Consider the following 55005-nt stretch of genomic DNA (forward strand, 5'->3'; position numbering starts at 1 on the left):
CCGGGCGAGAGCGAACGTTTCGGGCACGACGGCCGGCGGGCACTGGGGTGTCGGCGCGGGTGTCAGCTTTACCCTGAACTAGAGCGTGATCACGAAAAGTGCGTAGCGGTTCTGCGAATGATCATGCTCAGGCAAGGAGCCCGTCCACGGTCGGGCGAGCCGTCTCTGCCGTGGCACTTTGCATGGTTTGCCTGCTCCTGTCCGGCCCGCGCGCGGCCGGGCAGGAGGCGGCCCAGCCCGCCTATCGGATAAAGCCTTCCGACGTCGCGGTGCCCGCGGGCGTGAAGCTTGGCGACTATCAGCGCACCACTCGTCCGTTCGAGAACTGGACGCTGATCTGCGACGAGAACCTGCAGGCCAGGAAGAAGGTCTGCAACATCGGCCAGTCTTTCATCGATCAAAGCCAGGCGCTGGTCTTCAGCTGGTCGCTCGCGGCCGACGAGAAAGGCAAACCCTTCATGATATTGCGCACTCCGAGCGCGGCAGGTAAGGGCAGCAAGCTTTCGCTGAGACTTGCCGGCCGCAAACAGCCGGTCGACGTTCAACTGCAGGGTTGCGATGCGTCGGTTTGCGTGGGCTATGTGCCCGTCGGCCCGGTGCTTCGCGAGCAGATCGGCAAGGAGACCACAGTCCAGGTTTCCTATTCCCTGCCGTCCGGAGCGACCGTCAACCTTGATGCCCCGTTCAAGGGACTCAAGACCGCGCTGTCGGCCATCAACTAGAAAGACTTCGAGATGACACGCCAATCCATCGAGGACAGAATCCTGACGCAGCCGGTCGCGCTGCCGGAGCCGCCGGCAAGTCCGCCGTCACAGCGTTCGCCAGGCTGGCGCCTGGCGCGAAACGCGGCGCTGCTCGGCGCGTTCGCGGTCTTGGTCGCGGCGGCGGTGGTCCTGTCGTTCCGTCTCTATCCCGCGCTTGGGACATTCGTCGCTGGCACGGCCTCCGCGCAGGCGCAGGCGCCCATGCAGGGCAAGCCGGCGGAAGCCGTGCCCGCGCCGGCCGACGCCTCGGCAAACAAGAATCCGTTTCAGGCGCATGTCGCGCAGGCAGGTGTCCGCACCTGCGCCAATCTCTTTGCCGCGATGGGGCAGGCTCTGACTGCCGGGTCGACCTATGCGATCCAGACGCAATGGGACAAAACCTCACCCGACACCCGTGCCGTGCAGGCCGTCGCCGGGATGAGCTACAACCTGCCTGACTACAAGACGCAGGCCGCGGGCGTCGTTTTTGCCTCGCCTGTCGGCCAGAGCTGCGAGGGTGGCTTCATGCGCGTGGCGCCATTCCCGCGCTCTTGCCAGGAAGTCGCCGGAACGCTCCCGAAGGGCAGCCTGCTGGCGGACAATCTTTCGAACACGATGCTTTTCAACCTGGCCGACAATGCCGGCCAGGCGCTGCTGGTCCCAACCGGCAACACTTGCATCGTCGTCTCGGTCGCGCGCATGGGCGGCTAGAGCCGGGCATGACAGTCGATTGCTGAATAGCTGCAACTGGAGCACGAAGATGCTGATCAATCCCCGCCTTTCGATCCCGCTGCTTGCGGCGCTCGCCGGGCTTACGATTGCGAGCAACGCGGCTGACCTGATCGCCCCGCCGCCGGCGCAGACCGGCGAAGAAAAGGGCATCTGGGGCGCGATCGCCTATTCGCCGGGCGACGGCCGTCACGGCTTTTTCTGGGGCGCCGACAAGCGGCAGGAAGCGGAAGACATTGCGCTCAAGCATTGCGAGAATGCAGATGGCAAGGGCTGCCGGGTGGTCGAAGTGTTCCGCAACCATCGCCATTGGGACGATGATGACGGCACCGGCTTTCCCTATGAGCACTGCGCGGCGCTTTCGGTAGGCAGGAGCCGTGGCGAGGCGACGCCGTTCTGGAGTGCAGCATCAGCCGCGACCCGCCGCGAAGCCGAGGAGAAGGCGACAGCCCAGTGCGGAGGCGAGAGCAAGGAGTGCAAGATCCGCGAATGGGTCTGCACCTGACTTGCTGCGGAACTCAAGCAGCCGCGGCGGTTGGCCGACGTCGCGCCGTTCACACTGGAATGAGTGGCGCGACCTCGCGGTCTGAAGGCCGGTCGCTGGATGAGAGGCCGGACACGACACCGGCGCGATCGGCGGCGTTGCGGTTCTGGCTCATCTTGCGCTTGCCTTCGAGCTTTGTAATCGGCATGCGCAGGCCGACAATGCCCTTCAGCTGCGACTGGATGAAATCCGCCGGCGCGTCCGACACCGCCCAGGGCGCGGCGCGCCCGCCTTCATGCAGGTTGGTCAGGCGGGTCACGACCTCGAGCAGCCTGTCGGCGTCCTCGAAGAATTCGACAGGCCCGTGGGCGTGGACGGCGACATAGTTCCAGGTCGGGACGACCTTCCCGGTCTCCTGCTTGGTCTGGTACCAGGCCGGCGTCACATAGGCATCCGGGCCCATGAATATCGCCAGGCCGTTGCCCAGCGGCGGCACGCGCCACTGCGGGTTTGCCTTTGCGACGTGCCCGTAGATCACCCCATGCTCACCCTCGTTCTCGTCGAGCAAAAGCGGCAGATGCGTCGCCAGCGGACCTTCCGCCATGGCTGTCACCAGAATTGCCAGCCGCGCTGCGCGGATCGTGGCCCTGAGGCTCTCATGATCATCGTCGCGAAAGGCGGGTGGTGTGTACATGGTAAGACTCCTTGCAGCATAAAATGCCTGAAGTCCGGCCAGCTTAGAACATCCGCCGTTGAAAGTTTGTATGGTCCAGCCGCACGGCATGGCGTGCCGATGCGGGCTGCCGGGATGATGGATTTTCACCGCAGCCCGGTGGCGGTGCTGGCTATATTTGGCCAAGCACCGCTGGCCTAGGCGCAGGGTCAGAAAATCTCGTTGGTGAGCCGCTTCACCGGGCCGAGCAGTATCGAGCCCGTCGGCACGCCATTGTCGATCGGGATCGCCTTGCGCTCCGGCATGTCCTCTTCAGGCGCGCCGATATTGGCCGTCACGATGACCGGCGTCTTGGTCGGCACGCGGTCGTAGAGGTCGATGATGTCTTGGTTGATCAGACGCACGCAGCCCGACGACACCGACTTGCCGATCGACCACCATTCGGGCGAGCCGTGCAGGCGATAGAGCGTGTCCTGATTGCCCTGGAAGAGATAGAGCGCGCGCGCCCCGAGCGGGTTCTTCAGGCCGCCTGGCATGCCGCCATTCTTGGCGCTGAATTGCGTCAGTTCCGGCTGGCGTGCGACCATCTCGTCCGGCGGCGTCCATTTCGGCCATTTCTGCTTCCACTGCACGACCGCGTCGCCCGACCATTCGAAGCCGGCGCGGCCGAGGCCGACGCCGTAGCGGATCGCCTGGCCGCCCTCGCGCACCAGATAGAGGAAGTGGCCGGTGGTATCGACAACGATGGTGCCCGGACGCTGTCCGGTCGGATCGGGAACGATCTGGCGCAAGAATCTGTGATCGATCTTGTTGACCGGGATGGCAGGCAAGTCGAAGCCATTGTCCGACATCGCGCCATACATCGTCTCGTAATCGCCGAGCGGCGGCTCGACATAGGCGGGCGGCGGCGGCTGGATGGGAGCAGGGGCCGGACCGGTGGTGGTGCAGGCTGAAACGGCGGCCGAAGCAGCGCCGAGGGCTGTGAAATTGAGGAAGCCACGGCGGCTGATGCGGAAGGAAGCGTCTGACATGGTTGCCTTTTCTAGGTCTTAATTCGCAAGAAAGCATGAACCCGCGGGCACGTCGCGGCGGCATTCATAACAGTCGGCGGCGATAGGCGGTTCCAATTCTGGCCTGAGGGTGGACAGAAAAAGGCGAAGCTGTGACCGCGCCACAGCTGTTGCCCTGCAGCAACAGCGGCGTCAGACCTCTGCCAGGAGACCTTCGAGCGAAGGCAAGATCAGCCCTGGCGGGAGGTCGCGATACTCGTCCGGCTGGTTGGTCCGGTTGATCCATACCGTGCGAAAACCGAATCTCGTCGCGCCGGCGATGTCCCAGCGGTTCGACGACTGAAACGAGACCGCGCCGGGATAAAGCCGCCAGCCGGTGACCACCATGTCGTAGACCGAGGGGTCGGTCTTGAAGCGTTTGACCTCGTCGACCGAAAACACGTCGTCGAGGATCTGGTCGAGCGCCGCGGATTTGACCGCCGCGTCGAGCATTTCAGGCGAGCCGTTGGACAAAATAGCGAGCTTCGCGCCCGACGCCTTGAGCGCCCTCAGCACGGCAGGCACCTCCGGGTAGCAATCGAGCCGCCAATAGGCTTCGAGCAGTTTCGTCCGCAGCGCCGGATCAGCCGAGGGCACCTTGCGCAAGGCGAAATCCAGCGCCTGCTCGGTCAGTTGCCAGAAGTCGGCGTATGATCCCATCAGCGTCCGCACCCAGGAATATTCGAGCTGCTTGGCGCGCCAGATTTCGGAGAGAAGCTGGCCGTCCGGGCCGATCTCGCCGGCGTGGCGGCGCACGGCGGCGTGTACGTCGAACAAGGTGCCATAGGCGTCGAAGACATAAGCCGCATGATGCATGTCTCAAGTTTTGCGGCGCGCAGGCTTGCCGCGCAAGCATTGATTGCGGCCAAGTGCCTCTGGCCCCAACGATTTTTCCCGAGGTCAATTGACGCCAGCCGTCAAAGCATCGTCCTATGGCGGACTGAAATCACTCAATTGGACGGCGACCATGACACTGGCGGCGGCAGCGCAAACCGCGACTTGGACCTATGTGGACGGGGACTGGTACGAGGGCAACGTCGCCATTCTCGGGCCGCGCAGCCACGCCATGTGGCTCGGCACCAGCGTCTTTGACGGCGGCCGCTGGTTCGAGGGCGTCGCGCCCGACCTCGAGCTGCACTCCGCTCGCGTCAACGCTTCCGCGATCGCGCTTGGTCTGAAGCCTTCGATGACGACGGAAGAGATCGTCGGCCTGACTTGGGACGGCCTGAAGAAATTCGACGGCAAGACGGCGGTCTATATAAGGCCGATGTATTGGGCCGAGCATGGCGGCTATATGGGCGTGCCGGCCGACCCGGCCTCGACGCGCTTCTGCCTCTGCCTTTATGAATCGCCGATGATCCCGCCATCCGGTTTTTCGATCGGCGTTTCGCCGTTCCGGCGCCCGACAATCGAGACCATGCCCACCAACGCCAAGGCGGGCTGCCTCTACCCCAACAATGGCCGTGCCATTCTGGAGGCCAAGAACCGCGGCTTCGACAACGCTTTGGTGCTCGACATGCTGGGCAATGTCGCCGAGACCGGGACCTCCAACATCTTCCTGGTCAAGGACGGTCATGTGATGACTCCGGCCCCGAACGGCACGTTTCTGTCGGGCATCACCCGCTCGCGTACCATCAGCCTGCTCGGCGACTACGGTTTCAGGACCACCGAGAAGACGCTGTCGGTCCGCGATTTCCTCGAAGCCGACGAGATATTCTCAACCGGCAACCACTCGAAAGTGGTGCCCGTCACACGCATTGAAAACCGCGACCTGCAGCCCGGACCGGTGGCCAAGAAGGCACGCGAGCTCTATTGGGAATGGGCGCATTCGACGTCCGCCGCCTGACCCGCTGGAGCGTTTCACCGTTTCAGGGAAACGGCGACACGCTCCATCTTCCTGTTTTGCGCAATTCCGCACGGAAAACCGTTTCGCACTTTTCCTGGAATTGCTCTAAAAAGTCGCTCGGCGCTCCATTCCGGAGTTGCCCCGATCCATTCCAGACCTATCTTAGCCCGGTAGTATCACCGGACTTTTTTCCTCGAGGGAGTACCATCCATGGCTTTTGAGTTGCCCGCCTTGCCCTATGACTACGAGGCCTTGCAGCCTTACATGTCGAAGGAGACGCTGGAGTATCACCACGACAAGCACCACAAGGCCTATGTCGACAACGGCAACAAGCTGGCGGCCGAGGCCGGAATGGGCGACCTGTCGGTCGAAGAGGCCGTGAAGCAGTCCTTCGGCAAGCATGCCGGGCTCTTCAACAACGCCGCCCAGCACTACAACCACATCCATTTCTGGAAATGGATGAAGAAGGGCGGCGGCGGCAACAAGCTGCCGGGCGCGCTGCAGAAGGCCTTCGACAGCGACCTCGGCGGTTACGACAAGTTCAAGGCGGATTTCATCGCCGCCGGCACCACCCAGTTCGGCTCCGGCTGGGCCTGGGTCGCGGTCAAGAACGGCAAGCTGGAAATCTCCAAGACCCCGAATGGCGAGAACCCGCTGGTTCATGGCGGTTCGCCGATCCTCGGCGTCGACGTCTGGGAACACTCCTATTACATCGACTACCGCAACGCGCGCCCGAAATATCTCGAGGCCTTCGTCGACAGCCTGATCAACTGGGACCACGTCCTGGAGCTTTATGAGAAGGCTAAAGCCTGAGTGATTTGATGAGAAGCCCCGGTTTGCCGGGGCTTTTCTTTTTCAGGACAAATCCGGCAAAATCGTCACGGCGCCGGGGAATAATCCCGCCATCACGCCCGTTAACGTCCAGAGCAGTTCCAGGAAAAGTGTTGAACGGTCTTCCGTCCGGAATTGCGCCAGCGAACTCTCTTCACCCACGGAGCCAATTGAATGAGAAAGCTTGTCGTCGCCCTCTCTATACTTGCCTTTGCCGGCTCGGCCTATGCCGACCCGATCAAGGGTCGCCAGGCCCTGATGAAGGAACGCGGCAAGCTCGCCGGGCAGATCTCGAAGGTGGTCAAGGGCGAGACGCCTTTCGATGCCGCCGCCGTGCTGGACGCGCTGAAGGCACTGCAAGCCAATGCCGAGAAGTTCGATGTCGACACGCTGTTCCCTGCCGGCTCCGACAAGGGCGACACCACGGCCGCGCCGAAGATCTGGGAAGACATGGCGGGCTTCAAGGCGGCCGAGGACAAGTTCCTGGCCGATACCAAGGCCGCGGTCGCTTCCCCGCCGGCCGATGTCGACGCGTTGAAGGCGCAGCTTAACACGCTGGGCGGCGATTGCGGCACCTGCCATCAGACCTACCGGATCAAGAAGAGCTGATCGCTTGACGATGGCCTGGCTGAAGAAGCTTGTCGGCGCCGTCATCGTGCTTGGCGCCGCCGCGGCTGGCGCCAGCTGGGTTCTGTCGGCACCGGTCAGGCTGGACGCCGGCACCGTCGCTGATCTTGGCCCTGGCGACGCCGCCAGGGGAAAGCGGATCTTCTACGCCGGGGGCTGCACCTCCTGCCACGCCAGACCTGGCGCCCAGGGCGACGCCCGCCTCGAGCTCGTCGGCGGTCTTGAACTCAAGACGCCGTTCGGCACCTTCGTCCCACCCAACATCTCGCAAGACCGGAAGGACGGTATCGGCGCCTGGAGCGAGGCGGACTTCGCCAATGCCATGCTGAAAGGCGTCTCTCCTTCCGGCGAGCATTTCTATCCGGCCTTTCCCTATGCCTCCTACGCGCGCATGAAGCCGGCCGACATCGCCGATCTCTACGCCTTCATGAAGACGCTGCCGGCGATTGCCGGCAAGGCGCCGGATCACAGGCTTTCCTTCCCCTTCACCATCCGTCGCGGCATTGGCCTCTGGAAGCTTGTCTATCTCAGCCCCGAACCGGTGATCGCGCTGCCAGAGGGCGCGCCGGCCAAGGTTCTCGCCGGCCGCTACCTGGTCGAGGGTCCGGGCCATTGCGGCGAATGCCACACGCCGCGCGATTTCGCCGGCGGCGTCAAGAAGGCCGAGTGGCTGGCGGGCGCCGTGGCCGCCGAAGGCTCGGGCGTTGTGCCCAATATCACCCCGCAGGGCGGCACCAAGGACTGGTCCGAGGCCGACATCGCCAATTATCTCGAGACCGGCTTCACGCCCGATTTCGATTCGGTCGGCGGCGCCATGGTCGACGTGCAGCGCAACATCGCGCAACTGACCGCCGACGACCGCGCGGCGATTGCCGCCTACCTCAAGGCCGTCCCGCCGCACCCCAACGGCTATCCGGCGCGCAAGCCGGCGAGTTAACCTGCGCACGCGGCGTCAAACCCGCGACCATACATGATGGCGTAAAGCGGTTTGGCATGCCCAATCGGTGGCGAATTAGTTGACTTGAATAGTCATGTATTATAGGCGCTTCGGGCCAATTCCCCGAGGACCGAAGCTTGCCCACGCCCTCCATCGACCTTGTGTCCGGATTCACCCATGACGAGCAGCGCGTGGCGCTTGTCCTCGCCGGCGGACGCATACTGTCCTACAGGGAACTCGGCGGTCTTGCGCTAGACTTCGCGTCGCAGTTGGGACGAAGACAAAAGCGGCTCGTGGCGATTGCGGCGGAAGCTTCCGAGCACGCAGTCGCCGCCTATATCGGAGCCCTGCAGGCTGGGCACGCAGCGGCCATGCTGCCGCCGTGCGACAATAGGCTTTGGGACGATTTCCAGGCAGCCTTCCAGCCGGATTTCACCTACAGGCCAATTGACGGCCGCTGGCGTCTCGTTGAGGAAGCTCGATCCGCTGGAGATGCGGAGCCGCTGCATCCCGATCTCGCGCTGCTGCTGATGACGTCCGGCAGCTCGGGCGCCGCCAAGGCGGTCAGGCTTTCCTACGGCAATCTCCAATCCAATGCGCGCTCGATCGCGGCCTATCTCGAGCTCTCTTCCTTCGACCGGGCCGCTCTCGTGCTGCCTCTCCACTATTCCTATGGGCTGTCGGTCCTCAATTCGCATCTGGTTGCGGGCTCTAGCGTCCTCTTCACCGGCATGTCGGTCATGGACAGCGACTTCGTCAGCACGATCGACCACGGCGGCTGCACAAATCTGTCTGGTGTCCCGTATTCTTACGAGCTTCTGGAACGGGTGCGTTTCCGCGACGCTGAGCTCAAGGCGTTGCGCATGATGACGGTGGCGGGCGGAGCGCTTGGCCCGGACCTCATCCGCCTTTATCGGAACCACATGGTCGCCAGGGGCGGCCGCTTCTTCGTCATGTATGGCCAGACCGAGGCGACGGCACGCATGGCTTTCGTGCCGCCGGAGAGCCTTTCCGACAAGGAGGATCGGATCGGCGTGGCGATCCCGGGCGGCAGCCTCGGTATCGTCGACGCTGCAGGCGAGCCGATCAGCCAACCAGGCATTCCCGGAGAGCTCGTCTATCGCGGTCCGAACGTAATGATGGGTTACGGCACGCGGCGCCTCGACCTCGCGCGCGGCGCAGAGCTCGAGACCCTGAACACTGGCGACATTGCCGTACGGGACCAACATGGTTTCTTCCGCATCGTCGGGCGCAGAAGCCGCTTCGCCAAGATCGCAGGCCTCAGGATCGGCTTCGATACGATGGAGCAGGCGCTGGAGCGCGCCGGCATTGCCTCTGCAGTGGTTGGCGACGATCGAGGATTGCAGGCCTATGTGATCGGTGCCGACCCGACGGGGAGTGCACGGCGTATTCTTGCCGAGATCAGCCATCTGCCTGCCAATCTGGTTCGGGTTGCGACGCGCGAGGAGTTTCCCAGACTTGCCTCTGGCAAGATCGACTATGCCTGCCTCCAGCAGGAGATGTTGGAAGGGCGGACGGAAATCCGCTGTGAGCGGGGCGGTCTGCTCGGTGCCTACGCCGGCGTATTCTATCCCCTGGCCGTCGGCCGCAATGACAGCTTCGTCTCTCTTGGCGGGGACTCCCTTCGATTCCTGCAATTGGCTCTGGAACTCGAGCGTCTCGGCATGAACCTGCCGGACGGCTGGGAACGCTTGAGCATTGCCGAGCTGGCAAACCGCCAGGCGGCGGGACTTCCCGAACACCGACACGCAAGCGAGATGCCGACCGATTTAGTGCTGAGGGTTATCGGGATCCTGCTGGTGGTCGTGCATCACGAAACGCTATGGCCTATCCCCGGCGGCTCCGGCGTCATGATGCTGCTGGCCGGCTACAGCCTTGCTCGTTTCCAGTCGGCCCATTTCCTTGCCGGTCGAATTGGGCACGCGCTCAAACCAGCGATCGACGTCCTGATCCCGTATTTTCTCATTGTCGCCGCTTACGCTGCAGCCTGGCGGACGATCCCCTGGGCTTCGATGACGCTTACTGGGAATTTCGGCTATGCCGAACCGGAGCGTCACGAGATGATTCCGTACCTTTACTGGTTCATCGAGGCCTATTCGCAGACGCTCCTGCTCTTCGCTCTGATCTTTGCCATTCCTACAGTCCGCAAGCTTGCCCGGGCTCACCCCTTCGTTTTCTCACTCGGCCTTTTGGGGGTTGCCGCTGTCGCGCGCTTTTCGTCCCCATCGCTCGTCGACCTAGGCAACCGCCAGATATTCACGATCTATTGGGTTTTCCATTTGGCCGTATTCGGTTGGTGTGCCTGTTTCGCCGACACTCCGGCGAGAAAGCTGGCTCTGACTGCGCTTGCCGCCGCTATGCTGGGTTATTTGGCCTTCTGGGAGTCGGTCTGGTTCGGGACGACGGTCAAATATCTGATGATCTTCGCGGCGCTTTTGGTCCTTCTTTACCTGCCGCGCGTTCGCCTGCCGGCCGGGATAGGGCGGCTGGTTGCGCAGGTCGCCGTCGCGGCGTTTCCGATCTACCTTTTCCACCGTTTCGTCCCGGAAATATTGATGGCGCCCGCCGCGGGCAAGCTGCCGGTTCCGATCTTCCAGCTGCTCGCGATCGTCGGTGGCATTGCCTTAGGCATCGTTTCAGGCAAGGCCTTGGCAGGCATCCGAAACCTGCGTGGCAGATTGGCCCTGGGACGCCAGCCGGAATTGCTCTCCGCCTGATCCACGCTCGTGCCGCTCTAAATCAAAGTGATAGAGCATGACGTCGTCCGAAACCGCTCCACACTTTTCGGCATCATGCTCTACGGGTGGCGGTCGCCCAGGAAGTCGAAGCCGTTCTCGAAAAAGTGATTGTAGTCGCAGGTCAGTTCCTCGCCGGGCGCGATATCGCGCAACGCATAAGCCTCTTCCGGAGAGGAGATATCGCAGTTCGGGTCGTCTGCGTGGTTCATATAGCGGGCGTCGTCCGCCTCGAAGACGATGAAATTGGGATCGCGCCGGTCCGGATAGGAATAGCGGTCAAGATAGGACTTCACCGGGCCGGATTCGCCCTCATAGGTCTCTACGGGAATGCGTCGATCGAACCTTGGATCGAGCTTCCAGATCAATGTGCCCCGCGCAATGCGGTGTTTGGCGAAGACGCCGATGCCCTGGATGGGCGATTTGTCGAGATAGACGTCGACGAGCAGCATAGCGAACCTTGCGAATGTATCTGGACGCGGCCCCGAAGTGGCCGCGACCGAAAACGACGGCGCATTGCCTAGCGCGCGAGCCGTGCGATTGCGAGTAGAAAATCAGGCCTTGCCTGTCACTTTCAAGGCAAAGGCGTAAATATAGGCGATCTCCTCCAGCCGCGAGAAGCGACCCGAGGCGCCGGCATGGCCGGACTCCATGTTGATCTTGAACAGGACCGGGTTGCCGCCTGCCTTGCGTTCGCGCAGCCGCGCCACCCATTTCGCCGGCTCCCAATAGGTGACGCGCGGATCGGTCAGGCCCGCCAGCGCCAGGATCGGCGGGTAGTCGAGCGCCGCCACATTGTCATAGGGCGAATAGGCCGCGATCGTCTGGTAGTCGGCGGCGGACGCTATCGGATTGCCCCATTCCGGCCATTCCGGCGGCGTCAGCGGCAGGCTGGCGTCGAGCATGGTGGTCAGCACATCGACGAACGGCACCTCAGCGACGATGCCGCCGAAGCTTTCCGGGGCCAAGTTGGCGATCGCCCCCATCAGCATGCCGCCGGCGGAGCCTCCCTGCGCCACGATGCGGTCGTGCTCAGTGTAGCGCTCGGCAACGAGATGGCGGGCGCAGGCGATGAAATCGGTGAAGGTGTTCATCTTCGTTGCCCGCTTGCCGTCCTCGTACCAACCGTACCCCTTGTCCTTGCCGCCGCGCACATGCGCGATGGCATAGATGAAGCCGCGGTCGACCAGCGACAGGCAATTGGTATTGAAGGCAGAAGGCACCGTGATTCCATAGGAGCCGTAGCCGTAAAGCAGGCAGGGCGCGGAACCGTCGAGGGGCGTGTCGCGATGGTGCAGCAACGAGATCGGCACCGGCTCGCCATCGGCGGCGGGGGCCATCAGCCGGCGCGTGACATAGTGCTCCGCATCGTGGCCGGAGGGCACTTCCTGCGTCTTCAAAAGCACGCGTTCGCGGCTGCGCATATTATAGTCGAACACCTGCGCTGGCGTCGTCATCGACGAATAGGTGAAGCGCATCACGTCGGTGTCGTATTCGTAGGAGCCGGAGAGACCGAGCGAAAAAGCTTCCTCGTCGAAAGAGATGAAATGCTCCTCGCCGCTGGCGCGCTCGCGCACGACGATGCGCGGCAGGCCTTCCTTGCGCTCGAGCCGGACCATGTGATGCTTGAAGCCGAGCACCGACAGGATCAGCCGGCCGGGCTCGTGCGGCACCAGTTCCTGCCAGTTGGCGCGCCCGGGATTGTCGACCGGCGCGGTCATGATCTTGAAGTCCTTGGCGCCGTCGGCATTGGTGAGGACGAAGAAGACGTCGCCGCCTTCTTCCAGATCGTATTGCAGGCCGGTCTCGCGCACCGCCACAACCTTCGGCTCTGCGGTTGGATCATCGGCGGGCAGCAGGCGGTATTCCGACGTTTCATGATCGTTGATGCCGATCATGATCCAGTCGTTGGCGCGCGTGCCGCCCACGTCCATGAAGAAGCCCGGATCGGTCTCCTCATAGATCAACCGGTCGTTTTCGGACCTGTCGCCCAGCGCATGGAAGAACACTTTCGACGGACGATGGTTGTCGTCGAGACGGGTATAGAAGAAGCCGCCGTCGCTGGCGTCCCAGACCCCGCCACCGCCCGTATCCGGGATCTGGTCGGCAAGTTCTTTGCCGCTCGCAAGATCGCGCACGCGCAGCGTGAAGAACTCCGAACCCTTGTCGTCGAAGCCCCACAGCAGCTTCCCGTGGTCGGCCGAATGGTCGACGCCGCCAAGCCGGAAATAGGGCTTGCCCTCGGCTTCCGCGTCGCCGTCGAGCAGGATCTCCTCAGTGCCGCCGTCGCGCGGCGTGCGGAAATAGCGCGGCTGCTCGCCGCCCTGCCGGAACGACGATCCGTAGGCATAGTGGCCGTCCTTCATGGGCACCGTCGAGTCATCCTCCTTGATGCGCCCCTTCATCTCGGCAAACAGCCTGGCGCGCAGGTCCGCGGTGCCGGCCATGAGCGCGGCCTGATAGGCGTTCTCGGCATTGAGATGGGCGCGGATGCGGCCGTCGAGCAGGGAAGGGTCGCGGAACACGGCCTGCCAGTTGTCGGCCCGCATCCAGGCATAGTCGTCGCTGCGGGTGATGCCGTGATGCGTGTCCGAAACCGGGTGTTTCTCAGGGGTCGGCGGGCTGGCGGCCGGGAAGGCGGAAGTCAAGGCGGAAGCTCTGGTCATTACGTCTCGCTGCGGAATTTGCTTGAATGACGAATGAACACGCCGCTCAGCGGCGGTTCAACGGGCGCGGTTCAAGGTGGTACAGAAGCTAAGTCGAAGGGGGAAAGATGAAATCCTGTGTTTCTACTGCAATGTCAGTTGCCGTCATAGCGGCAGGTCTGGCTTTTTCCAGCCAGTCTCATGCAACCGTCTTTGCCGCCTGGCAAGTGGCGGGCGTGCCGTTCGGTGATACGCTCAATGCTCGAAAATATCCGTCCAATACATCGCAGAAACAGGCCGCCTATCCGAACGGCACCGTGCTGCAGATGACCGGCCGCTGCACCGGAGGTGTAAACCTGCTCGATATCGGCCGGCAGCCGCAATGGAAGCAGCGCCAGGCGATCCGCTATCGCTGGTGCGAGATCTGGCACGATCCGGCGCAGAATGGTCATTTCGTCACCGGCTGGGTCTACGGCAAATACATCGCGCCTTACTGACGGATCTGTCGCGTCGCCTTGTCGGGTCCAGCCGCCAAGGCGGTATCCTTGCGCTTCGCTGTGCCGCAGGATTCGTTGTGCAGGCGAAAGGGCACCCAAGCATTAGCCAAGCATTGAACGTGGTGTCGAGTGGCGATCGGATGTCTAACATGCGGATGACGCAACGTCATGCCATGCTGGTCTGACCAGAAAAATCTCGCGAAGTTACACGGCGCACGAATTTTTGAAGCTGAATCGGCAATAGTTGATGAATATCGACCAATATAAGTCAATATGCGAATTGACTTACTTTCAATGCGGCGTCATTAAGATAACCGACGCGAATCTCAGAGCCTTTCCTGAACGAAATCCGCGCGATGCCCGATCCATAAAAAAGGGCGCAGTTTTAGAAACAACTCTCGTTGGGGCCTTAGCACTATGGAAATCGTCGAAACACCTTCGAAAAACGGTGACGCGCTGATCGAGCTGACCGCCGATGTCGTCGCCGCCTATGTCAGCAACAATCCGGTGCCGGTTGGGGAACTGCCGAACCTTATCGCCGACGTCCATGCCGCGTTGGGCCGCGTCGGTGGCTCGTCGGAGCAGCCGTCGGCTGAGAAGCAGAAGCCGGCCGTCAATCCGAAGCGCTCGGTCCATGACGACTACATCGTCTGTCTCGAGGACGGCAAGAAGTTCAAGTCGCTGAAGCGGCATCTGATGACCCACTACAATCTCACGCCGGAAGAATATCGTGAGAAGTGGGGCCTGGACGCCAACTATCCGATGGTCGCCCCCAATTACGCTGCCGCCCGCTCGCAGCTCGCCAAGAAGATGGGTCTGGGCCGCAAGCGCAAGGGCCGTTGATAGGTCTCAGCTCGTCAAGCAGTTCGACGGCGCCCTTGCGGCGCCGTTTTGCTTTCTTGACAGGAGCGATATCGGCCGGATCAGGCCGTCTGCTTCAGCGCCGCTTCCGCATCGCGCTTGATGCGCTTGACCATCGAACGGAGGCCGTTGGCGCGCTGCGGCGACAGATGCTCGTCGAGGCCGAGCTCTTTCAGGGTCGCTTCGGCGTCCGTGTTCTGGATTTCGCTTGCCCGCCGGCCCGAAAACAGCGCCAGCATGATGGCGACGAGGCCGCGAACGATATGGGCGTCCGAATCGCCCTGGAAGCCGATCACCGGATCGGCGCCCGCTCCCTGCTTGGTGGTGAGCCACACCTGGCTCACACAGCCAGGCACCTTGTTCGCAGCCGTGCGCTCCTCCTCAGGGAAAGGCGGCAGGCTCTCGCCGAGCTCGATCACATAGCGATAACGGTCCTCCCACTCGTCGAGCAGGGAAAAGTCGTCGCGGATGGTCTGAATCGAGGTGGCCATTGCCCGCATATAGTGGCCCGACACGGCCGCGTCACGGAAAAAGAAAGACGCCGCGGGCGTCGAGAGGTCGGACGGGGCCCGCGGCGTTAGAGCAATTCTGGGAAACGTGCGTAGGCGGTTTTGCGCCAGGAATTGCGCTAAAATTAAAGTGCCGAGCGAACGGCCGGAACGAATTCAGTTCTTGGCCGTCAACATCACCGGAATGTTGACCTTGGTCGGCAACACGATGTCCTCGGCGACGCTGCCGGTGGTCGTGACGGAGCCATCCGCGACCTTTGTTTCGGGCGCGCCTGCCGGCCCGGAGTGCTGGTCGTCGATCATGGCCGCGGCGATCTTGGCCGTTTCCTTGGCGCGAACGGTGATGGTGTACATGGCCGATTTGCCGGTCTCGCAGACATCGGGCTTACGCTCGCAGAGCCCTGCAATGTCGCCGACCGCCTCTCGCGCCGCAAACAGCGCCTGGATCGGTCCGACGCTCTGCTGGCCGTTCTCGCCCGGGCCGACGCCGAGCGGCAGCGCCAGCAGCACCAGCGAAAACCAGAAAGCCATCCTGATCAGAAAGCCCATCTTACCTGCCTCTCATCGGGGATGGAATGATGCATCCATCCGTGACGGATCACGCATCCATCGGCATGACCTCTTTTATGGGCACGATAGTGGCACGGTCACGCAAAGGACGGCTTGCATCGAAGCCGCGAATTTTCCTCAAATTTTAGGCAAATTCGAAAGGATCGGTTTTGACATGGGGTTGTGTCGAATCTCATCGACTTCGTTAACTTTACGATAACCATGTATCACGTTGTTATTAAACGATTTTACTCCAGGCAGAACTTAGTCGGTTCAAGTTCCGGCCCGTTTTGGCACAGGCCTTGCGGCTAACCCGCCGTTTACCATGGCGCCAACTCGGCATGCTTTGCCGGGCTGGCATCACAATATTTGCCTTGGCGCGGTCGCCGGCTTCGCCAGCCTTATCCATTCCTTAAACGCTGGATGCGAGTTTCAAGCCAATTGATGAGTCACCTGCCAGGCAGGCGTTTTTCACGACCGGGTACGCGTGCGTTGAGTTCTATTTCAGCCAGATACGTTCAATTGCCTGGCGCGGTTTCCGCCGGCTGCGAACGCATGGTTCACCCGACCGTGACGGGTGAGGCGGAACGCCTGCGCCAGCGCCGCTTCATCGGTGTCATGCTCGCCGCGCCTTTCCTTGCCGCGGGCGCCGCGGTCACGCTGGTCACTTCAAGTCTCGGCGCTGCCGTCACGATAGCCGCGATCTTTGCCGCTTTCGGCCTGTGCTGGTTCGCGGCGCTTCTGGTGGCGGCCACCGGCCATATGGCGCTTGCCGGCCGCATGGCGGTCGTGTTGGGTGGGCTTGCCCTAGCCGGCGCTATCGCTGCGGCGGGCGGATTGGCCTCGCCGGCGGCACTCCTTGCTGTCGCATTGCCGGCTGAAAGCTGGTGGGTCTCAGGGTCGCGGCGCGCCGCGCTGACGGGCGCGCTGGCGGCGCTTGCCGCTATCGTGCTGCAGCCCTTTGCCGGGCAGTTGCTGCCGTTCGGCGAGATCGCCACCTGGCATTGGCTGCTGCCGCTCGCCTGGGCGCTGACGCTGTTGCCGCGGGCCGCCGCCTTCGCCAGCCCGGCCGGCTTAGGGTCGGCGGAGCCTGCCGGCGATCGTCTCGAGGACGTCATCGACGCCGTCGTGCTCCGCCTCGGGCGCCAGGGCGAAGTGGTCGACGCGTCCGCCAAAGCACGTTCGATCCTGAAATTGGCGCCCGAGCTTCTGCTCGGCACCGGCCTGTTCGACCGCATCCATCTTTCCGACCGCGTCGCTTATCTCACCGCTCTGGCCGACATGCGCGAGGGCGCGCCGAAGCGCCAGCTTGATCTGCGCATCCGCTTGCCGCGCGAGGGATCTGGCGCGGTCGACAAGTTCCGCCCGTTCAGTCTCGAGCTGCTGCGCGGCGCGGTCGACCGCGACGTCTTCACCCTGGTTCTGCGCGAAAATGACGATGTCGCAGCACTTCGCGAGGAGCTTGCGCAAGCGAGAGAAGCCGCTGCGGCTGCCGAAGTGGCCAAGGGCCGCTTTCTGGCGGTGGTCAGCCACGAACTGCGCACGCCGCTCAATGCGATCCTCGGCTTTTCCGACATGCTGCTCCATGAGATGTTCGGGCCCTTCAAGGATCCGCGTCAGAAGGAATATGTCGGCCTGGTCAGGGAGTCCGGCCAGCATCTTTTGTCGGTCGTCACCTCGATCCTCGACGTCTCTCGCATCGAGGCGGGCGCCTATGCGACCGAGCTGGAGCCGTTCCGCTTTGTCGAGGCCGTCGACATGTGCCGCTCGATGATGCGACCGCTGGCCGACGCCAAGAGCATAGTTCTTGCCACGCAGATTGCCCCGGATGCGGGCGAGATCAATGCCGACCGCCGGGCGGTCCAGCAGATTCTGATTAATCTCGCGTCGAACGCGGTGAAGTTCACGCCCGATGGCGGCAGCGTGGTGATCGGCGCCAAGCGCGTCGGCTCGCACCTGCATTTCTGGGTGAGCGACACCGGTATCGGCATCGCCGAGGAGGACATGGCCAATCTCGGCAAACCGTTCATGCAGATCCAGAACGACTACACGCGTCGTTTCGAGGGAACCGGACTCGGCCTGTCGCTGGTCAAGGGCCTGGTGGCGCTGCACGAGGGTACGATGTCGATCGAGAGCGCGCCGGGTGAGGGCACCACGGTGACGATCGGCCTGCCGGTGAACGGGCCGAAGCGGCGATCCGGTGCGCCATCCGGCGTGCTGGCCATGCCGGCGGCCAAGCCGAAGGGGGACGCAAATGGGGAGAGGAATGGCTCGCTCCGCAAAACGGCCTAAGGTAGTCGAACCCGAGCGCGGCGTTCTTGCCGAGGGCGCGGTTGCCGTCGGTCAACTGATCGCCAGCAACCCGGTTCTGGTCGGCGGCTCGACCGCTTTTCTGGTGACGCTGTTCTACGTCTCGGCCAACGCGCTCTGGTATCAGCCCTTTCCGCATACCGGCGCGTTCTTCGCCACCCGAAGCATCGAGAACTTCCCGCATACGGTCTCCGACGAACCGGAGACCACCATCAACATCGTGCGCCAGGCGCCGGCGCAGCCCGCGGCCAAGCCGGATCCGGTCGTCCAGCAGGTGCAGGGCATTCTGAAGGACCTCAACTTCTACGACGGCACGGTCGACGGCCTCACCGGACCGGCCACGCGCAAGGCCATCCAGGCCTATCAGCTGAAAGTGGGGCTGCCGGGGTCGGGCGAGATTGACGGCGCGCTGCTCGACCAGCTTGGCGCCCGCCAGACGACGGCGGCCATTCCCCACCCGATGCCGCGGCCGGCCGATAGCGCAGTCGCCGCGTCTGCCAAACCGCAGGTGATCCAGGTCTCCGCTCCGGCCGATGGCGCCACGCAGCCGCCCGACGCCCGCATCGTCAAGATCCAGGCCGGCCTCAAGGCGTTCGGCAATGGCGACATGCAGCTCGACGGCAAGGTCGGCGCCCGCACAAAGGCCGCGATCAAGGAATTCCAGGCCTTGTTCGGACTGCCCGAGACCGGCGAGCCGGACGAGGCCGTCTATGTCAAGATGCGCGAGATCGGCCTGACGAACTGAGCGGCAGCATCGCAAAATTGTTATTCGAGCCAAAGCTCGGGGTCCCGCATCCCGTGAACAACAGCTACTGCCAGGATGCCGTAGTCCATGGGCTCGTAGATAACGACATATCGGCCCTCTACGAGGATACGCGCGGTGGTGCTCAACTCTGGCCGCGCGACCCCCATATTGGGATGATTGCAGGCGAGCTCCAGCTTATCGAAGATGCGTCCTAGAAGTCTGTCCGCTGCCTGTTCGTTGTCGGTCGCAATATGGCGCCAGATATTCTTCAGGTCTTGTTCTGCGCGAGGTGTGAGTCGATAGCTAGCCACGTTCCGAGCGCTCGGCCTTCAGGGCGCGAAGAAAGGCGCTGCGATCGATGTCCTTGCCTTCGCCGCTAGCCATCCCTTCGTCATAAGCCTGCTTGAGCTGAGCGAGTTCGAGCAAGCGAAGCTCCTCGCGGCGCTCCCACAACCTGAGGGCCTCCCTGACGATTTCGCTGTTCGAGGCGTAGTCGCCGCTCTCGACCGCGTCCTGCAGACGGGCGGCCTGCTTCGGCGTGAGCGATATGGTGAGGGTGCGCATTGCTTGACTTTTCATTGCTCCTTTATAGCGCGCCTCACAAAGCCTAACAAGATTTGTTAGGCAAGGCTCCGACATCCAAGCACTCGCAGGCTTGGGTGAATCTCGCTAGACCACTTGAATGTCATCCAGGACCTTCCCATGCGCGTGACCACCGATCTCTGGGTCTCGGCCCTTGTGCGCCGCGTGTTCGGCGCCGGCGGTTTCGCCGCCGTCGTCAAGCGCGGCGCGACCGAGGCTGGCGCCGTCTTCGTGTTGTCGCGCGGGCGTCTGGGGGAGGTGACCTTCTACGGGCCGGCGCCGCAGACTAGCTACGATTCGGCCAAGCCCGATGAGCGCTTTTTCGCCGTGCTCGGTACGAGCGACGACAGCTCGGCCTTCGATGCGCGGCTGGAGCGGGAGAAAAAATTCGATCCCGACATCTGGGTGGTCGAGATCGAGGGCGGGACCGTTCCCGTCGAAGAGCTTCTTTCGGTGAAGGCCGACTAGGGCGTTTTACCGTCTACGGGAACCACCATGAGAGCAAGATCGCCGGCCGCGGGCCAAGGAAGCGCAGAAGGTTCATCACGCCGCTTCCCCGTTTTGGACGGGAACCGGTCGGCGAAAACTTCTTTGGCCGCAAACGACCCGTTGAGCGCCGCGGGAAAGCCGGCATAGACCGCCATCTGGATGATGGTTTCGACGATTTCGTCCTTGGTCAGCCCGACATTGAGCCCCGCCTCGATGTGGACTTTCAGTTGCGGGATCGCGGTTCCCATCGCTGTCAGCGCCGCGATGGTCGCGATCTCACGGGCGCGCAGATCGAGACCGGGGCGGCTGTAGATGTCGCCAAACGAGAACTCGAACACGTAGTTCGCGAAGTCGGGGGCAATGTCAGCAAGAGCGGCAATGACTTTGTGGCCGGCTTCGCCGTCGATTTCAGCGAGCGCCCGCTTGCCGCGTTCCAGCCGGCTTTCGCCGATGTTCGGGGATTGATGCCTCATAGTCCTTCATCCTCTGTTTCACGCCGGCATATCCGGCGATCTTGGTGTCGAGGACGAGAAGGCAGGCTTGCAGTTTGGCCACATGCGCACGGACACGCTCACGGTGCTGCTTGAGCAGCGCGCCGCGCTCCGCTCCGGTGTCGGCGCCGCGCTCCCGCAAGGCCGCGTAACGCAGCATTTCCCGAATAGGCATCCCGGTCGTTTGGAGCCGGTCGAGAAATTCTATCCAGGTCAGGATTGATGCGTCGTAGTCACGTTGGCCCGATTGGTCCCTGTCGGCATGGGGAAGCAGCCCGATCCGCTCATAGTAACGGATTGTGTAGGCAGACAGTCCCGAACGCTTCGCCAGCTCGCCAATCTTCATCAATGCCATTCTTTCGTCACGACGCCCAGAAAGCTACGAGTTAGAGCGCACTCTAAGTCAAGAGGCGTTGTCACTTTGTCGTGTCGCGGAAATGCCCGGTCTCTCGACGAACATCGCCACCGGGTTCCTTCAGCGCGAGGCGCTTTAAACCGATCAGGATGCCTTGACGCTGGCACTCGCCGCATCGCTATTCGAGGCTGCGCGGCTCTCGATGTCAACCGCATCGGAAGCACTGCCGCGGATCGCCCGCGAAAGCGTCTCGGCCTTCCAGGCGCGTACCTTGTCCAGCGCCGCCTCGCGGTGCAGCAACCGGTAGCGGTCGAGGAACAGGCGGATCGCCTGCGGATGCGGGAACTCGCCGGGATAGACCGCGACGGCGATCAGGAAGGCCCTGTCTTCGCTGAGGTCGAGGGCACGCAGCGCCGCAAGCAGCGCGACATAGCCCGGCTGCCCGGTCACCGAGCGGGCCGTCGCGAAGTCGATCTCCAGCGCATCGGCTAGCGCGGTCTGGAAAAATGCCGCGTTCCCCGTCAGCGCCGTCTCGCGCAATTTCACATAGGCCGGCTGGCCAAGGAAGGTGTTGACGTCCGCAGCGTCGCCGGTCGGGCGCATCATCGCCCGCAGGCGGCGCCGCGAGTCCTCTGCGGCTTCGCCTGGCGCGGGACGGCCGGTATCCGCCTTGGCCACGGGCTCGGGTTTCGGCGCAAGCCTGGTGACCGTCTCGGGCGGCCGTGCCTTGACCAGCGTCGGCCTTTCCAGCACGCGGATCAGGTCGGCGATCGTCGGGTTGAGCTCCTTGCGGCGCGCAATGGCGCGCGCATGCGGCAGGCCGTGCCGGCCGATCAGCGCGATGAGGTCGATGTCGCTCAGCGCGTTGGAGCGGGTGAGCAAGGGGGCTGCGATCTCGACCGGCTCTTCAGCCAGCCGCCGCACCAATGCCGTCGGTGCGTAGTCGCATTCGGAAAGGGCGGCAGCGACGTAGCGGCGCGACTCGACCGAGACTTCGTCGAACAGCGGCAGCGTCAGGTCTTCGAGCTGGGCGATCTCTCGGCGCGAGGGACGCGTCAGCGAGCAGAAGGCCGACACGGCGGCGCGGAACAGCCTTTCGGCCTTTCCCGCTTCGGTCCGGATAGCGATTTGCCTGAAATCGGAAGATGACACGGAGGATACGCCCGATACTCGACACAATCCCGAACCGCGCAATCCAGCCGGGCCGGTTTCGCACCTTCGGGAAAACAAACGTCAAATTAGCCGCGATCCGTTAGCGCTCCGTTAACCCTCTACGCCCCTTAATCAACTTTGGAGGCGTTGCGTTGTGCTCCGGTCAAACCGAGAGGAATGCGCGAACCATGGGCATGGTCCTGTCTTTTGTGCCGCGAGCGGCACCAGTAAATCGAGCAAGTCACGACACCACGACGGCGGCGGCGGTCATCATTTTCCCCGGCGTCCGTTACGAATTGCATCCGCAGGCCGGTGAGGCACGGCCCGGCGACAGCAGCTCCGATAGGCCGGGCTCTCCGCCTCCTGCCAAGCCGCATCACTGATCGGGCGCCTTTCTCAGTAGTCCTGCAATTCGCAGGTGCCCTGCTCAAGGAAGCGTGACACGATCGGCTTCCAGCTCCCGTCCGGCACGAAGGCGCGGACGACGAAAATGCCTTCCTCGATCGGCGCCTCGACGAAGATCGCGCCCTGCAGATCCTCTGGAAGGTCGCGCCGCACATCGATCATCTGCGCCGGCGTCAACACCACCGCGTCAAGCTTCTCGCCATTGGCGTTGTGGTCGTTGAAGGAATAGATGTTGTGGCCGTTGCGGTCGTAGACCGAGGCCGACCAGAACGGCACGTCGCCCGGCGCCCTGATCCTGACCAGCCCGTCGGCAAGGTTGAAACGGCAGGCGGCCGCATAAAACAATGGATCCACCGATTTCACCACCGGCGCGCCGCCGGCCTCGGCGTCTAGCCGCGTCATCTTGTAGAAATCGGATGCCATCGCCAGGCGCGACCAGGCATCGCGTTCGGAAAATTCCGGCACCAGGAACAGCACCACGATGTGCACGATGCCGGCGCCGAGCAGGCCGAGGATCAGGGCATGCAGCAGTCTACGCATTGCAGCCCGCCTTCAGGATGCGCGGCAGTGTCACGTCCGAGAGGCCGGTGCTCGAGGCGATCGGCGTGTCGTAGAAGGTCAGCACGAAATACATCTTGCCGGAGCCGCCGGTCAGCAGCCAGTTTCCGGGCGCCGGGCGGCTGCCGACGGAGATGACGATGGAATTGTCGGGCTGGCGCAGCACTTCGTAGGATTGCAGCGCCGACTGCCTCGGCTTGCCTGTGTCGATCACGCCAAGCGACTGGTCGGCGGCATAGAGCGTCCAGAAGCGGGCGGTCGGATAACCGCCTTCGATCGTATAGGTGCATTCGCGTTTCAGCGGCTCGCCGGCATCGTCGCGCTCGGCAACGAAGGCAAGTCCCTCGGCCTGGCCGAGCGCCAGCACGCCCTCGCGTGCAACGCGCGCCTTGGAATAAGGGTCGGCGGCCAGTGTCCCGACTTCCGGGAAAGCGGTCCATTGGCCGATGCGGATCGCGCCCACGCCGTCCTGCGCGTTGAGCGCATACCAGACGCTGTAGCCGCCAAGCCCGATGGCTATGGCAAGCGAAAGCAGCGTCAGGATGGCGTTCTTGAGCATGAGAGCCGCAAACAGAGGAGGTTCCCGGGATATCGCGGCGCGGGGTGCCGTGGCAAGCCGGCTTCACGCGACGGCCGCCCTAAAGCGCCGAAAGCGTCTCCGGCATGGTGGGCGCAACGAGCGCCGGCGCGGCCTGGAACGCCTTGGTCATGTCCCGTAACGTTTGGCTGGTGCGGCTGGAAAGCACCGGCGGGCGCTCGGCCTCGGCTTGCGCCGCCGCTGCGTCGGCTTCCTTCTTGGCCGCTTCCTCGGCCTTGGCCGCGACCTCCGGATCGACCCAAGGATTATCGAGACCGGGGATCGGCTTCAGATCGATGTTCTGATGCGCATAGACCATCAGCCGCTGCCAGACCATCGCCGGCAGCGAGCCGCCTGTCATCTTGTTGGTCGCCGTGAAGTCGTCGTTGCCGAGCCAGACGGCGGCTGTGTAATTGCCGGTGAAGCCGACGAACCAGGCGTCGCGGTAGGATTGCGTCGTCCCGGTTTTGCCGGCAACGACGATGTTCGGAAGCTGGGCGCGTCTCGCGGTGCCGATAACCGGCACCGCCGCCAGCATGGTGTTCATGTATTTCAGCGCCTTTTCCGACAGCACGCGGTGCGGTGGCGGCGCGTCCTTGGCCCAGTCATAGACCACGTCGCCGGTGCGGGTGACGAGCTGGGTGATGCCGTGGCGCGAGCCGACGAAACCGTTCTGCGCAAAGACGCTGTAGCCCGTCGCCTGGTCCATCACCGTCATGCCGGATGTGCCGAGCACCATGGTCTTGTGCGATTCCAGTGGCGATTCCACGCCCATCGATTCGGCCATCGCCTTGATCGGGCCGATGCCGAGGTAATCCTTGGCGAGCCGCACCGGCACCGTGTTGATCGACTTGGCGATCGCCGTGAGCAGCGTCACGTTGCCGGCCGATCCGCCGCTGTAATTGTGCGGCGACCAGCTGCCCCAGCTGATCGCGCCGCCGGAAACCACCGAGTCCGGCGTGAACCCGTGCTCCATCGCTGTGGCGTAGACATAAGGTTTGAAGGATGAACCCGTCTGGCGCAGAGCCTTGGTGGCGCGGTTGAACTGGCTGGTGCCATAATCCCGTCCGCCGACGATGGCGCGCACCGCGCCGTTGGTCTCGATCACCACCACCGCGCCTTCGGTGACATTGTATTCCTTGCCGAACTGGCGAAGATGGAACTCGACCGACTCCTCGGCCGCCTTCTGGATGTTGGCGTCGAAAGTGGTGTGGGCGACCAGCGAGTGCTGGCCGGGCTTGGCGATCTTCTTGACCTCGTCGAAGGCCCAGTCGAGGAAATAATCCGGGCTCTTCTGCTCGCCGCGATCGACGACGTCGGCCGGATGCAGGCGCGCCTGCAGCACCTGGCCCTCGGTCATGAAACCGGCATCGACCAGGTTTGACAGCACCACATTGGCGCGGGCACGGGCCGCCGGCAGGTTGATGTGCGGGGCGTATTTGGTCGGCGCCTTGAACAGGCCGGCCAGCATCGCCGCTTCGGCGAGGCTCAAATCCTTCACGCTCTTGCCGAAATAGAAATCCGCCGCCGCCTCGATGCCGAAGGTGCCGCCGCCCATATAGGCGCGGTCGAGATAGAGCTGCAGAATCTCTTTCTTGGACAGGTTCGCTTCCAGCCATAGCGACAGGAAGGCTTCCTTGATCTTGCGCTCCAATGTGCGCTCGTTGGAGAGAAACAGGTTCTTGGCGAGCTGCTGCGTGATGCTGGAGCCGCCCTGGACCACGGAGTTGGCGCGCACATTCTCGAAGATCGCGCGCGACAGGCCGAGGACATCGATGCCGTAATGGTCGAAGAAGCGGCGGTCCTCGGTCGCCAGCACCGCCTTGATGACGATGTCGGGCATCTCGTCGACCGGCACTGAATCGCGCTGGATGATGCCGCGCTGGCCGATCTCGTTGCCGTAGCGGTCCAGGAAGGTCACGGCGAAATCGCCCTGGCTGCGCCAGTCGCCGGTGGTGATGTCGAAGGCGGGCATGGCGAGCGCGAGCAGCACCACGAAGCCGCCGGCGCCCATGGTGAACCCTTCGCTCAGCACCTCGATGACCGTGCGGCGCCAGCCATGCACCCGGAAACGGCGGGAAAAGATGGTCGCCGTTTCCCAGAATTCACGGGCCTTGAAGCCGATCTCGTAGAGCGAGCTATCGAACCAAGCGTCGACGCCGAGCAGCGCCGAAGCGATGCGGCCTCTTCTCTTCTTGCGTGGTTTCGAAGGACTTGTCATTCCGACTTCCGCCCCAACGCGCTTTCGCCCGAAAACAGCATGCGGGCAGTTTCAGGGTGGCACCCTGTCAAACTATTTGACCATTTTATCACCGCTCACAAGGGCAGCGAAGCCACAGCACGAGCTTTGTTGATCGGAGGTGTGCTGGCCGTCAACGGCCGATCGAAATCACCGCGCTGCGATGAATCGCATACGATGCACCGCATCCGCCTCGGTCGGTTCCTGGCCGATGAAGGAGCGCAGATAGGCGGCGAGATGGCTGACGCGCGCCTTGCCGCATCGAGGCGTCTGTCACGCGAGGGTTGGCCCATTCTTGCCGCGCGAATTCATAGACTTGCACGATTATGCTCCGGGGTGCTCTCGACCCGTTCATCTGAACGGCCGGCGCCACGGGAGGCAGCTGTGGTGCTTGGGAACCGCACGTCCAGCATATGTTCGACAGCATTCCATCTAGCCTCTTGGTATCGACGAAGGGCGAAGACGCTGACGGCGAATACCAACATGCCAATTCCGGTTGCCGGAACGATACCCAGGACTGCGACGGCTTTCGCCAGCACGCCGGCGAAGACACCTGCAATGACACTGGCGACGACGCTCACCATCCCCGCTGTGCTCATGAATGACTGCCAGTGCGAGGAATGAAGGGCTTTGCTGACGAGCAATGCCTCGTCGTCGTCGTGACGGGAGTGGATCAAGTATTTCTCCACGCCTGGAGCCGTCTCTATGAAATAGTGCCGGATGCGAGCCATGCCACGTGCGAGGACCATGTCCTCGATTGCGACTTGAACCGCCCGAACGAAGGTGACGATGCCGATGAAATACAGGCAGGGAAGCAGGATCAGACTGAAAAAAACGAATGGCTGCCCCATGCGCGTTACTTGAGCGACGAATGCCAGCGCGACGGTCGCGCTGGAAACGGCGGTCAGGAAAAGGTCTGCGCGCGAATTGGCTTCCTGGATGGTGGCCGACCGCGCCGTCTGCAACACGAAATGTTCGGTCGTGAGGCATTGCAGGGTTTGATCACTGGTTTTGTCCTGGCCCGTCGTCATTGGATGCCGTCAACTCGCTGCCTTGAAATGACGCGGCTTTGTGATGGACCTTGAACTGAAACAATCTTTAATTGTTCCAAAATGCATCCGATTCTTCGTTTCGGAAGGTCGCGAGACGTGGGTGTCCGACGATCGTCGGGTTGAACGAACAGATAGGAACCTCAGCGCCGGCAGGGTGCGTTGCTGCACGGTCGCTAAGAGCGTCGCCCTGGCGTTGCTCGATGACGGTTTCGCCGGGGAGGGGACTGAGCTTTCCATACACATTGTCGGGGTCGAACGGCCGGCGCGCGTCATCGCGGCCTCGCCCTGCGACGCCGAAGGCAAGGCGATGCGGCAATGAGGAGAAACCGCCATGATTGAGGAAGCCGCACGCGATCTCAGGCGCGAGCGCCGCCGGGGACGCACCGGGGAGGCCGGCAGCGAGTCGAGCCGCCATCCGAATTACTGGTCGCTGAAGAACCCGTTCCTGCCGCAGCCGATCTTTTCCGACGACCAAGTCGCGGCCATCCACGCTACCGCGCTGCGCGTGCTGGAGGAGCTAGGCATCAAGGTGCTGCTGCCCGAGGCGCGGACGATCTACGGCAAGGCCGGTGCATTGGTCGACGAAGACAGCCAGATGGTCAGGATCGGTCGCGACATGGTCGAAGCCGCGCTCGCCTCGGCGCCGCGCACGATTCCGGCACTCGGCGGCGACCGCTCCCGCGACCTGACGCTCGAGCTCGGCTCGATGACCTTCCTGGCCGGCTCCGGAGCCCCTAATGTCACCGATCTCGAGCGCGGCCGCCGGCCGGGCACGCTCCAGGCCTTCGAGGAATTCATCAAGCTGGTTCAGCATTTCGACGTCCTGCATATGCTCGGGCCTTGCGTCGAGCCGCAGGAACTCGACAACCGCTTCCGCCACTATGCCGTCAACCGGGCGCAGCTGACGCTGTCGGACAAGTTCCCCTTCGTCTTCGCGCGTGGCACGCCGCAGGTGGAGGACGGCTTCGAGATGATCCGCCTGGCGCGCGGCCTCTCGCAGGACGAGTTCCGCGCCGGCGCCCATTGCTACACCGTCATCAACACCAACTCGCCGCGCCAGCTGGATATACCGATGGCGCAAGGCATCGTCGACTTCGCCAAGGCCGGTCAGGTTCTGGTCATCACGCCTTTCTGCCTGGCGGGCGCTATGGCGCCGATCACGGTCGCCGGCGCGCTGACCTTGCAGCATGCCGAGGCGCTCGCCGGATTGACGCTGGCCCAGATCGCGCGGCCTGGCGCGCCGGTGGTCTATGGCTCCTTCTCGTCCAATGTCGACATGAAGTCCGGCGCTCCGGCCTTCGGCACGCCGGAGCACGTCAAGGCGACGCTTGGGGCGGGGCAGCTAGCTCGCCACATCGGCCTGCCCTGGCGCTCCGGCGGCGGCAGCGCCGCCAATGTCTCCGATGCGCAGGCCGCGCACGAGACCCAGTTCGCGCTGTGGGGCTCGGTGCTGGCCGGCGCCACCGTCTGCATCCACGCCGCCGGCTGGCTGGAAGGCGGTCTCAGCGTCTCGCTGGAAAAGCTGATCACCGACGTCGAGGCGCTGCAGACGGTCGCCGAGCTTTGCGCCACGACGCCGGGCGACGAGGATGCAATTGGCTTCGAAGCGATTGCCGAAGTGCAGCCCGGAGGTCATTTCTTCTCGGCCGCCCACACCATGACGCGCTACCGCAGCGCCTTCTACGAGCCGCTGGTGGCCGACTGGTCGAACTTCGGCAACTGGACGCAGGCCGGCGGCAAGACAGCCACGGAGCGCGCGACCGGCATATGGAAGCGGATTGTCGCCGACTTCCAGCCGCCGGCCACCGCTGCCGCCGCCGCGGGAGTGCTCGACGAGTTCATTGCCAGGCGCACCGAAGAAGGCGGCGCGGCTCCGGTCTCATGATTTGACGAAAACATAATAAATTCTAGACCTTCGCCCTTCACGCTATACTCAATCGATTTGCGATCTGGCATCGGATCGCGAGCGCGGCTACGCTGCCGGAATTGGCTGCGGCGCGGAGATATGTTGGCGATGGACGGTAGATGACGGCGCCTGGCGATTTGATGCAGGCCTTGTTCCTGAGGCTGAAGACCGATGAGTCGCTGTCGGCGCTGCTTGGCGGCGCGGGCCTGCTCGAGCAGGCGAGCGACAAGGCCGCCTTTCCGCACGTCACATATGGCCGCACCAGCGCCTTCGACCTCGAGACCGGCGTCGACAACGACAATGACCAACTGGTCACCTTGCACGTCTGGTCGAAAGCCCAGGGCGAGGCCGAGACACGCCTCATCATGGACAGCATCAAGGCGAGCCTCGATGGCGCGGCGCTGTCCATTGGCCCGCGCGGCCAGACGCGCCTGTCCCTGGAATTCGCCGAGGCGCGCTATGACGAGGATCTTGCAGTCTATCATGGATTGCTGCGCTTCCGCGCGCTGACCCAGGAAAGTGCATAGGGGTGTGTTGAGATTCAGGTCAGGCCGAGTCGAAAATGATGGCTTCTGAGAACCGGCGCGGAGCGTACTTAAAGTACGTGAGCACCGGAAGCGCAGGAAGCCGGCATTTGCAGGCCGGCCTCACCTGAACATCGACACACCCTAAAGCTGCGCCTGGATCGCGGCCTTGTCGATGACCGACCAGACCTCCCTTATGCGGCTGTCGTGGAATTCGTAGAACACGTTCTCGGCGAAAGAAACCCGCCTGCCGTGGACCGGCAGGCCGAACAGCACGCCTTTGGGATGGCAGTCGAAATGCAGGCGCGCCGCCACGCGCGGCGGCTCCGAGATAAGAAGCTCGATGTTGAAGCGCAGGTCGGGAATGGCCTCGAAATCGCCTTCCAGCATGCGCCGATACCCCGACAGCCCGATCGTCTCGCCATTATACTGCACCTCCTCGCCGACGAACCGGCCGAGATTGCCCCAGTCCTGCTCGTTAAGGCAGACGATGTAGCCCCGGTAGAGATCGGCAATATCCTCACGCGTCATCGCATCCTCCCATGGCCGTCCAGCGTTTCTACACTAGGTAGCGCGGGGCGCGGAATCGGCAGGCCGAAAAGCGTAGCGGACCGACTGATTTTCCGGCTATGAATTTGCACCTGGGCTTGAGGGAGCGTTGGCGTCCATAGGGGGTGTGGCGGGCATGGATTTTCGATCGTTCACCGTTCATTTCACGTTCAGCCCATATGCGTTAGAACCGTGATCATGAAAAAGTTTGGCCCTCATCTCCGCAAAGCAGTGCTGGCGCTTGCCGCAGCCGGCCTCTTTGCGTCGCAGGCGATTGCCCTGCCGGTCACCGAGCCGTCGGTCGATCGGCCGGTGGTGCTCGCCGCCAGCGATTGCTACGCCATCGGCCAGCAGGTCGCCGCGCAGAATGGCGGCACGCTGGCCAAGGCCTCGCAGGCGACGCGGGGCGGCCAGCAGGTCTGCGTGATCGTCGTTCTGGTTCCCGGCAAGGAAGGCCAGCGTCCGCGCCGCTCGGAAATCGTCGTTCCGATGGGCTGACCCTGTCGTTTCCCAGGCTGGCGGAATCGGCCTATAGGTCTACCCAACAACAGGCTTCAACCCCATGCGCGTGCTCGTCGTCGAGGATGACAAGGATCTCAACCGGCAACTGGCCGACGCGCTGGTCGATGCCGGCTATGTGGTCGACCGCGCTTATGATGGCGAGGAGGGGCACTTCCTCGGCGACACCGAGCCTTACGATGCCGTCGTCCTCGATATTGGCCTGCCGCAGATGGACGGCATCAGCGTCGTCGAGCGCTGGCGCCGCGGCGGCCGCAAGATGCCGGTGCTGATCCTGACCGCGCGCGACCGCTGGAGCGACAAGGTGGCCGGCATCGACGCCGGCGCCGACGATTATGTGACTAAACCCTTCCACATCGAGGAGGTGCTGGCGCGGGTGCGGGCGCTGATCCGCCGCGCGGCCGGCCATGCCTCGTCGGAACTCACCTGCGGGCCGTTGCGCCTGGACACCAAGGCGTCCAAGGCCGATGTCAACGGCGTGCCGCTCAAGCTCACCTCGCACGAGTTCCGGCTGCTCGCCTATCTGATGCACCATATGGGCGAGGTGGTGTCGCGCACCGAGCTGGTCGAGCATCTCTACGATCAGGATTTCGATCGCGATTCCAACACGATAGAAGTGTTTGTCGGCCGGCTTCGAAAGAAGATGGGCATCGACATGATCGAAACCGTGCGTGGCATGGGCTATCGCATGCGTGAGCCGGAGGCGTGACGCGGAACCGCTGAAGCCAACCATGGAAACGCGGCTTTCGAAGCTGCGGCTCTGGCCGCGCTCGCTGACCTTCCGCGTCATCGCCTTTTCCACCATCTGGGCGATCCTGACTCTGGTTGTCATCTTCACCCTCATCACCACGCTTTACCGCCAGGCCAGCGAGCGCGGCTTCGACAGCCTGCTTTCGGCGCATTTGTTCAACCTGATCGGCTCCGTCGGCATTTCCGACAACGGCGCGCTGACTGGCTCGCCTGACCTCGGCGACCTGCGCTTTTCCGAGCCGAATTCCGGCTGGTACTGGTCGGTTGAGCCTGCCTCCGAAGGCGTGCATGGCGAAATCCATTCCTCCTCGATGACGACCTCGCTCCTGTCGCCGAGCGTCGCGGAGGTCCCGTTCAATGCGAACTTCCAGCGCAGCTACTCGATGGAGGGCATCAAGGGCGAGCGGCTCGAAGTGTTCGAGAGCGAGTTCGTGCTCGACGCCAAGAACCGCGCCGCGCGCTTCCGCGTCATGGGCAACCACAGCGAGCTCGAGCAGGAGATTGCAAGCTTCCAGCGTCGCCTGCTCACCTATCTCTCGCTGTTCGGCGTCGGCATGATCGCCATCAATGCCATCGCCATCCTGCTGGGTCTCCAGCCTTTGCGCCGGGTCCGCAATGCGCTCGCCATGGTGCGCGAGGGCACCGCGCAGCGGCTCGACGGCAGATTCCCGGCCGAGATCGAGCCGCTGGCCAGCGAGACCAATGCGCTGATCGAGAACAACAGGCGCATCGTCGAGCGCTCGCGCACCCAGGTCGGCAACCTTGCCCATTCGCTGAAGACGCCCTTAGCCGTGCTGATCAATGAAGGCCGCGCGCTCGGCGGCGCCAAGGGCCAGTTGATCGCCGAACAGGCCACCTCCATGCAGAAACAGGTCGACCACTATCTGCAGCGCGCGCGTGTCGCCGCGCAACGCGACAGCGTCGTTTTCCGCACGCCGGTTTCGCCGCTGGTCGAGCGCATGGTGCGCGTATTGCGGAAACTCAATCCGCAAACCAGGCTGACGCTGTCGCTGCCGCCGGCGGAGATCGTCTTTGCCGGCGAGCGCGAGGATCTGGAGGAATTGCTCGGCAACCTGCTCGACAATGCGATGAAATGGGCAAAGAGCGCCGTTGCCGTTTCGGTCGCGCTTGCACCGGGAATGAGCAACATGTTCGAAATCGTTATAGAGGATGATGGCCCGGGCATTCCCGAGGACAGCGCGCGGGAAGTTTTGAAACGTGGCAAGAGACTCGACGAGACGAAGCCGGGAACAGGGCTCGGGCTGGCCATTGTCGCCGACCTCGTCAACGAGTATGGAGGCTCGCTGGCGCTGGAACGGTCCGGCATGGGCGGCTTGAGGGCGGTGGTGGGATTGCGGAGCCTTCAATGATGTTTTTTATCGATTTGCGAGCAGCGGCCGACGGCCAAATTCCCGACAAATATCAACACTATGGCGATGAAAACGTCCTAATGGCGCGCCCCCAGTCCATCCAGTTCCATCCCGCTGAAGAGAACCGGTTGTCGGCATGAAGATCCGCGTCGCGCTCGTTTCCGCCCTGCTCGCCGTTTCCGGCTGCACGACCCTGGGCAAGGGTGGTCCGACCTCTCCCGTCACGCCTGTTTCCACGCCGCCGACCGGCGGCAAGGTGTCGACCGGCATCGTTTCGGCCATGAATGGCGGGCTTATCGGCGGGTCGATCGGTTCGGGCCTCAGCGATGCCGAAAAGCGCAAGGGCCTGGAAGCGGAATACAAGGCGCTGGAATACAACACCAGCGGCCAGAAGGTGACGTGGAAGAGCGACAACTCCTCGCATTATGGCGAGGTCGTCGCCGCCCAGCCTTACAGGGTCGGCTCGCAGGATTGCCGCCAGTACACCCACACCGTGTATACGAGCGGCGCGGGTGTCACCGCGCGCGGCACCGCCTGCCGCAATGCCGACGGCAGCTGGACGCCGCTGACCTAGAAAGAAACCCGGCCGGCCCCCGTTATTCGGTCGGATTGACCTCGATCAAGGTCGGACGGCGCGTCTGCCGTCAAAGCGTCGCAGTACGTCCGTGTTGGCAGGGCAGGGCTCTGCCTTTATTGGAAGGGCCATGCTGTTCTGGGTCATAGCCGCAATCCTCACGCTGGGCGCCAGCCTGGCCGTGCTGTTGCCGCTTACCGGCGGCATGAAAGGCGCGTCGTCGGCCGGCGATCACGATCTCGAAGTCTATCGCGACCAGCTTTCCGAGCTCGACCGCGACATGGCGCGCGGCCTGATCCAGCCCGGGGAGGCCGACGAAGCGCGTGCCGAGATCGGCCGCCGCATCCTGCGTCTGGGCGCGGTCGTGCAGCCGGACGCGGCAATACTCAAGCCTGCGCGCAGCGCCAAGTGGGTCGCCAGCATAGCCGTGCTTGCGGTTCCCCTGCTGAGCTGGGGGCTCTACGGCATGCTCGGCTCTCCCGATCTGCCTTCGCAGCCGCTGGCCGAACGTCTGGCCAAGAACCCGGCCGATGCCTCGGTCGACGAACTGGTCGCCCGCGCCGAAGCCCATCTCGCCGCCAATCCGTCGGACGGCAAGGGCTGGGACGTGCTGGCGCCGATCTATCTTCGGCTGCAGCGCTTTCCCGACGCCGTGACCGCCTATCGCAACGCCATCCGCCTCGACGGCGACAGCGCCGTGCGCCAGTCGGGTCTCGGCGAAGCGATCGCCAGCGCTGCCGGCGGCATTGTTTCGGCCGACGCTCAAAAAGCCTTCGAGGCGGCCCTGAAGCTCGATCCGGCCAACGCCAAGGCGAATTTCTACCTGGCGGTGGGCCTGGCACAGGAAGGCAAGAAGGCCGATGCCGTTGCCGCCTGGCAAAAGATGCTCGGCCAGCTCGCGCCGGATTCGCCCTGGCGCAGCGCCGTCCGGCAGGCGCTTGCGGAGGCGGGAGGTCCGGCTGTCGCCGATGCCGCGCCGGCCAACGGCCCCGACGCGCAACAGGCGGAAGCCGCGCAGCAGATGTCGCCGCAAGACCGGCAGGCGATGATCGAGACCATGGTCGCCGGTCTCGACGACAAATTGAAGCAGAATCCCCGCGACGAGGAAGGATGGATGCGGCTCATCCGTTCCTATGTCGTGCTTGGCAAGGCCGACCAGGCGCGCGACGCGCTCGGCCGCGCTGTCGCCGCCTTTGGCGCCGACAGTGAACAGGCCAAGAAATTCACCGCCTTCGCCGCCTCGCTCGGCGTGACGGCGACGGAGTAAGGCAATGACGCGCAAGCAGAAGCGATTGTCGGTGATCCTGGCGGGGCTGGCCTTCCTCGGCGCCGCTGCCGGCCTCACCTTCTATGCGCTGGGACAGAAGGCCTCCTATTTCTACATGCCGGCCGATCTCGCTACGGCAAGTGTGCCGCCCGGACAGCGCATTCGGCTCGGCGGTCTCGTCGAGAAGGGCACCATCATGCGCGGGCAAGGCGCCACCGTCGCCTTCTCGGTCACCGACAAGCAGAAGTCGGTCAAGGTCACCTATACCGGCATCTTGCCCGATCTGTTCCGCGAGGAGCAGGGCGTCATCACCGAGGGCGCTTTCGGCCCGGACGGTGTGTTCGTCGCCGACAGCGTGCTGGCCAAGCATGACGAGCGCTACATGCCCAAGGAAGTCGCCGACGGCCTGAAGGCCAAGGGTGTTTGGCAGGAAAGCACGAACTGATGAGCTGGTTCCGCAAAAGTGCCATGCGGTTTTGCGATCAGAACCTGCGAGAGAACAGGTAACCAATGGTTGAGACCGGACACTTCGCTCTTGTCCTCGCCTTCGCGCTATCGCTGGTGCAGATGCTGGTGCCGCTCGTCGGCGCCCGCACCGGCAACCAGCGCCTGATGGCGGTTGGCGGTCCGGTCACGGTCACCGGCTTCGCATTGACCGCTTTGTCCTTCGCCGCCCTTGCCAGCGCCTATGCCGGCTCGGACTTCTCGGTGGCGAGCGTTTGGGAGAACTCTCACTCCCTGCAGCCGATGATCTACAAAATCACCGGCACCTGGGGCAACCACGAAGGCTCGATGCTGCTGTGGGTGCTGATCCTGACCTTCTTCGGCGCGCTCGTCGCCGTCTTCGGCAACAATCTGCCGTCGACGCTCAAGGCCAATGTGCTGGCCGTGCAGGGCATGATCGGCGCCGCCTTCTTCCTGTTCATCTTGGCGACATCCAACCCGTTCATCCGCCTCAATCCGGCGCCGATCGAGGGCCGCGACCTCAATCCGATCCTGCAGGACCTCGGCCTCGCCATCCACCCGCCGATGCTTTACCTCGGCTATGTCGGCTTCTCGATCTGCTTCTCTTTCTCGGTCGCGGCGCTGATCGAGGGGCGCATCGACGCCTCCTGGGCACGCTGGGTGCGGCCCTGGACGCTGGTCGCCTGGATGTTTTTGACCGGCGGCATCGCCATGGGTTCCTACTGGGCTTATTACGAGCTCGGCTGGGGTGGCTTCTGGTTCTGGGATCCGGTCGAGAACGCTTCCTTCATGCCCTGGCTCGCCGGCACCGCGCTGCTCCATTCGGCCATCGTCATGGAGAAGCGCTCGGCGCTGAAGATCTGGACGCTGCTCTTGGCCATCCTGACCTTCTCGCTGTCGCTGCTCGGCACTTTCCTGGTGCGTTCCGGCGTGCTCACCTCGGTGCACGCCTTTGCCACCGACCCGGCGCGCGGCGTCTTCATCCTGTGCATCCTCACGCTGTTCATCGGCGGCTCGCTGGCGCTGTTTGCGCTGCGCGCCTCGCGGCTGACGGCGGGCGGTTTGTTCCATCCGATCTCGCGTGAGGGCGCGCTGGTGCTGAACAACCTGTTTCTCACCACCGCCACGGCAACGGTGCTGGTCGGCACTCTCTACCCGCTGGCGCTGGAGGCGCTGACCGGCGGCAAGATCTCGGTCGGCGCGCCGTTCTTCGACCTGACCTTTGGCCCGCTGATGCTGCCGCTATTGGCGATCGTGCCGTTCGGCCCCTTGCTCGCCTGGAAGCGCGGCGACGTCATTGCCGCCTCGCAGCGCCTGATGGCGGCCTTCGCTTTGGCGATCACCGCGATGCTCGTCACCGGCCTGTTCATCGACGGCGCCTCGGTCTTCGCAGCGCTCGGCGTCGGCCTCGCCGTCTGGCTGGTCGTCGGCGCGTTGACCGATCTTGCCGTCAAATCCGGCTTCGGCGCCGTGCCGCCGGCCGCCATGCTTCGCCGCTTCGCCGGCCTGCCGCGCTCCGTCTTTGGCACGGCGCTTGCCCATCTCGGCCTCGGGCTGACCTTGCTCGGCATCGTCGGCACGCTCTGCTTCGGCACGGAGAAAATCCTCAGCATGCATCCCGGCGAGACGGTGGAACTCTCCGGCCACACGCTGCGCTTCGAAGGGCTCTCCCCGCGGAAAGGTCCGAACTTCACCGAGGATCGCGGCCGCTTCCTGCTGATGGGCGCCGACGGCAACGCCGATGGCATGATTACCTCCGCAAAACGCTTCTATCCGGTGCGCCAGACGGTGACGACGGAGTCCGGCATCAGGACGATCGGCTTGAGCCAACTTTATCTGTCGCTCGGCGACGAGAACAATGACGGCTCCGTCGTCGTGCGCCTCTGGTGGAAGCCGCTGGTCACACTGATCTGGGGCGGCGGGCTGGTGATGATGGCGGGCGCAGCCATGTCGCTGCTCGACCGTCGCCTGCGCATCGGCGCGCCGGCAAAGCGGCGCAAGCCTGCGATAGCGGCAGCGGCCTCGCCATGAAGGCAAGATTTTCGCTCGCCTCGCTGGCCCTGCTGCTGGCGCTGTTCTTCGCCGGCGCAGCTCAGGCGGTGAAGCCTGACGAGGTGCTGCAGGATCCCGCATTGGAGGTGAGGGCGCGGGCGCTGTCCGAAGGCCTGCGCTGCATGGTCTGCCAGAACCAGTCGATCGACGAATCCGACGCCGATCTTGCTCGCGACCTGCGCATCCTCGTGCGCCAGCGCCTCGTCGCCGGCGACACCGACCAGCAGGTGATGGACTATATCGTCTCGCGCTATGGCGAGTTCGTGCTCTTGAAGCCGCGCTTCAGCCTGCGCAACGCGCTTTTGTGGGGCACGCCGGTGTTTCTGCTTCTGGCCGGCGGACTGTTCATCGTGCTCAGCGCCCGCTCGCGCCGAACTGTGCCGGACAGCACCCTGAGCGCTGAGGAACAGGCGGCGCTGGATAAGATGCTGCGCGAGTAGCGCCATCGCCGTGCTTGGCGATTGACCGCAACCGCCCTTGGCTCGTCATTCTATGGCGGAGCAAGGAGCGGAGCGACGCGCGCAGACCATAGAATCCATTCCGTTACGCTGACGCGCTGCTCACGGTGCAGAATTCTGCTCCGCTGCAACCTTCGGCGAAGGTAACGGCATGGATTCCAGGGTCTTCGCGACGGAGCTTCGCTCCTGCTTCACGCTGGAATGACGAAGTCTCGGGTGCTGACGCCAAGCCTCCGAACGCGCGGCATACCTCACCCCTGCCTGTGCGCTCGGCCTCCACGGCCTCGATCATCGCGTCAATTTCCGCCATCGCAGCTTCGTGAGGCACCATACAGCCCGCCTTTGCGTCGGCTATCCCGCGCTTGATGTCTTCAATCATCTTGGTTTCCCAATCGACTGATACTCGAGTTCGGTTGCTGTGGCCTGTGGTCATTTGAAACCTCGTGATCGCATGCATCGTCGCCAATCCCCAACATTACAAAACTTTCATGTACCGGAAATGGCGTCGTAATGTGCGGCTCTCTAATCCTCTTGCCCGAGGATGCTTCGCCTGAGTGCATCCACGTCGATAGAGGATAGGAAACCCCATGAATAATGCCCCCAATTCATTTGCCTCCACCCGCAAGCGCCTGATGGCGGCTGCAGCGTCCCTGGCCGTTATCGGTGCGGTCGGCGCGGGCGCGCTTGCCACCGGCACCGCCCCCGTGCTGGCCGATGCCGTGCGCGTCGAAGCCCCGCAGGTGCCGAGCTTCGCCGATGTCGTTGAGCATGTCTCGCCGGCGGTCGTCAGCGTCAAGGTCAAGGCCAAGATCCAGCCGACGGCCGACGATGGTTCCGACGACCAGGACGGTTTCGACAACCTGCCGGACAATCCGCAGCTGCGCCGCTTCTTCAAGGAATTCCGTGGCTTCGGTGACCAGGGTGGCCAGTTCGGCATGCGCCGCTTCGACCACCGCGACCATGGCAATGGCCAGCCGCGTCCGATCGCTCAGGGCTCGGGCTTCTTCATCTCCGAGGATGGCTATCTCGTCACCAACAACCACGTCGTCTCGGAAGGCTCGGATTTCAGCGTCGTCACCAATGATGGCAAGGAGCTCGACGCCAAGCTGATCGGCACCGATCCGCGCACCGATCTCGCCGTGCTCAAGGTCGATGGCGGCGGCAACAAGTTCACCTATGTCGACTTCGCCGACGATTCCAAGGTCCGCATCGGCGACTGGGTGGTCGCCGTCGGCAATCCGTTCGGCCTGGGCGGCACTGTCACCGCGGGCATCGTCTCGGCCCGCGGCCGCGACATCGGCGCCGGCCCTTATGACGACTTCATCCAGATCGACGCTTCGGTCAACCGCGGCAATTCGGGCGGTCCGACCTTCAACCTCAACGGCCAGGTGATCGGCATCAACACCGCCATCTTCTCGCCGTCGGGCGGCAGCGTCGGCATTGCCTTCGATATCCCGGCCTCGACCGCCAAGCAGGTGGTCCAGGACCTGATGAAGAGCGGCTCGGTCCAGCGCGGCTGGCTCGGCGTCGAGATCCAGCCGGTCACCTCCGATATCGCCGAGTCGCTCGGCCTGAAGTCGGACAAGGGCGCGCTGGTCTCGAGCGCCCAGGATGGCGGGCCGGGCAAGAAGGCGGGTATCGTCGCGGGCGACGTGATCACCAAGGTCGACGGCAAGGATGTCGCCTCGCCGAAGGAGCTCGCCCGGATGATCGGTGCATTCGCGCCGGGCAAACCGGTCGATGTCACCGTCTGGCGCAACGGCAAGGACGAGACCGTCAAGGTCGATCTCGGCACGCTGCCGGCAAGCGACAAGCAGGCCTCGAACGACGACAGCAACAAGCAGTCGGCACCGGCGGCGAAGGCCGACACGCTGGCCGATCTCGGCCTGACCGTAACCAAGGCGGAAAAAGGCAAGGGCCTCGTGGTCACCGACGTCGATCCCGACAGCGATGCGGCCGATCGCGGCATCCAGCCCGGCGATGTCATCACCTCGATCAATTCGAACGACGTGAACACCACCGACGACGTGTCCAAGGCGATGACGGATGCCGCCAAGGCCGGCCGCAAGGCCGTGCTGATGCAGATCACCCGCGACGACTCGAACCGCTTCGTGGCGCTGCCGGTCGGCAAGGGCTGACATCGACTTTCAGCTTCCCCATGGCGTATCAACACCCCCGAGCCGCCGTGGGGAAACATGGGGCCGAGCACGTAAGTCAGTCACCGTGTTTCGCTCCTGGCGGCAGCGGGTTTCCCATCACCCGCTGCCGTTTTAACTTGAAGGCAAGACGATATGACTGCCCCTCAACCTTCCAATGAAATCGCGTATAACGGCTCCATGAAGATTCTCGTCATGGAAGACGATCGCGAGGCGGCGGACTACTTGCAGAAAGCCTTCGCTGAGGCGGGCCACACCGCCCATGTCGCCGGCGACGGCGAGACCGGCTTCGCGCTCGCCGATGCCGGCGACTATGACGTGATGGTGGTCGACCGCCTGATGCCGCGTCGTGACGGCCTGTCGGTGATCGCCGCGCTTCGCTCGCGCGGCAACACCACGCCGGTGCTGATCCTTTCGGCGCTGGGCGAGGTCGATGACCGGGTCACCGGATTGCGCGCCGGCGGCGACGATTACCTCACTAAACCCTACGCCTTTTCCGAATTGCTCGCCCGCGTCGAGGTGCTGAACCGCCGCGCCAGCGCGCGCGAGGCCGAGACGGTCTACCGCGTTGGCGATCTCGAGCTCGACCGGCTGTCGCATTCGGTCAAGCGCGCCGGCCGCGAGATCACGCTGCAGCCGCGCGAGTTCCGCCTGCTCGAATATCTGATGCGCCATGCCGGCCAGGTGGTGACGCGCACCATGCTTCTGGAAAATGTCTGGGACTATCATTTCGATCCGCAGACCAACGTCATCGATGTCCACGTCTCGCGCCTACGCGGCAAGATCGAAAAAGGCTTCGACAAGCCGATCCTGCACACGATCCGCGGCGCCGGCTACATGCTGAAAGGCGGCTAGAACCCGTCATGGCATTGTCCCTGCCGGCCATCATGAAGACGACGGCGGCCCGGCTTTCGGCGCTTTATCTTCTGCTTTTCGCGCTCTGCGCGGTGCTGCTCGTCCTCTACATGACGTCGCTGTCGGCGCGCATGCTGACCGCGCAGACGCAGGAGACCATCAACGACGAGGTGCTGGGCCTGGCCCGCGCCTATCAGCGCGGCGGCCTGCCGGTGCTGGTGCGCGTCGTCGAGGCCCGCTCGCGCCAGCCCGGCGCCAATCTCTATCTGATCGCCGACGCCAACGGCCAGATCTTGACCGGCAATGTGCAGAGCCTGGAGCCCGGGGTCATCGAGACCGAGGGCTGGACGACGGACCCGTTTTCCTACCAGCGCTTCGGCGAAGGCGAGCTCGATCGGCTGCGCAGCGGCGGTTCGGACCAGGCCACGCCTCCGGCCAACGAGGGCAACACTCCACAATCGACAGGTGAGAAGGGGCACAACGCCATCGCGCTGGTGCTGAGGCTGCCTAACCAGATGATCATGCTGGTCGGCCGCGACCTCGGCGAGCCCGAGCGCTTCCGCGCCGTCATCAGCCGCGCGTTGACCCTGGCGCTTGGCATGATGGGTTTGGGCGGCATCCTGATCTGGTTCTTTGTCGGGCGCGCCGCGCTGAAGCGGATCGACAGCGTCTCGGACGCCAGCCGCCGCATCATGGGCGGCGATTTGTCCGGACGGCTGCCGGTCACCGGCGCCGGCGATGAATTCGACCGCCTGTCCGAAAACCTCAATTCGATGCTGGCCAGGATCGCCATGTTGAACGAGGGGCTGAAGCAGGTCTCCGACAACATCGCCCATGATCTGAAGACGCCGCTGACCAGGCTGCGCAACCGCGCCGAGGCGACGCTCGCCGGCAGGCACAAGACGGAGGAGTACCGCCAGGCGCTTGAAGGTACGATCGCGGAGTCCGACCAGCTCATCAAGACGTTCAACGCCATCCTGATGATCTCGCGCCTGGAGGCCGGCTACTCCTCGGAACAGACCGGTCCCGTCGATCTCGCCGCCACGGTGAGCGATGTCGTCGAGCTCTATGAGCCGGTGGCGGAGGAGGCGGGGGTTGCGCTGGAAACGACCGTGTCCGAGGCCTTCACGATCAACGGCAATCGCGAGCTGATCGGCCAGGCGTTGTCCAACATCGTCGACAACGCCATCAAATACTCGACCGACGCTGCCGAGGCGCCGAAAGTACGGGTGGTGCTGGAGCGCGCCGGCAACGAGATCAAGCTTGCCGTCACCGACAATGGCCACGGCATTCCCGACGACGCCGATCGCGCCCGCGCCACCGAGCGCTTCGTGCGCCTTGAAAAGAGCCGCTCGCAACCGGGCTCGGGTCTCGGTCTCAGCCTCGCCAAGGCAATCATGACTTTCCACAACGGCAGGCTTGATCTTTTACCCGCCAATCCCGGATTGTCCGTGGTCATGAGTTTCCCGTTGCGGGAGACGCATTGACAGCGCGGACAAATGGCGAAGAAGAAAATCGAATCCGAGTTCCGGCTTAGCCCGACAGTGGCGCTCCGCCCCCTTGATGCGGAGCATGCCCGGCGTGAATTGTCGGAAATCGCCGATGCCGCCGAGGAAGAGGGGCTTTCGCGCCTCGCCGCGTTCCTGGCGGGCGAGGGGCCACTGCAAGACCTGCTGGCGGCCGTCTTCGACCTCTCGCCCTTCCTGCGCGATGTCGCGCGCCGCCGGCCATCCGTTCTCGACACGCTGTTCGACCGGACGATCGAAGCGCGGCTCGATGCCATCGGCGAGGCGATAGGCGGCGCGGCCAAGGTGGATGACGCCTCGGAATCGGGCCTGATGATGGCGCTCAGGCAGTGGAAGACGGAGGCGCATTTCTTGATCGCGCTGGCCGACCTTTCGGGCGAGGCAGAGACCGCGGTGACGGTGCGCCGTCTCAGCGATCTCGCGGATGCCTGCACAAAAGCCGCTGTCGATTTCCTGCTGCTCGACGCGCAACGGCAAGGCAAGCTCAAGCTGCCGGATCGGTTGGAACCGGCGAAGGATTCGGGCTGGATCCTGCTCGGCATGGGCAAGCTCGGCGCGCATGAGCTGAATTTTTCCTCCGACATCGATCTCGTCGTCTTCTTCGATCCGGAGGCGCCGGCCGTCATCGATCCGCTCGGCGCCACCGAGCTGTTCTCACGCCTCACCCGCCGGCTCGTGCGCATCCTGCAGGACCGCACCGAGCACGGCTATGTGTTTCGCACCGATCTGAGGCTCCGCCCTGATCCCGGCTCGACGCCGCTGGCGATCCCCGTCGAGGCTGCACTTCGCTATTACGAGGCGCGCGGCCAGAACTGGGAGCGGGCGGCCATGATCAAGGCGCGGCCGGTTGCCGGCGACCTTGCCGCGGGCGCGGCCTTCCTCAAGGAATTGCAGCCCTATGTCTGGCGCAAATACATGGACTATGCGGCGATCGCCGACGTCCATTCGATCAAGCGCCAGATCCATGCCCACAAGGGCCATGGCGAGATCGCGGTGAAGGGCCATAACGTCAAGCTCGGCCGCGGCGGCATCCGCGAGATCGAGTTCTTCGTCCAGACCCAGCAACTCATCGCCGGCGGCCGCTTCCCGGAGCTGCGCGGCCGCGAAACCGTGCCGATGCTCGCAGCGCTCGCCGCGCGCGGCTGGATCACCGCCGACGCACGCGACGCGCTCACGCGACAATACTGGTTCCTGCGCCGCGTCGAGCATGCCATCCAGATGGTGGCGGACGAGCAGACGCATATCCTGCCGGAAGAAGACGAGGAGCTGAAGCGCATCGCGCTGATGCTGGGTTTTGCCGGCGAGGCGGAATTCACCCAGACCTTCCGCGCCTCGCTGCAGCAGGTAGAGCGCCATTATGCGGCGCTGTTCGAAACTGCTCCCGAGCTTTCGGCCGGCGTCGGCAATCTGGTCTTCACCGGCGATGTCGACGATCCCGACACGCTGCAGACGCTCGATCGCCTGGGCTTCCAGCGGCCTAGTGACATCTGCCGTGTCATCCGCGGCTGGCATTTCGGCCGCTACCGCGTCACCCAGTCGGCCGAGGCGCGCGAGCGGCTGACCGAATTGGCGCCGGCGCTGCTCAAAGCCTTCGGCCAGACGCGGCGCGCCGACGAGGCGCTGATGCGCTTCGACGAGTTCCTCGCCGGCCTGCCCGCCGGTATCCAGCTTTTCTCGCTGCTGCAGTCGAACCCGGCGCTGCTCAAGCTGATGGCGACCATCATGGGCGCCGCGCCTCGGCTGGCGGCGATCATCACGCGTCGTCCGCATGTCTTCGACGGACTGCTCGATCCGGCATTGCTCACCGAACTGCCGGATCGCGCCTATCTCTCGGCCCGGCTTGCCGCCTTTATCGAAGGCGACCGCGCCTATGAGGATGTGCTCGACCGGCTGCGCATCTTCGCTTCCGAGCAGAAATTCCTGATCGGCGTTCGCCTGCTTGCCGGCTCTATCGATCCGGCGCGGGCGGGGCGCGCCTTCTCGGATCTCGCCGATCTCACCATCGAAGCGGCGCTCGACGCCGTGATCGCCGAATTCGCGCTGCGCCACGGCAGCATCGCGGGCGGCAGGGTGGCGCTGCTCGGCATGGGCAAGCTGGGCAGCCGCGAGCTTACGGCGGGTTCGGATGTCGATCTCATCCTGCTCTATGACCATGACACCGACGCCGAGGACTCCGACGGCGAGAAGCCGCTGGCGCCTTCGCATTACTATACCCGCATGACGCAGCGCCTGATCGCGGCCGTCTCGGCGCCGACGGCCGAAGGTGTGCTCTACGAACTGGATCTGCGCCTGCGTCCATCAGGCAACAAGGGGCCGGTCGCCACGCATATCGACGCGTTCAAGAAATATCAGCGCCAGGATGCGTGGACCTGGGAACACTTGGCGCTGGCACGGGCCCGCGCCATCGGCGGCGACGCCGAACTCTGCGCCGAGCTCGAGACGGAAGTGGCGGCGGTACTGGGGCAGCCGCGCGACGCGGCCAAGGTCAAAGCCGAGGCCTCGGACATGCGTGCGCTGATCGAGAAGGAGAAGGCGCCGCGCGATCTCTGGGACATCAAGCTGATCCCGGGCGGGCTCATCGACCTGGAATTCATCGCGCAGGTCGCGGTCATTACCGGCGCGATCGAACCTGGCCGCCGGGTCACGGCGACTGCCGACATTCTGGCCCGGCTTTCTCCGGACTTCGCCGCAGCCGATATGCGTGAAGAGCTTGGCGAGGCCTATCGGCTCTATCTGGCGCTGACCCAGATGATCAGGCTTTGCCTCACCGGCGAGTTCCAGCGCGACGATGTCCCGCCGGGACTCTCGGATCTGCTGCTCGCGGTCACCGACCTGCCGGATTTCGCTGTGCTGGAAGCACATCTCAAGGAGATGTCGCGGAAGGTCAGGAGAGATTTCGACCGTCTGCTTCGTGCGGGAGCGTCGCCATCAACCGCATCGTTGCCATGAGATTCCCCAGGTGGCACATTAGCCACAGTTAATATTAATCGGCGATCCGGTCTTGCGCCAGTGGCAGAGGTGTCCCGTAATGGGTCAATAGGTCTGGCACCGCAATTGCACTGTCAGCAATGCCGGGGTCAACCATCACCCCGACGATGGGGGGCCCCGCCGCTTCGCAAATGGAGCGGCGGGTTCTTAACGGCTGATTTGAAAGCCGCCTAAATCGCCATGCATTGGGGCGCTGGGCAATTATGGATCTTCCGAAATTTTTGGTAGGCATGTTCACGACGTCATTCATCGTGGCGATCTGGGCTTACAACGAAACTGGTTCTGTCTGGGCGGTGCTTGGATGGGCAATCCTGGCCATGATCATTCTGCAGGTCGGATATATCGGTCTGGTCATCAGCTTGATCTATAGACGGGCGTCGAAAGGCGCCGATGCAAGTCCGGCATCTGCAGCAGCAAATGATTTAAACCTTACCGGTCCAGTTTAGCGACCCGACAGTCCGTTGGGTTTGACTGATTGCCGCCCTGACCGGCCCGGGGCAAGCCGGAAGTGAGATGTCCAGCAGGACGGAGGGGGCGCTGTCCGCCGGAGCCTTTGGAAATTCCGCATTCTGAACTAGAGCAATTCCAGGAAAAGTGTGTGCGGTTTTCCGTTCGGAATTGCGTAAAAACAAAGAGCTAGAGCGGTTCGCCGTTTTCATGAAACGGTGAAACGCTCTAAGCCGCCGCCTTCACCGCGGACGGCGCCTTCTTCAGCGGAATGCGTACCGACACGATCGTGCCGACACCCTCGGTCGAACGGATCTTCAGCGCGCCGCCCTGCAATTCGGCCAGCGAGCGCGAGATGGCGAGCCCGAGGCCCGAGCCTGTGTGGTTCTTGGAGAACTGGTTCTGCACCTGCTCGAACGGCCGGCCGAGCTTGCTCAGCGCCTGCTTGGGGATACCGCAGCCATTGTCCTCGATGGTGAGCAGCAGCGCGCCCGACGTGTTGCGCGCTCTGACCGTGATCTTGCCGCCCTGTCCGGTGAATTTCACCGCATTGGAAAGAAGGTTGATGGCGATCTGCTTGATCGCGCGGCGGTCGGCATAGAGCCGCATCGTATCGGCGATGCGCGTCTCGACATTGATCGACTTCTCCGCTGCCTGCAGCGAGATCACCCGCACCGTTTCCTTGATCAGCGGGCAGAGGTCGATCTCCTCGTGGTCGAGCGAGAACTGGCCCGCTTCGATCTTCGACATATCGAGGATGTCGTTGATGACGCCGAGCAGGTATTTGCCGCTGCCGTTGATGTCGGTCGCGTATTCCTCATAGCGCTCCGAGCCGAGCGGTCCGAACAGGCCCTGCTGCATCAATTCGGAGAAGCCGATGATGGCGTTGAGCGGCGTGCGCAATTCATGCGACATGTTGGCGAGGAATTCCGACTTGGCGCGATTGGCCGCCTCGGCGCGCTCGGTTTCCTTCATGTATTTGCGGTTGAGCTCGACCAGTTCGCTGGCGCGTTCCTCCTCGGCGCGCCGCGCGAGGCTGAGATCGTGGATCGTCGCCATCAGCCGGCGCTCGCTGTCGACCAGCTTTTCCTGATGCAGCTTTATCTGGGTGATGTCGGAGCCGACCGAGACGACACCGCCGTCGCGGGTCCTGAGCTCGTTGACCTGCAGCCAGCGGCCGTCGGCGAGCTGGCGCTCGAGTGTGATGCCGCCATGCGGCCCGTTGGCATTGGCCAACCTGCGCTCCGAGGCGAAGGCCAGCATGCGCTGCTCCAGCATATCGCGCGTCGCGCCCGGCACTACGTCGCGATCCGACAGCCCATTGTCCTTCTGGAACTTCGAATTGCACATGATCAGCCGTTCGGCGGCATCCCACAGAACGAAGGATTCGTTGATGTTCTCGATCGCTGTCCTGAGCCGCATGTCGGCCGCTTCCGAACGCAGCGCCAGATGCCGCTGCTCGGTGACGTCGACGGCGATGCCGATCAGCTGAATCTCCGGCGCCTCCGGGTCGATCACCTGGGCGCGGGCTCGCATCCATACCCATTGTCCGTCGGCGTGGCGCATGCGAAAGACCTGGTCGATATGGTCAATCTCGCGTTCGATGATGCGGTTGGCGAGCTCGAACAGGTCGCCGTCTTCCGGGTGGACGATCTCGTCGACCTCGCCGAAGGAGAGCATCGTGTCGCAGGGCTCATAGCCCAGCATGTCGTACATCGAGCGCGACCAGTACATCTTGCCGCGCACCATATCCCAGTCCCACAACCCACAGCGGCCGCGCACCAGCGCCATGTCGATGCGCTGATGCGCTTCGAGATAGATGCGGTCCGCCGCCTGGGCGCGCGCCGCCTGGCCGAAATAGGCGTAGAGGATGACGATCAGCACGCCCGCCGTCAGCACGAACAGCGTGACGTTGAGCGACATAGACTTGCGCCAGCTGTCGAACACCGCTTCCTTCGGCACCAGCACTGCGGCCGCGTGTTTGCGGTCGCCGCTGAGGCTGACAGCGGCAAACCAATCCTGTCCGCCGGTGCTGACATCCATCACGCCGGCGCGGTCGCCGAACATGAACAGCGGCTGGCCGCCCAGGACCAAGCTGTCCAGCGTGCGGCCCTGCCAGCCCGTCGACAACGGCGAAACGGCGATGACCTTGAAGTTGGCGTCGGTGACGGCGAGCACATGGGCGCGGCTCATGGCGCCCTGGCGGCTGATGTTCTCCAGGAGGCTCGTGGCACTGACGCCGGCCGCGCTGGGATCCGCGGTGATCGCCTGCGCCATCTGGCCGGCGGCGAGCGCCAGCACTGCCTTGGCGTCGCGCTCGATCTCGTCATGCTCGTTCATCAGCGACAGGAAGCGCAATGCCGCGATGACGATGAGAAAAACGACGATCAGCGCCGGGATCGACCGGCGCAGCAGCGGCTCGGCGGCCAGGAGCCGCTGATAGGTGGGTTCGGCGATCAGGCGCGCATTGCCGGCAAGTCCGTCGCTCCTTGCCTTGCGACGCGCAAAAGCCTTCCCTCCGGGCGCGCCCCACGCGTCCGCCTTGGCCATAAATGGCACTCCCCGATTTGCCGCATACTTGGATGATCCGGCTACGCCGCACGCCCCGAATCGCCATTAAAGAATCAAAGCCGATTCGCCTTGTCCAGAGGCGCGGGCGAAAAAGATTAAAAGTTGATTGAAATTCGTCGCAACTGCTGATCTACCCCCTCGTGGGGAGATGGCCGGCAGGCCAGAGGGGGGCGCTGTCCCGCCAGCCCTCCCAACCGTTCAATGGCCTCAACATAAGGTAGCTTTTGGACCCATTGGTAAAGAGCAGACGTTGCGATCCTTCGCGCCCCCTCTGCCCTGCCGGGCATCTCCCCCACGAGGGGGGAGATTGCTAATCACGCCAGCGTCCGCTCGACGATATCGCGCAGATCCGCCGACAGGTTCTCGACCTTCGCCATGTCGAGCAGCGCCTGCCTGGCCTTGGCCTGACGTCCAGGCTCGAGCGAGCGCCAGGAGCGTAGCGCCGTGGCCAGCCGCGCCGCCACTTGCGGGTTGCGCTTCTCCACTTCCAGCACCGTCTCGGCGAAGAAACGGTAACCTTCGCCGTCGGGGCGATGGAAGCCGGTCTGGTTGGCGCTGGAGAAGGTGCCGATCAGGGAACGAACCCGGTTCGGGTTGGCGATCGAGAAAGCCGGATGCTGCGTGAGCTCGCGCACTTTCTCGACGGTCCTTGCTCCGGGCACGCCAGCCTGGATCTGGAACCATTTGTCGAGCACCAGCGCGTCGCCGCGATAGCGGACCTCGAAAGCGGCCAGCGCTTCTTCGGCCTCGGCCGTGCCTGAATGGCGATGCGCCAGCACGGCGAGCGCCGCGGCGCGGTCGGTCATATTGGTGGCGGCGGTGAAGTGTCGCGCGGCGAGGCCCGCGCCGCCCGGCAGCAGCGAAAGATAGTCGAGAAGGGTGTTGCGCAGGGCCCGGCGTCCGGCGCTCGCCGCGTCCGGACTGAAAGGCCCGTTGTCGGCAAGCCGGTCATGGAGCGCCGCGAAGGTCTCGCCGTTTGCCTCGGCAATCGCCCGCGCCAGCGCCTCGCGCGCGGCGAAGATGGCGTCTGGATCGATGCCCTTGCCGATGTCGCGGGCGATGTCGGCTTCGCCGGGCAGCGACAGCGCCAGTGCCCGGTAGGCCGGCTCCAGCGCCTCGTCGCCGGCGATCCTGCCGGCAAGCTCGGCGAGCCGTGCCGCGAAGGCCGGCTCCCTGCCGCCGAGGATCTGGCGGAAGGCGACGATCAGCGCGTCGGTCAGCAGCGTGTTGAACGCCTGCCAGCGCGCGAAGGCATCGCTGTCATGCGCCGCGAGGAAGAACTGGTCGTCGGCCTTCTGCTGCACGGAAAGCGTGATCGGCGCCGAGAAGCCGCGGTTGAGCGACACCGAAGGCCGTTGCGAAATACCCGAGAAGCGCACCGTGTGCCGGCGCTTGCGGATATGGATGACACCGTCATCCACCGTTGCGCCCTCGACGGCCGTCCAGGTGACGGGCTTGCCATTGGCGCCGACCAGGCCGAAGGCCAAGGGGATATGCATCAGCCGCTTGCGGCTTTCCGACGGCGTCGGCGGCACCGACTGCTCGATCTCCAGGGTGAACTCCTTCGCCGCCGCATTGTGCGTGGAACTCACCGTCAGGTTCGGGGTGCCGGCCTGGTGGTACCAGAGCGCGAATTGCCCAAGGTCTCTGCCGGAGACGTCCTCGAACACTTTGAGGAAATCCTCGATGGTCGCCGCCTCGCCGTCATGCCGCTCGAAATAGAGGTCCATGCCGGCACGGAAGGTCTCCGCGCCGAGGATGGTGCGGATCATGCGCACCACTTCCGAGCCCTTCTCGTAGACGGTCGCCGTGTAGAAGTTGTTGATCTCGCGGTAGCGGCGCGGCCTGACCGGATGCGCGAGCGGCCCCTGGTCTTCCGGGAACTGGTGCGCGCGCAGCGTGCGCACCTCGGCGATGCGCTTCACCGCCCGCGAGCGCTGGTCGGCGGAGAATTCGTGGTCGCGGTAAACCGTCAGCCCTTCCTTCAGGCAGAGCTGGAACCAGTCGCGGCAAGTGATTCTGTTGCCGGTCCAATTGTGGAAATACTCATGCGCGATGATCGCCTCGATATTGGCGAAGTCGGCATCCGTCGCGGTCTCCTCGTCGGCCAGCACATATTTGTCGTTGAAGACGTTGAGGCCCTTGTTCTCCATGGCGCCCATGTTGAAGTCGGATACGGCGACGATGTTGAAGACGTCGAGGTCGTATTCGCGGCCGAAGGCTTCCTCGTCCCATTTCATCGAGCGTTTCAGCGCGTCCATCGCGTAGCCGGCAAGCCGTTCCTTGCCGGGTTCGACATAGATGCCGAGCTCGACCTCGCGGCCGGACATGGTGGTGAAGCTGCCAGCCACCTTGCCAAGCGCGCCCGCCACCAGTGCAAAAAGGTAGGAGGGTTTGGGGAAGGGGTCGTGCCAGACCGCATAATGGCGTCCGTCGGCGAGCGCGCCGCGTTCGACGGGATTGCCGTTTGAAAGCAAGAGCGGCGCCTCGTTGTGCGGCGCTTCGATGCGCACAGTGTAGACCGACAGGATATCGGGACGGTCGAGAAAATAGGTGATGCGGCGAAAGCCTTCGGCCTCGCATTGCGTGCAATAGACGTTGCTGGAGCGGTACAAGCCCATAAGCGCCTCGTTGCGCGAAGGCGCGATCTCCGTCTCCAGGCGGAGCTCGAAACGCTGCGCCGCCGGCGGCTTCAGAATCGTCAGCCGGTCCGGCGTCGCCTCATAGTCGCCGGCTGCGAGCGCGTGCCCATCGATGGCGACGCCGAGCAGCGTCAGCCCGTCGCCGTCGAGCACCAGCGGCGCCGAGGCGGCGACGCCCTCGCGTCGCTCGATGGTGAGCAGCGCGGTCACATGGGTCGCGTCCGGTGACAGGCGAAAGTCGAGGCTGGTCCTCGGGATGAGATAGTCGCAGGGGCGATAATCTTCGAGCTTGAAGACATGGCCGGTATCTGTGCGCATTCCTTGAGCTTTTCCTGTCGAGGCGGCCAGCCGGCCTGGCTGGTCCAAGAATTTTGAGGGTGCGCGCTCTTTACACGAAACGGCCACTCGACAAAACTGCGGCATAGGTTGTGTTTCGCAATTCCGGACGGAAACCGTTACACCCTTTTCCTGGAATTGCTGTTGGCCTATTTCGCGGCTTCGTTTCCCGACTATCCTTATGAGGCAAGATGACCGTCGATCATGCCGTCGGCCACAACACGCTGCGCGGCATTACGCTGAAGATCGTGTCGGTGACGGTCTTCGTTGGCATGCAGACCTGCATCAAGGCGGCCGGCGACGTGCCCGCCGGACAGATCGTCTTCTTCCGCTCCTTCTTCGCCATCTTCCCGATCATCGCTTTCCTGGCCTTCAAGGGTGAGCTCGCCACCGCGTTCACGACCAGGCGGCCGTTCAACCATATCGCGCGTGGCGTCGTCGGCGTCGGCGCCATGGGGCTCGGCTTCTTCGCGCTGACCAGGCTGCCGCTGCCGGAGGCCATCACGCTAAACTACGCCCAGCCGCTGCTGGTCGTGGTGTTCTCCTCTGTCTTCCTCGGCGAGACGATCCGCGTCTACCGCTGGAGCGCGGTGGCGGTCGGTCTTGCCGGCGTGCTGATCATCTCCTGGCCCGAGCTGACGCTGCTCAATTCCGGTGAAGGCCTCGACGACCAGGAGCTGCTGGGCGTCATGGCCGCGCTGATCGCCGCCGCGATTTCGGCGGTCGCCATGCTTCTGGTGCGCAATCTCGTGCAGACGGAGAAGACGGCGACCATCGTGCTGTGGTTCTCCTCGACGGCTTCGGTGTTGTCGCTCTTGACGCTGCCCTTCGGCTGGCAGGCCCTGACGCCGATGCAGGCCGCGCTCCTCGTCTTCGCGGGCTTCTGCGGCGGGCTCGGCCAGATCCTGATGACGGCGGCCTACCGCCACGCCGAAGCCTCGGTCGTGGCGCCGTTCGAATACACCTCGATGATCCTCGGCGTCGTCGTCGGTTATTTCGTCTTCGGCGATGTGACCTCGCTCAACACGCTAATCGGCGGCGTGATCGTGGTCGCCGCCGGCATTTTCATCATCTGGCGCGAGCGGAAGCTCGGCCTGGAGCGCACGCGCACCAGGACGGCCGCGCCGCCGCAGGGGTGAACTGTTTCAAAGAGTAGCTTCAAAGGCCGAGTTCCTTCACACCCCCCTCTGGCCTGCCGGACATCTCCCCCGCAAGGGGGGAGATCAGCTGTCGCGGCTGTTTTCGCCAACCCACCACCGGTGCGGGGTGGGCGAGGCGCGGGAGCTGCCAATCTCCCCCCTTGCGGGGGAGATGTCCGGCAGGACAGAGGGGGGTGCTGTCCCTCGGCCTTTCTAATTTTGAGCTATTGAGAGCTCCGCTCCTTCGCCAGCCGCACCAGCACCGCCCGGGTCTGCTCATCCGCAGGGAAGAAAGACTCGATCGCCAGCTCCGACAGCGTGACGTCGAGCGGCGTGCCGAAGACTGTGATCGTGCTGATGAAGGACAGCACGGCGTCGCCATGCGCGAGCTTGAGCGGATGGACGATGCCGCTCGGCTCGACGGGTGCGGGCCGGCTGCTTCTCAGGCCCAACGGATAGGCGCGCAACTCTCGCTCCAGCTCAATCAGCACCGGGTCGCCGGTGGCGTCGTTCTGGTGCTTGAGCCGCTCCAGCAGATGCGCGCGCCACTCCGCCAGATTGACGATGCGCGGTGCCACGCCGTCCGGGTGCAGGCTGAGCCTCAGCACGTTGACTGGCGGCGTGAGCAGGGACGGCTCGGAAATATCGGTAAGGAACGGGGCGATCGCGCCATTGGCGGAAATAAGGTTCCAGTGCCGGTCCACCGCCAGTGCCGGAAAGGGCTCGTGGCCCTTGAGCACGGTCTCGACGGCGGCAAGCGCCGGCGCCAGCGTCGCATCGGTCAGCGGCTTTTCGCTGAAGCTCGGCGCGAAGCCGGCGGCAAGCAACAGTTGATTGCGTTGGCGCAGTGGAATCGACAGCTGCTCGGCCAAATGCAGAACCATGTCGCGCGACGGCTGGGCCCGGCCGCTTTCGACGAAGGAGAGATGCCGCTGCGAGATATCGGCCTCCATGGCGAGGTCGAGTTGGCTCATGCGCCGCCGCGTGCGCCATTCGCGGATCAGGCTGCCGGCGGAAGGTTCGGATGTGGTCATGGGAGAGGAGTAGGGCGGCGAGGGACGCAGTTCAATTACCTTTGAGGTCATAGCTCCGCCTTCTCCCCTTGTGGGAGAAGGTGGATCGGCGCGCAGCGCCGAGACGGATGAGGGGTGTTCCAGCGGACTGAGACGGTGGCATTCCCTGGAGCACCCCTCATCCGCCCTTCGGGCACCTTCTCCCACAAGGGGAGAAGGAAAAAGTGCTCACGCCAACCCCTTCAACTTTGCCTTGACCTCGAGAAAATCCCGCCACGCCAGTTTCTTGTGCGCCGGCGTCCTGAGCAGATAGGCCGGGTGCAGCGTCGGCATCGCCGGGATGGCAACCCCGGAAGCGGTCGTATGCACACGCCAATTGCCGCGCAGGCGCAGGATGCCCTCGGTCGTGTTGAGCAGCGTCTTGGCCGATGGGCCGCCGAGATTGACCAGCACCTTGGGATTGACCAGCTCGATCTGCCTTTCGATGAAGGGCCGGCAGATTTCGGTCTCGTGCGGCGTCGGCGTACGGTTGCCCGGCGGCCGCCACGGAATGACGTTGGCGATATAGGCCGAACCGCGGTCGAGGCCGATCGCGGCCAGCATGCGGTCGAGCAGCCGGCCGGAGCGGCCGACAAAGGGCAGGCCTTCAAGATCCTCGTCTCTGCCCGGCGCTTCGCCGACCAGCATCAGGTCGGCGTTCGGATTGCCGTCGGCGAAGACCAGGTTCTTGGCCGTGAATTTGAGATTGCAGCCGTCGAAGGCAGCCATGTGCTGGCGCAGTTCCTCGAGCGTCGAGGCGCTTGCGGCCAGTTGCCGGGCAAGCAGCGCCTGCGCCTCGTCGGGGACGGTGGCAGCCGGCACGCGCGCCGGAGCGTCCGGAATGTTGCGCGCGTCGAGGCCGGATGATGGCGTTGCCGGCACGGGCGCCTGGGGCCGCTCCGGGACCTGCCCGGATGCCGGGCGGCTCTCGGGTCTTGCGTCGCGAGGCGGCGCCCGCTCGGCAGGCCTGCGTTCGGCCGACTTCGCCGCCGCTTCGGCAAACCGGTTGACCGGCGCGTCTTCCAGCGCGTCGTCGACGCCGGCGCTGGCATAGAAGGCGAGCAGTTCGGCGATCTCGGCAGGTGTGCTGGGGGAGGCGGCAGTCATGGTGCCACCATTGTCCGCGCGGCGTCGATTTGCAAGGTTAAGCCACGTTCGCCTGTATTGGAGCATGTCGAGATTCAGGTCAGGCCGAGTCGAAAATGGTGGTTTCCGAGAACCGGAGCGGAGCGTACTTTTCGTACGTGAGCACCGGAAGCGCAGGAAACCGCCATTTGCAGGCCGGCATCACCTGAATATCGATATGCTTTCACCCAGTGGGTATGCGGGGATCCTGCACGATGTAAAACGTCCAGCGCGGCGTATAATCGGTGACCAGGAAATCGAAGGTCGCCGTCTTCAGCGGGTCGATCTTGCCGTTGCGGAACAGCAGCCGGTCATAGGGTTCGAACCGGCGGTCGAAATCGGCGAAATTGCTCGACCAGATGTTGTCGGGCGTCTTGTTACGCTGGTCGAAGGACAGGCCGTCGCCGAACACGCTCGGCTGGTCGAGGATTTCCTGCAGCTCGAACTGGAACTCCACCCAGGGCAGCGCGCTGTTGTTGAGCACGTCGATGCGCATGTACATCACGCCGTTGGCGACCTCGCCGGCCTTGCCGAAGGGCTCGATCGGCTTGGTCGCACGGATCGTCAGCGTTACCGGCGTCGCCGTGTTCAATTCCTCCCTGATGACCAGCGGGTCTTCCTTGGTGCCGATGCCAGACGCCCCCGTGATGCGGAAGCCACCCAGCTCGTCGGAGAAGGAATAAGCGCCGGTCGCCCAAACCTTCACCGGATCGGCTTCCGCCGGAAGGGTCAAAAAGAGGAGCGGAAGAACCGCGCGCCAGGCCATGCCTGGCGTGAAGAGTAAGCGCTTCGATGAAAAGCCGGCTGGCTCTGGACTGCGCATGACGCGAAGTATCGCCGATAACCAAGCCGTCGAACAATTAAAAACATGCCGTCGCCGCCTGGCCTGTCAACCAAGTGGCGCTGGCCTATGCTTGGCCATGGCCTGCGCGGCGACCGTTTCGTAGGGAAAACCGCGACTTTTTGTCGAAATCGCTGTTGTCACGTCAGCGCCGGTTTCGCGTCGCGAATTGATGCGCTATGCAGCGCATGAGCCAGCACAA

55 protein-coding genes (1 of these 55 cut by a window edge) are annotated in these 55005 nt (G+C 63.9%); 32 read left to right on the forward strand and 23 right to left on the reverse strand.

Annotated elements, in window-relative coordinates:
• From LB535_RS24680 to LB535_RS24695, 4 genes are all read left to right on the forward strand, one after another.
• On the forward strand, positions 1 to 82 hold the end of the coding sequence (locus LB535_RS24680; protein ID WP_224634057.1) for a YadA-like family protein. It extends 4067 nt beyond the left edge of the window; the window shows 82 of its 4149 coding nt (coding positions 4068-4149); its start codon lies beyond the left edge, outside the window; it ends in the stop codon at positions 80 to 82.
• Positions 83 to 182: 100 nt separating this feature from the next.
• Entirely contained in the window at positions 183 to 722 is a 540-nt protein-coding gene (locus tag LB535_RS24685) for an invasion associated locus B family protein (protein WP_140845744.1), read from the forward strand.
• A 12-nt stretch (positions 723 to 734) separates the two neighbouring features.
• On the forward strand, positions 735 to 1454 hold the full coding sequence (locus LB535_RS24690; RefSeq protein ID WP_224634058.1) for a hypothetical protein: 720 nt from the start codon (positions 735 to 737) through the stop codon (positions 1452 to 1454).
• A 49-nt stretch (positions 1455 to 1503) separates the two neighbouring features.
• Positions 1504 to 1977 (forward strand): DUF4189 domain-containing protein, encoded by a 474-nt coding sequence (locus tag LB535_RS24695; protein WP_224634059.1) that lies wholly within the window; start codon positions 1504 to 1506, stop codon positions 1975 to 1977.
• Positions 1978 to 2026: 49 nt separating this feature from the next.
• Here LB535_RS24695 and LB535_RS24700 read toward each other — a convergent pair whose 3' ends face one another.
• The 3 genes from LB535_RS24700 to LB535_RS24710 all read right to left on the reverse strand — a co-directional run bounded on the left by LB535_RS24700 (position 2027) and on the right by LB535_RS24710 (position 4494).
• Complete coding sequence (locus LB535_RS24700) at positions 2027 to 2650, reverse strand: FMN-binding negative transcriptional regulator (RefSeq protein ID WP_224634060.1); 624 nt, start codon at positions 2648 to 2650, stop codon at positions 2027 to 2029.
• 188 nt (positions 2651 to 2838) lie between these two features.
• Complete coding sequence (locus LB535_RS24705; RefSeq protein WP_224634061.1) at positions 2839 to 3660, reverse strand: L,D-transpeptidase; 822 nt, start codon at positions 3658 to 3660, stop codon at positions 2839 to 2841.
• Positions 3661 to 3831: 171 nt separating this feature from the next.
• Positions 3832 to 4494 (reverse strand): haloacid dehalogenase type II, encoded by a 663-nt coding sequence (locus LB535_RS24710; protein ID WP_224634062.1) that lies wholly within the window; start codon positions 4492 to 4494, stop codon positions 3832 to 3834.
• Between the two features lie 151 nt (positions 4495 to 4645).
• Between LB535_RS24710 and LB535_RS24715 the strand changes: the two genes are divergently transcribed.
• The 5 genes from LB535_RS24715 (at position 4646) to LB535_RS24735 (ending at position 10657) form a co-directional block, all read left to right on the forward strand.
• A complete protein-coding gene (locus LB535_RS24715; protein WP_095767170.1) occupies positions 4646 to 5524 on the forward strand; it encodes a branched-chain amino acid aminotransferase in 879 nt (292 codons plus the stop codon).
• Positions 5525 to 5734: 210 nt separating this feature from the next.
• The gene (locus tag LB535_RS24720; RefSeq protein WP_224634063.1) at positions 5735 to 6337 is read left to right on the forward strand and encodes a superoxide dismutase; all 603 of its coding nucleotides are present in this window, start codon (positions 5735 to 5737) and stop codon (positions 6335 to 6337) included.
• Between the two features lie 192 nt (positions 6338 to 6529).
• A complete protein-coding gene (locus tag LB535_RS24725) occupies positions 6530 to 6964 on the forward strand; it encodes a c-type cytochrome (RefSeq protein WP_224634064.1) in 435 nt (144 codons plus the stop codon).
• Between the two features lie 10 nt (positions 6965 to 6974).
• Positions 6975 to 7919 (forward strand): cytochrome c, encoded by a 945-nt coding sequence (locus LB535_RS24730; RefSeq protein WP_224634104.1) that lies wholly within the window; start codon positions 6975 to 6977, stop codon positions 7917 to 7919.
• A gap of 371 nt (positions 7920 to 8290) precedes the next feature.
• The gene (locus tag LB535_RS24735) at positions 8291 to 10657 is read left to right on the forward strand and encodes an AMP-binding protein (RefSeq protein WP_224634105.1); all 2367 of its coding nucleotides are present in this window, start codon (positions 8291 to 8293) and stop codon (positions 10655 to 10657) included.
• An 80-nt stretch (positions 10658 to 10737) separates the two neighbouring features.
• On the opposite strand, the gene LB535_RS24740 is transcribed toward LB535_RS24735, so the two are convergent.
• Positions 10738 to 11127, reverse strand: a complete 390-nt coding sequence (locus LB535_RS24740; protein ID WP_095766869.1) for an SET domain-containing protein — start codon at positions 11125 to 11127, stop codon at positions 10738 to 10740.
• 102 nt (positions 11128 to 11229) lie between these two features.
• Positions 11230 to 13341 carry a S9 family peptidase gene (locus LB535_RS24745; protein WP_224634065.1) on the reverse strand — a complete coding sequence of 704 codons (2112 nt, stop codon included), beginning with the start codon at positions 13339 to 13341 and terminating at the stop codon, positions 11230 to 11232.
• Between the two features lie 131 nt (positions 13342 to 13472).
• Here LB535_RS24745 and LB535_RS24750 point away from each other — a divergent pair, with 131 nt between their 5' ends.
• A complete protein-coding gene (locus LB535_RS24750; protein WP_224634066.1) occupies positions 13473 to 13817 on the forward strand; it encodes an SH3 domain-containing protein in 345 nt (114 codons plus the stop codon).
• Positions 13818 to 14234: 417 nt separating this feature from the next.
• Positions 14235 to 14660 (forward strand): MucR family transcriptional regulator, encoded by a 426-nt coding sequence (locus LB535_RS24755; RefSeq protein WP_040991330.1) that lies wholly within the window; start codon positions 14235 to 14237, stop codon positions 14658 to 14660.
• 80 nt (positions 14661 to 14740) lie between these two features.
• On the opposite strand, the gene LB535_RS24760 is transcribed toward LB535_RS24755, so the two are convergent.
• Positions 14741 to 15169 (reverse strand): SufE family protein, encoded by a 429-nt coding sequence (locus tag LB535_RS24760; protein WP_095767172.1) that lies wholly within the window; start codon positions 15167 to 15169, stop codon positions 14741 to 14743.
• A 174-nt stretch (positions 15170 to 15343) separates the two neighbouring features.
• Positions 15344 to 15736 carry a DUF5330 domain-containing protein gene (locus LB535_RS24765; protein ID WP_224634067.1) on the reverse strand — a complete coding sequence of 131 codons (393 nt, stop codon included), beginning with the start codon at positions 15734 to 15736 and terminating at the stop codon, positions 15344 to 15346.
• Between the two features lie 555 nt (positions 15737 to 16291).
• On the opposite strand from LB535_RS24765, the gene LB535_RS24770 reads away from it, so the two are divergent.
• Entirely contained in the window at positions 16292 to 18028 is a 1737-nt protein-coding gene (locus LB535_RS24770) for a PAS domain-containing sensor histidine kinase (RefSeq protein ID WP_224634068.1), read from the forward strand.
• Positions 18003 to 18791 carry a peptidoglycan-binding protein gene (locus LB535_RS24775; RefSeq protein WP_224634069.1) on the forward strand — a complete coding sequence of 263 codons (789 nt, stop codon included), beginning with the start codon at positions 18003 to 18005 and terminating at the stop codon, positions 18789 to 18791. The genes LB535_RS24770 and LB535_RS24775 overlap by 26 nt, the downstream gene beginning before the upstream one ends.
• A gap of 20 nt (positions 18792 to 18811) precedes the next feature.
• On the opposite strand, the gene LB535_RS24780 is transcribed toward LB535_RS24775, so the two are convergent.
• Entirely contained in the window at positions 18812 to 19102 is a 291-nt protein-coding gene (locus LB535_RS24780; protein ID WP_224634070.1) for a type II toxin-antitoxin system RelE/ParE family toxin, read from the reverse strand.
• Positions 19095 to 19355, reverse strand: coding sequence for a type II toxin-antitoxin system ParD family antitoxin (locus LB535_RS24785; protein WP_224634071.1), 261 nt, complete (start codon positions 19353 to 19355; stop codon positions 19095 to 19097). The genes LB535_RS24780 and LB535_RS24785 overlap by 8 nt, the downstream gene beginning before the upstream one ends.
• Before the next feature lie 138 nt (positions 19356 to 19493).
• On the opposite strand from LB535_RS24785, the gene LB535_RS24790 reads away from it, so the two are divergent.
• Positions 19494 to 19841, forward strand: a complete 348-nt coding sequence (locus LB535_RS24790; RefSeq protein WP_224529885.1) for a DUF1491 family protein — start codon at positions 19494 to 19496, stop codon at positions 19839 to 19841.
• On the opposite strand, the gene LB535_RS24795 is transcribed toward LB535_RS24790, so the two are convergent.
• From LB535_RS24795 to LB535_RS24825, 7 genes are all read right to left on the reverse strand, one after another.
• Positions 19838 to 20335, reverse strand: a complete 498-nt coding sequence (locus tag LB535_RS24795) for a carboxymuconolactone decarboxylase family protein (RefSeq protein ID WP_224634072.1) — start codon at positions 20333 to 20335, stop codon at positions 19838 to 19840. The genes LB535_RS24790 and LB535_RS24795 overlap by 4 nt on opposite strands.
• Positions 20271 to 20699 (reverse strand): MerR family transcriptional regulator, encoded by a 429-nt coding sequence (locus LB535_RS24800; protein ID WP_224634106.1) that lies wholly within the window; start codon positions 20697 to 20699, stop codon positions 20271 to 20273. The genes LB535_RS24795 and LB535_RS24800 overlap by 65 nt, the downstream gene beginning before the upstream one ends.
• Before the next feature lie 153 nt (positions 20700 to 20852).
• The gene (locus LB535_RS24805) at positions 20853 to 21860 is read right to left on the reverse strand and encodes a DUF2336 domain-containing protein (RefSeq protein WP_224634073.1); all 1008 of its coding nucleotides are present in this window, start codon (positions 21858 to 21860) and stop codon (positions 20853 to 20855) included.
• A gap of 396 nt (positions 21861 to 22256) precedes the next feature.
• Complete coding sequence (locus LB535_RS24810; RefSeq protein ID WP_224634074.1) at positions 22257 to 22805, reverse strand: DUF1254 domain-containing protein; 549 nt, start codon at positions 22803 to 22805, stop codon at positions 22257 to 22259.
• Complete coding sequence (locus tag LB535_RS24815; RefSeq protein WP_224634075.1) at positions 22798 to 23382, reverse strand: DUF1214 domain-containing protein; 585 nt, start codon at positions 23380 to 23382, stop codon at positions 22798 to 22800. The genes LB535_RS24810 and LB535_RS24815 overlap by 8 nt, the downstream gene beginning before the upstream one ends.
• Positions 23383 to 23461: 79 nt before the next feature.
• Entirely contained in the window at positions 23462 to 25621 is a 2160-nt protein-coding gene (locus LB535_RS24820) for a transglycosylase domain-containing protein (RefSeq protein WP_224634076.1), read from the reverse strand.
• Positions 25622 to 25947: 326 nt separating this feature from the next.
• Positions 25948 to 26670, reverse strand: a complete 723-nt coding sequence (locus tag LB535_RS24825) for a hypothetical protein (RefSeq protein ID WP_224634077.1) — start codon at positions 26668 to 26670, stop codon at positions 25948 to 25950.
• Positions 26671 to 26713: 43 nt separating this feature from the next.
• Between LB535_RS24825 and LB535_RS24830 the strand changes: the two genes are divergently transcribed.
• From LB535_RS24830 to LB535_RS24840, 3 genes are all read left to right on the forward strand, one after another.
• Entirely contained in the window at positions 26714 to 27010 is a 297-nt protein-coding gene (locus LB535_RS24830) for a hypothetical protein (RefSeq protein WP_224634078.1), read from the forward strand.
• 12 nt (positions 27011 to 27022) lie between these two features.
• On the forward strand, positions 27023 to 28576 hold the full coding sequence (locus tag LB535_RS24835) for a trimethylamine methyltransferase family protein (RefSeq protein WP_224634079.1): 1554 nt from the start codon (positions 27023 to 27025) through the stop codon (positions 28574 to 28576).
• Between the two features lie 140 nt (positions 28577 to 28716).
• The gene (locus LB535_RS24840; RefSeq protein ID WP_224544169.1) at positions 28717 to 29124 is read left to right on the forward strand and encodes a DUF3168 domain-containing protein; all 408 of its coding nucleotides are present in this window, start codon (positions 28717 to 28719) and stop codon (positions 29122 to 29124) included.
• Positions 29125 to 29265: 141 nt separating this feature from the next.
• Here LB535_RS24840 and LB535_RS24845 read toward each other — a convergent pair whose 3' ends face one another.
• Positions 29266 to 29652: an ester cyclase gene (locus LB535_RS24845; protein ID WP_224634080.1), complete on the reverse strand. Its 387-nt coding sequence runs from the start codon at positions 29650 to 29652 to the stop codon at positions 29266 to 29268.
• 216 nt (positions 29653 to 29868) lie between these two features.
• On the opposite strand from LB535_RS24845, the gene LB535_RS24850 reads away from it, so the two are divergent.
• From LB535_RS24850 to LB535_RS24890, 9 genes are all read left to right on the forward strand, one after another.
• Positions 29869 to 30168 carry a hypothetical protein gene (locus tag LB535_RS24850; RefSeq protein ID WP_095766886.1) on the forward strand — a complete coding sequence of 100 codons (300 nt, stop codon included), beginning with the start codon at positions 29869 to 29871 and terminating at the stop codon, positions 30166 to 30168.
• Between the two features lie 64 nt (positions 30169 to 30232).
• Entirely contained in the window at positions 30233 to 30898 is a 666-nt protein-coding gene (locus LB535_RS24855; RefSeq protein ID WP_041002188.1) for a response regulator transcription factor, read from the forward strand.
• Between the two features lie 22 nt (positions 30899 to 30920).
• Entirely contained in the window at positions 30921 to 32309 is a 1389-nt protein-coding gene (locus LB535_RS24860; protein WP_224634081.1) for an ATP-binding protein, read from the forward strand.
• Positions 32306 to 32449 carry a hypothetical protein gene (locus LB535_RS24865; protein ID WP_224634082.1) on the forward strand — a complete coding sequence of 48 codons (144 nt, stop codon included), beginning with the start codon at positions 32306 to 32308 and terminating at the stop codon, positions 32447 to 32449. Before LB535_RS24860 ends, LB535_RS24865 begins: the two co-directional genes overlap by 4 nt.
• Complete coding sequence (locus tag LB535_RS24870; protein ID WP_140845770.1) at positions 32446 to 32883, forward strand: hypothetical protein; 438 nt, start codon at positions 32446 to 32448, stop codon at positions 32881 to 32883. Before LB535_RS24865 ends, LB535_RS24870 begins: the two co-directional genes overlap by 4 nt.
• Before the next feature lie 130 nt (positions 32884 to 33013).
• Positions 33014 to 34150, forward strand: coding sequence for a c-type cytochrome biogenesis protein CcmI (gene ccmI, locus LB535_RS24875; RefSeq protein ID WP_224634083.1), 1137 nt, complete (start codon positions 33014 to 33016; stop codon positions 34148 to 34150).
• A gap of 4 nt (positions 34151 to 34154) precedes the next feature.
• Complete coding sequence (ccmE, locus tag LB535_RS24880; RefSeq protein WP_140546178.1) at positions 34155 to 34595, forward strand: cytochrome c maturation protein CcmE; 441 nt, start codon at positions 34155 to 34157, stop codon at positions 34593 to 34595.
• Positions 34596 to 34660: 65 nt separating this feature from the next.
• Positions 34661 to 36646, forward strand: coding sequence for a heme lyase CcmF/NrfE family subunit (locus LB535_RS24885; protein ID WP_224634084.1), 1986 nt, complete (start codon positions 34661 to 34663; stop codon positions 36644 to 36646).
• Complete coding sequence (locus tag LB535_RS24890) at positions 36643 to 37107, forward strand: cytochrome c-type biogenesis protein (RefSeq protein ID WP_224634085.1); 465 nt, start codon at positions 36643 to 36645, stop codon at positions 37105 to 37107. Before LB535_RS24885 ends, LB535_RS24890 begins: the two co-directional genes overlap by 4 nt.
• A gap of 103 nt (positions 37108 to 37210) precedes the next feature.
• Here the strand turns inward: LB535_RS24890 and LB535_RS24895 are convergent, their stop codons facing one another.
• Complete coding sequence (locus LB535_RS24895) at positions 37211 to 37504, reverse strand: hypothetical protein (protein ID WP_224634086.1); 294 nt, start codon at positions 37502 to 37504, stop codon at positions 37211 to 37213.
• Positions 37505 to 37712: 208 nt separating this feature from the next.
• Between LB535_RS24895 and LB535_RS24900 the strand changes: the two genes are divergently transcribed.
• The 5 genes from LB535_RS24900 (at position 37713) to LB535_RS24920 (ending at position 45096) form a co-directional block, all read left to right on the forward strand.
• Positions 37713 to 39263, forward strand: coding sequence for a Do family serine endopeptidase (locus LB535_RS24900; RefSeq protein WP_095766893.1), 1551 nt, complete (start codon positions 37713 to 37715; stop codon positions 39261 to 39263).
• Positions 39264 to 39461: 198 nt separating this feature from the next.
• On the forward strand, positions 39462 to 40136 hold the full coding sequence (locus tag LB535_RS24905; RefSeq protein ID WP_140848027.1) for a response regulator transcription factor: 675 nt from the start codon (positions 39462 to 39464) through the stop codon (positions 40134 to 40136).
• Positions 40137 to 40144: 8 nt separating this feature from the next.
• Positions 40145 to 41623 (forward strand): sensor histidine kinase, encoded by a 1479-nt coding sequence (locus tag LB535_RS24910; RefSeq protein ID WP_095766895.1) that lies wholly within the window; start codon positions 40145 to 40147, stop codon positions 41621 to 41623.
• Between the two features lie 12 nt (positions 41624 to 41635).
• Complete coding sequence (locus tag LB535_RS24915; RefSeq protein ID WP_224634087.1) at positions 41636 to 44611, forward strand: bifunctional [glutamine synthetase] adenylyltransferase/[glutamine synthetase]-adenylyl-L-tyrosine phosphorylase; 2976 nt, start codon at positions 41636 to 41638, stop codon at positions 44609 to 44611.
• Between the two features lie 242 nt (positions 44612 to 44853).
• Positions 44854 to 45096 (forward strand): hypothetical protein, encoded by a 243-nt coding sequence (locus LB535_RS24920; protein ID WP_224634088.1) that lies wholly within the window; start codon positions 44854 to 44856, stop codon positions 45094 to 45096.
• A gap of 229 nt (positions 45097 to 45325) precedes the next feature.
• Here LB535_RS24920 and LB535_RS24925 read toward each other — a convergent pair whose 3' ends face one another.
• Positions 45326 to 47647: a PAS domain-containing sensor histidine kinase gene (locus tag LB535_RS24925; protein WP_224634089.1), complete on the reverse strand. Its 2322-nt coding sequence runs from the start codon at positions 47645 to 47647 to the stop codon at positions 45326 to 45328.
• A 335-nt stretch (positions 47648 to 47982) separates the two neighbouring features.
• On the reverse strand, positions 47983 to 50628 hold the full coding sequence (gene pepN / locus LB535_RS24930; RefSeq protein WP_224634090.1) for an aminopeptidase N: 2646 nt from the start codon (positions 50626 to 50628) through the stop codon (positions 47983 to 47985).
• Positions 50629 to 50837: 209 nt separating this feature from the next.
• Here pepN and LB535_RS24935 point away from each other — a divergent pair, with 209 nt between their 5' ends.
• Positions 50838 to 51785, forward strand: a complete 948-nt coding sequence (locus LB535_RS24935; RefSeq protein WP_224634091.1) for a DMT family transporter — start codon at positions 50838 to 50840, stop codon at positions 51783 to 51785.
• A 224-nt stretch (positions 51786 to 52009) separates the two neighbouring features.
• Here the strand turns inward: LB535_RS24935 and LB535_RS24940 are convergent, their stop codons facing one another.
• The 3 genes from LB535_RS24940 to LB535_RS24950 all read right to left on the reverse strand — a co-directional run bounded on the left by LB535_RS24940 (position 52010) and on the right by LB535_RS24950 (position 54785).
• Positions 52010 to 52819: a helix-turn-helix domain-containing protein gene (locus tag LB535_RS24940; RefSeq protein ID WP_224634107.1), complete on the reverse strand. Its 810-nt coding sequence runs from the start codon at positions 52817 to 52819 to the stop codon at positions 52010 to 52012.
• A 207-nt stretch (positions 52820 to 53026) separates the two neighbouring features.
• On the reverse strand, positions 53027 to 53944 hold the full coding sequence (locus tag LB535_RS24945; RefSeq protein WP_224634092.1) for a uracil-DNA glycosylase family protein: 918 nt from the start codon (positions 53942 to 53944) through the stop codon (positions 53027 to 53029).
• Positions 53945 to 54146: 202 nt separating this feature from the next.
• A complete protein-coding gene (locus tag LB535_RS24950) occupies positions 54147 to 54785 on the reverse strand; it encodes a hypothetical protein (RefSeq protein ID WP_224628832.1) in 639 nt (212 codons plus the stop codon).
• Between the last annotated feature and the right edge of the window lie 220 nt (positions 54786 to 55005).

Source organism: Mesorhizobium sp. CA10 (genome assembly GCF_020165285.1).
Lineage (GTDB): Bacteria > Pseudomonadota > Alphaproteobacteria > Rhizobiales > Rhizobiaceae > Mesorhizobium.

Bases quoted from the DNA above. Each gene is read 5' to 3' on its own strand.
- LB535_RS24820 (WP_224634076.1), bottom strand. From the start codon at position 25,621: ATGACAAGTCCTTCGAAACCACGCAAGAAGAGAAGAGGCCGCATCGCT.
- LB535_RS24945 (WP_224634092.1), bottom strand. From the start codon at position 53,944: ATGACTGCCGCCTCCCCCAGCACACCTGCCGAGATCGCCGAACTGCTC.
- LB535_RS24695 (WP_224634059.1), top strand. From the start codon at position 1,504: ATGCTGATCAATCCCCGCCTTTCGATCCCGCTGCTTGCGGCGCTCGCC.
- LB535_RS24790 (WP_224529885.1), top strand. From the start codon at position 19,494: ATGCGCGTGACCACCGATCTCTGGGTCTCGGCCCTTGTGCGCCGCGTG.
- LB535_RS24905 (WP_140848027.1), top strand. From the start codon at position 39,462: ATGAAGATTCTCGTCATGGAAGACGATCGCGAGGCGGCGGACTACTTG.
- LB535_RS24720 (WP_224634063.1), top strand. From the start codon at position 5,735: ATGGCTTTTGAGTTGCCCGCCTTGCCCTATGACTACGAGGCCTTGCAG.
- LB535_RS24785 (WP_224634071.1), bottom strand. From the start codon at position 19,355: ATGCGCACCCTCACCATATCGCTCACGCCGAAGCAGGCCGCCCGTCTG.
- LB535_RS24900 (WP_095766893.1), top strand. From the start codon at position 37,713: ATGAATAATGCCCCCAATTCATTTGCCTCCACCCGCAAGCGCCTGATG.
- LB535_RS24940 (WP_224634107.1), bottom strand. From the start codon at position 52,819: ATGACCACATCCGAACCTTCCGCCGGCAGCCTGATCCGCGAATGGCGC.
- LB535_RS24915 (WP_224634087.1), top strand. From the start codon at position 41,636: ATGGCGAAGAAGAAAATCGAATCCGAGTTCCGGCTTAGCCCGACAGTG.
- LB535_RS24870 (WP_140845770.1), top strand. From the start codon at position 32,446: ATGAAGATCCGCGTCGCGCTCGTTTCCGCCCTGCTCGCCGTTTCCGGC.
- LB535_RS24935 (WP_224634091.1), top strand. From the start codon at position 50,838: ATGACCGTCGATCATGCCGTCGGCCACAACACGCTGCGCGGCATTACG.
- LB535_RS24855 (WP_041002188.1), top strand. From the start codon at position 30,233: ATGCGCGTGCTCGTCGTCGAGGATGACAAGGATCTCAACCGGCAACTG.
- LB535_RS24815 (WP_224634075.1), bottom strand. From the start codon at position 23,382: ATGCTCAAGAACGCCATCCTGACGCTGCTTTCGCTTGCCATAGCCATC.
- LB535_RS24690 (WP_224634058.1), top strand. From the start codon at position 735: ATGACACGCCAATCCATCGAGGACAGAATCCTGACGCAGCCGGTCGCG.
- LB535_RS24890 (WP_224634085.1), top strand. From the start codon at position 36,643: ATGAAGGCAAGATTTTCGCTCGCCTCGCTGGCCCTGCTGCTGGCGCTG.
- LB535_RS24835 (WP_224634079.1), top strand. From the start codon at position 27,023: ATGATTGAGGAAGCCGCACGCGATCTCAGGCGCGAGCGCCGCCGGGGA.
- ccmE (WP_140546178.1), top strand. From the start codon at position 34,155: ATGACGCGCAAGCAGAAGCGATTGTCGGTGATCCTGGCGGGGCTGGCC.
- LB535_RS24830 (WP_224634078.1), top strand. From the start codon at position 26,714: ATGGACCTTGAACTGAAACAATCTTTAATTGTTCCAAAATGCATCCGA.
- LB535_RS24740 (WP_095766869.1), bottom strand. From the start codon at position 11,127: ATGCTGCTCGTCGACGTCTATCTCGACAAATCGCCCATCCAGGGCATC.
- LB535_RS24850 (WP_095766886.1), top strand. From the start codon at position 29,869: ATGAAAAAGTTTGGCCCTCATCTCCGCAAAGCAGTGCTGGCGCTTGCC.
- LB535_RS24705 (WP_224634061.1), bottom strand. From the start codon at position 3,660: ATGTCAGACGCTTCCTTCCGCATCAGCCGCCGTGGCTTCCTCAATTTC.
- LB535_RS24750 (WP_224634066.1), top strand. From the start codon at position 13,473: ATGTCAGTTGCCGTCATAGCGGCAGGTCTGGCTTTTTCCAGCCAGTCT.
- LB535_RS24910 (WP_095766895.1), top strand. From the start codon at position 40,145: ATGGCATTGTCCCTGCCGGCCATCATGAAGACGACGGCGGCCCGGCTT.
- LB535_RS24865 (WP_224634082.1), top strand. From the start codon at position 32,306: ATGATGTTTTTTATCGATTTGCGAGCAGCGGCCGACGGCCAAATTCCC.
- LB535_RS24895 (WP_224634086.1), bottom strand. From the start codon at position 37,504: ATGATTGAAGACATCAAGCGCGGGATAGCCGACGCAAAGGCGGGCTGT.
- LB535_RS24840 (WP_224544169.1), top strand. From the start codon at position 28,717: ATGACGGCGCCTGGCGATTTGATGCAGGCCTTGTTCCTGAGGCTGAAG.
- LB535_RS24885 (WP_224634084.1), top strand. From the start codon at position 34,661: ATGGTTGAGACCGGACACTTCGCTCTTGTCCTCGCCTTCGCGCTATCG.
- LB535_RS24715 (WP_095767170.1), top strand. From the start codon at position 4,646: ATGACACTGGCGGCGGCAGCGCAAACCGCGACTTGGACCTATGTGGAC.
- LB535_RS24950 (WP_224628832.1), bottom strand. From the start codon at position 54,785: ATGCGCAGTCCAGAGCCAGCCGGCTTTTCATCGAAGCGCTTACTCTTC.
- LB535_RS24735 (WP_224634105.1), top strand. From the start codon at position 8,291: ATGCTGCCGCCGTGCGACAATAGGCTTTGGGACGATTTCCAGGCAGCC.
- LB535_RS24760 (WP_095767172.1), bottom strand. From the start codon at position 15,169: ATGGCCACCTCGATTCAGACCATCCGCGACGACTTTTCCCTGCTCGAC.
- LB535_RS24700 (WP_224634060.1), bottom strand. From the start codon at position 2,650: ATGTACACACCACCCGCCTTTCGCGACGATGATCATGAGAGCCTCAGG.
- LB535_RS24725 (WP_224634064.1), top strand. From the start codon at position 6,530: ATGAGAAAGCTTGTCGTCGCCCTCTCTATACTTGCCTTTGCCGGCTCG.
- LB535_RS24765 (WP_224634067.1), bottom strand. From the start codon at position 15,736: ATGGGCTTTCTGATCAGGATGGCTTTCTGGTTTTCGCTGGTGCTGCTG.
- ccmI (WP_224634083.1), top strand. From the start codon at position 33,014: ATGCTGTTCTGGGTCATAGCCGCAATCCTCACGCTGGGCGCCAGCCTG.
- LB535_RS24775 (WP_224634069.1), top strand. From the start codon at position 18,003: ATGGCTCGCTCCGCAAAACGGCCTAAGGTAGTCGAACCCGAGCGCGGC.
- LB535_RS24730 (WP_224634104.1), top strand. From the start codon at position 6,975: ATGGCCTGGCTGAAGAAGCTTGTCGGCGCCGTCATCGTGCTTGGCGCC.
- LB535_RS24710 (WP_224634062.1), bottom strand. From the start codon at position 4,494: ATGCATCATGCGGCTTATGTCTTCGACGCCTATGGCACCTTGTTCGAC.
- LB535_RS24795 (WP_224634072.1), bottom strand. From the start codon at position 20,335: ATGAGGCATCAATCCCCGAACATCGGCGAAAGCCGGCTGGAACGCGGC.
- LB535_RS24745 (WP_224634065.1), bottom strand. From the start codon at position 13,341: ATGACCAGAGCTTCCGCCTTGACTTCCGCCTTCCCGGCCGCCAGCCCG.
- LB535_RS24860 (WP_224634081.1), top strand. From the start codon at position 30,921: ATGGAAACGCGGCTTTCGAAGCTGCGGCTCTGGCCGCGCTCGCTGACC.
- LB535_RS24920 (WP_224634088.1), top strand. From the start codon at position 44,854: ATGGATCTTCCGAAATTTTTGGTAGGCATGTTCACGACGTCATTCATC.
- LB535_RS24770 (WP_224634068.1), top strand. From the start codon at position 16,292: ATGGTTCACCCGACCGTGACGGGTGAGGCGGAACGCCTGCGCCAGCGC.
- LB535_RS24810 (WP_224634074.1), bottom strand. From the start codon at position 22,805: ATGCGTAGACTGCTGCATGCCCTGATCCTCGGCCTGCTCGGCGCCGGC.
- LB535_RS24800 (WP_224634106.1), bottom strand. From the start codon at position 20,699: ATGAAGATTGGCGAGCTGGCGAAGCGTTCGGGACTGTCTGCCTACACA.
- LB535_RS24825 (WP_224634077.1), bottom strand. From the start codon at position 26,670: ATGACGACGGGCCAGGACAAAACCAGTGATCAAACCCTGCAATGCCTC.
- LB535_RS24845 (WP_224634080.1), bottom strand. From the start codon at position 29,652: ATGACGCGTGAGGATATTGCCGATCTCTACCGGGGCTACATCGTCTGC.
- LB535_RS24925 (WP_224634089.1), bottom strand. From the start codon at position 47,647: ATGGCCAAGGCGGACGCGTGGGGCGCGCCCGGAGGGAAGGCTTTTGCG.
- LB535_RS24755 (WP_040991330.1), top strand. From the start codon at position 14,235: ATGGAAATCGTCGAAACACCTTCGAAAAACGGTGACGCGCTGATCGAG.
- LB535_RS24685 (WP_140845744.1), top strand. From the start codon at position 183: ATGGTTTGCCTGCTCCTGTCCGGCCCGCGCGCGGCCGGGCAGGAGGCG.
- pepN (WP_224634090.1), bottom strand. From the start codon at position 50,628: ATGCGCACAGATACCGGCCATGTCTTCAAGCTCGAAGATTATCGCCCC.